Here is a 57671-nt window from a genome sequence, read left to right on the forward strand (position 1 = left end):
TCGACGAGAAGGACCTGCCGCAATCGGTCATGGACTTCGCCGATCCCGAGTGGGACGGCAAGATCGGCTTCGTCCCCACCAGCGGCGCCTTCCAGGAGCAGGCTGTGGCCATCCTGAAACTGCACGGCCGTGAAGCCGCCGAGGAATGGCTGACCGGCCTCAAGGCCTTCGGCAAGACCTACACCAACAACATGGTTGCCCTGAAGGCCGTGGAAAACGGTGAAGTCGCCGCGGTGCTGGTGAACAACTACTACTGGTACGCCCTGAAGAAAGAACGCGGCCAGCTTGACTCCAAGCTCTACTACCTGGCGGATGGCGACGTTGGCGGCCTGATGACCATCTCCAGCGCTGCCGCAGTGAAAGCCAGCAAGCACCCGAAAGAAGCCCAGGCCCTGCTCGCCTGGATGGCCAGCGAGGAAGGCCAGCGGGTTATCACCCAGACCACCGCCGAATACCCGCTGCACAAGGGCATGGTCTCCGATCAGGGCCTGAAGCCGTTCGAAGACCTGCGTCCACCGAAGATCACCCCGGCCGACCTGGGTAATGCCGAGGAAGCGCTGGAGCTCGAACGCGAAGTCGGCCTGCTCTGATGAGCGCCGCGCTTCCCGTGGCGCCAGGCACCGGCTTCGTGCCGCGGCGCAAGCGACCTTCGATCTGGGTGGTACTGCCGGTCCTGCTACTGGTGGGCCTGAGCCTGCTGCCGCTGCTGTATGTGGCGCTGAAGACCTGGCAGGCCGGCTGGCATGAGGCCCTGCGCCTGATCTGGCGGCCCTTCGTCTGGGGCCTGATGCGCAACACCCTGCTGCTGATGGTCGGAGTCACAGTCGCCTGCGCGGTAGTCGGGATGTCCCTGGCCTGGTTGCTGGAACGCAGCGACCTGCCGGGACGGCGCCTGTGGGGCGTGATCCTGTGCCTGCCGTTCGCCGTGCCGTCGTTCGTCAGCGGTTTCACCTGGGTGTCCCTGAGTCCGAAGTTCGAAGGGCTGTGGGGCGCCATCCTGGTAATGAGCCTGTCCAAGTACCCGCTGGTATTCCTGCCGGTGGCGGCGACCCTGCGCAACCTCGACACCTCACTGGAGGAGTCGGCGCGGACCATGGGCTGCAACCGCTGGGCCGTGTTCCGCCGGGTCACCCTGCCGCTGCTGTGGCCGTCGATCCTCGGCGGCAGCCTGCTGATCGCCCTGCACATGCTGGTGGAGTTCGGCGCCCTGTCGATCCTCAACCTGCAGACCTTCACCACAGCGATCTACCAGCAGTTCGAACTGGAGTTCAGCAACGCCAACGCGGCGATGCTGTCGGCGGTGCTGCTGCTGATGTGCCTGTTGATGTTGTGGCTGGAGCTGCGGGTGCGCGGCAAGGCGCGGCATGTGCGCATCGGCCAGGGCGTCGCCCGGCGCGGCGCGCCGGTGCGCCTGCGCGGCTGGATGCCGGTCGGCCAGCTGTATTGCCTGGGCCTGGCGATCCTCGGCAGCGGGATTCCGCTGGGGATGCTGGCGTACTGGTTGAGCGTGGGTTCGTCGGCAGCCTTCCCGGTGGCGGACATCAGCCGGGCGCTGCTCTCGTCGCTGTCGCTGTCCTTGGGTGGCGCGGGCGTCAGCCTGTTGCTGGCCCTGCCGGTGAGCTTCCTGGTAGTGCGCTACAAGGGTCGCCTGGCGATCTGGGCCGAGCGCCTGCCGTACCTGCTGCATGCCCTGCCGGGCCTGGTGATCGCCCTGACCCTGGTGTACTTCGCTCTGCATTATGTGCCGGCGATGTACCAGACCACCGGGCTGTTGCTGCTGGCCTACGCCCTGCTGTTTCTGCCCCTGGCCCAGGCGCCGGTGCGCACGGCACTGACCAAGGCCGCGCCGCAGCTGGAAGAAGCCGCCAGGACCCTCGGCGCGACACCGTTCATGGCGTTCTGCCGGGTGACCCTGCCGATCATCTTCCCGGCCCTGGCCGCAGCCTTCGCCCTGGTGTTCCTCGACGCCATGAAGGAGCTGACCGCGACCCTGCTGCTCAGCCCCACCGGCATGACCACCCTGGCCACCGAGGTCTGGGCGCACACCGCCAACGTCGAGTTCGCCGCGGCAGCGCCCTATGCGGCGCTGCTGATCCTGGTGTCCGGGTTGCCGGTGTACCTGCTGACCACCCGGATGTACCTGAACCGCGCCTGATCAGGCGCGGAACTGGCCCAGGCTGGCCTTGAGCTGGGCCGCCAGGCCATCGAGGACCTTGCTGCTGGCGGTGGTCTGCATGACCACCTCGGCAGCACGCTCGGCCTGGGCATGGATGTTCTCCACCCGACCCCGTACCGCCTGCGCGCCCTGTGCCTGCTGCTCGGCCGCGCGGGTAGCCAGGCCAATGGCCGCGTGCACCTGCTCCACCGAGACCTGCACCGACTGTTGCAGACGCGCGTTGTCGCGCAGCACCAGCAAGCCTTCGCTGGCCTGGCGCCCGGCCTGGCTGATGGCCGCCACCGCTTCCTTGGCCCCTTGCTGCAAGGCACCGATATGGGCCTGGATATCGCCGGTGGAGCTTTGCGTCTTGCTCGCCAGGGCCCGCACTTCGTCGGCCACCACGGCAAAGCCGCGCCCGGTCTCGCCGGCCCGCGCCGCCTCGATCGCCGCGTTCAGCGCCAGCAGGTTGGTCTGTTCGGCGATGCCGTGGATCACCGTCAGCACCACTTCGATCTGCTCGCTCTGCTCGGCCAGGCGTTCGATCACCTTGGAGCCGGTATCCACCTGCCCTGCCAGCGCTTCGATCAGCTTGGCGACCTGGGCCGAGGTCCGGCTGTTCTCGTCGGTAGCCTGGCGAATGTCCACCACCTGCTGCAGGGCTTCCTGCATCGCGCGGCTTTCCGCCTGGGCCTCGTCGGCCATGCTCGAAAGTGCGCGCAGGCTCTCGGCCACTTCGTCGCGCTGCATCGCCGCCGCGGAATCGGCACCGGCATTGCGCTGGGCCATGCTGCTGATCTCGACGCCGGTACGCTGGGCCACTTCGCCGGCTTCGCGGACGATCGGCTGGAGCTTGTCGACGAAGCGGTTGACCGCTGCCGCCATGTCGCCGATCTCGTCCCGGCTGTCGATAGCCACGCGCTTGGTCAGATCACCTTCGCCAGCAGCCAGGTCGTTGAGCGCGGCGATCAGCAGGCGCAGCTTGTTGACCACGCGGCGACCCAAGACCACCGCGACCACCAGCAGCACGCCGCAGCCGACCAGGGCCAGGCCCAGGCCGATGCGCCAACGCAGCATGGTCGCCGCCTCCTGTACCGACTGCGAAGTATTGGCCTTCATCTGCAGGGCGCTGTTCTGCGCGGTCTCCAGACGGCTCTGCAAGGTCTTGGTGCTGTCGGCGGCGGCGCTGGTCAGGCTGTCGGCCACCAGTTGGTCGCCGCTGGCGATCAGGGCGGAGAAACGCTTGTCGAGCGCTTTGAGCTCGGTATCCACCGAGGCGGTGGAGATACCCATCAACACCTTGCCGATCTCGACGCCATTGGGGTTGATCGAGGCTTCGACGAAGTACACTGCCGGGTCGTTGCGCGCGGCGTCGAGGACCTTGTCCAGCGCACGCTCGCCCTGGCCCTTTTCCAGCAGGACCTGGTTGATCGGATTTTGACGGTTAAGGTAACGGGTCAGGTGTTCACCCTTGTCGTTGTCGTAGACCACGAACAGGACGTTGGGATTGCGCTGGGCACGGCGGGCGAACTCCGACAGGGTCGGCACGTCCACATCCCAAATGGCCCGGGGCGCCACCGAGGCGAGCAGTTCGGCCATATCGTTGGCCGAGTCGCGCAGGTTCTTCTCCAGGGTGGCGCGCAATTGCGCCTGTTCTTCTTCCAGTCGCGACGACAAACCGGCGGTCAGCCGTTGCCGGGTGCTTTCGGACAGACTGCTCAAGCCCGAGCTGACTTCCTTCGCCGCCTGGTCCAGATCCGACGCTAGTTTCTGGCTATCGGCCCCCATGCGATTGCCCAGATCGGCTTCCAGTGCGGTGACCGTGCTGCGAGTCAGCACCACGGCGACCACCACTTGCACCAAAAGAGCGATACCAAGTGCCACAAAGACAGGCCGCAAGAGGCGGCTTCGTAACAATGAGATAATGGCAGACACAATAAATCCCTCTGCTTTTCGGAGCCATTACAGTGATGGCATCCCTGAAGGCAATTTCACAGCAAGGCTTGTGCCGTGGGAGGGAGACAGAAATGACAAAGGCCCCTAAAAAGGAGCCTTTGTCTTTAACGCTTGAGCTAGATCACGCGAACGGGTGACGCAGCACGATGGTCTCGTTACGGTCAGGGCCGGTGGAGATGATGTCGATCGGCGCGCCGACCAGCTCTTCCACACGCTTGATGTAGGCACGGGCGTTGGCCGGCAGTTCTTCCAGGGTCTTGGCGCCCACGGTCGATTCGGTCCAGCCCGGCATTTCCTCGTACACCGGCTCCAGGCCGATGTAGCTGTCGGCATCGGTCGGTGCGTCGATGACGGCGCCGTTCTCGTTCTTGTAGCCCACGCAGATACGGATGGTTTCCAGACCGTCCAGCACGTCCAGCTTGGTCAGGCACAGACCCGAGATGCTGTTGACGTCGATGGCGCGACGCAGGATGACGGCGTCGAACCAGCCACAACGACGGGCACGGCCGGTGGTGGCACCGAACTCGTGGCCACGCTTGGCCAGGTAGGCACCGACGTCGTCGAACAGTTCGGTCGGGAACGGACCGGAACCGACGCGGGTGGTGTAGGCCTTGGTGATGCCGAGGATATAGTCGATGTACATCGGGCCAACGCCGGAACCGGTGGCGATGCCGCCGGCGGTGGTGTTGGAGCTGGTCACGTACGGGTAGGTACCGTGGTCGATGTCCAGCAGCGAGCCTTGTGCACCTTCGAACATGATGTCCTTGCCGGCGCGACGCAGGGCGTGCAGCTCGGCGGTGACGTCGAGCATCATCGGCTTCAGTTGCTCGGCGTAGGCCATGCACTGGTCCAGGGTTTCCTGGAAGTCGATGGCCGGCTCTTTGTAGTAATTGACCAGCTGGAAGTTGTGGTAGTCCAGCAGCTCACCGAGCTTGGCGGCGAAACGCTCGCGGTGGAACAGGTCGCCGACGCGCAGGCCGCGACGCGCGACCTTGTCTTCGTAGGCCGGGCCGATGCCGCGACCGGTGGTGCCGATCTTCTGCTCGCCACGGGCCTTCTCGCGCGCCTGGTCCAGGGCAACGTGGTAGGAGAGGATCAGCGGGCAGGCCGGGCTGATGCGCAGGCGATCGCGAACCGGTACGCCCTTCTCTTCCAGCTTGATGATTTCACGCATCAGCGCGTCGGGTGCAACCACTACGCCGTTGCCGATCAGACACTGCACGCCTTCGCGCAGAACGCCCGAAGGGATCAGGTGCAGCACGGTTTTCTCACCGTCGATCACCAAGGTGTGACCGGCGTTGTGGCCACCTTGGTAGCGCACTACGGCGGCGGCATGTTCGGTCAGCAGATCGACGATCTTGCCTTTGCCCTCATCACCCCACTGGGTGCCCAGGACTACGACATTCTTACCCATAACACTTGTCCTCATTCGCGCAAACTTGGCGCCGGCGAGAGGGCCGGCGACTAATCTCAGATGGCCAGTGGCAGAACCTGCCAGAGCCCGTTTTGCAGAATCAATTGCCGGTCGCAGTCCGCCTCGACGGCGGCCGCCAGTGGCTGGCCAGGCAGTGCCTGCACAACCCGCTGGCCTTCACTGCGCAACTGGCAGACCAACTGCCACAGAGCCGCGTCGCCGCTGTCGGGCATCCAGATCCCGCCAGTGGGCAATACGACCTCTGCCCGCCCCAGTGTGACCAGGGTCTTCAAATCCGTGGAGAAACCGGTGGCCGGGCGTGCCCGGCCGAAGTCCGCTCCGATGTCGTCGTAGCGACCACCCTGGGCGATCGACTGGCCGACACCCGGGACGAAGGCGGCAAACACCACACCGGTGTGGTAGTGGTAGCCACGCAGTTCGCCCAGGTCGAAATACAGCGGCAGCTGTGGATAACGCGCGGTCAGCCGGTCGGCGATCGCCAGCAGGTCATCCAAGGCTGCCAGTACGGCAGCCGGAGCACGGCCCAGGCGCACGCGGGCCGCTTCCAGCACTTCGCGACCGCCACACAGCTCGGTCAGGGCGCGGAGCATGCCGGCCAGGTCGGCTGGCAGGTTGGCGGTCAGGGCCACCACTTCGTCGATGGCCTTGCGTTGCAGGGCATCGAACAGCTGTTGCTCGACCGCGCCGGACAGGCCGGCGGCACGGGCCAGGCCGCGGTAGATGCCGACATGCCCTAGATCCATGTGCACGTCCGGCACGTCGGCCAGTTGCAGCATGGCCAGCATCAGGCTGATCACTTCCACGTCGCTGACCGGGCTGGCGTCGCCGTACAGCTCGGCACCCAGCTGGATAGGGCTGCGCGAGGTCGACAGCGCCCGTGGCTGGGCGTGCAGCACGCTGCCGGCGTAGCACAGGCGGGTCGGGCCTTCGCGGCGCAGGGTGTGCGCATCGATGCGAGCGACCTGCGGCGTGATGTCGGCGCGAAAGCCCATCTGCCGGCCCGACTGTGGATCGACCACCTTGAAGGTACGCAGGTCCAGGTCCTGGCCGGCACCGGTGAGCAGCGATTCCAGGTACTCGATATGGGGAGTCACGACGAACTCGTAACCCCAGCTCTGGAACAGATCCAACACCTGGCGACGCGCGATCTCGATGCGCGTCGCTTCAGGTGGCAGTACTTCTTCGATGCCATCTGGCAGCAGCCAGCGGTCTACCGTTGCCATTACGCCTTTTCCCCTGTGGTCCGGGCGGCCTGCCCGCGGGCCAGCCGTGAGTGAAGCAGGTCCCGGCAAATCACGCGCGCAGCGCCGATTCCAGCGTTGCCGCAGTGCCGATACCCTCGTGAATCCTGGTTCGCGTCGTGCCTGGGGTCATTCGATCCCGCAGACGCAAAAAAGCCGGGAATTTCCCGGCTGCCGCATCATACACCCGTTGTCTTGCAGAAATCACCCCGCCAGACGTATTAGCCGCCCAGCGGGGTGATCGGGTGTCACGGTTTCGCTTTGTTCATGAAGCGGAAGAACTCGCTGCTCGGGTCAAGGACCAGAACGTCGTTCTTGCTGCTGAAGCTCTCGCGGTAGGCATTCAGGCTACGGTAAAACGCGTAGAAGTCCTGGTCCTGGCCGTAGGCCTTGGCGTAGATCGCCGCTGCCTGGGCATCGCCGTCACCGCGGGTCTCTTCCGATTCCCGATAGGCTTCGGCCAGCAGCACGCGGCGTTGACGATCGGCGTCGGCACGGATGCCTTCGGCCAGCTCGTTACCCTTGGCGCGATGCTCGCGGGCTTCCCGCTCACGTTCGGTGCTCATCCGCTCGAACACGCTGCGGTTCACTTCCTTCGGCAGGTCGATGGCCTTGACGCGAACGTCGACCACCTCGATGCCCAGCTCCTTCTCTGCCATGCGGTTCAGCGAGCCGGTGATGTCGGCCATCAGCGCATCGCGCTCACCGGACACCACTTCGTGCAGCGTGCGTTTACCGAACTGGTCACGCAGGCCGCTTTCCAGACGACGGGACAGACGCTCGTCGGCGATCTGCTTCATGCCGGAGGTCGCGGTGTAGAAACGCTCGGCGTCCTTCACCCGCCATTTGGCATAGGCGTCGACCATCACCGCTTTCTTCTCCAGGGTCAGGAACCGCTGGGTCGGGGCGTCGAGGGTCATCAGCCGCGCGTCGAACTTGCGCACCTGGTTCACGTAGGGAACCTTCACGTGCAGGCCCGGCTGGACATCCGCCTGGACCACACGACCGAATTGCAGAAGTACTGCGCGTTCGGTCTGGGCCACAATGTAGAAGCTGTTCCAGGCGACGATGGCCAGGACCACGCCGACGATCAGGGCGATCAGCGATTTATTGCTCATCAGCGGCTCTCCCTGGTGCGCAGTTGCGACTGTTGCTGTTGCAGGTCGGCAGCACGGTTCGCCGCGTCATTGACCGAGGTCGCGGGAACGCTGACCGGTGCATTGGCGTTGCGGCTGGCGTCGACCATCTTGTCCAGTGGCAGGTAGAGCAGGTTGTTCTGCCCGTCCTTGCCGGTGACCAGGACCTTGCTGGTGTTGCTGTAGACTTCCTGCATGGTTTCCAGGTAGAGACGCTCGCGGGTGACTTCCGGCGCCTTGCGGTACTCGGTCACCAGCTTGGTGAAGCGGTCGGCCTCACCCTTGGCGCGGGAAACGACTTCGTCGCGGTAGCCGTTGGCGTCCTCGATGATGCGCTGCGCCTGACCGCGGGCTTCCGGCACCACGCCGTTGGCGTAGGACTCGGCCTGGTTGCGGGCGCGCTGTTCATCTTCGCGGGCACGGATCACGTCGTCGAAGGCTTCCTGCACTTCACGCGGGGCTGCCGCGCTTTGCACGTTGACCTGGGTCACGGTGATACCGGTGCGGTAGGTGTCGAGGAAGCGTTGCAGACGCTCCTTGATCTCGATCGCCATCTGCTCGCGGCCTTCGGTCAGCACCTTGTCCATGGAGGTGGAACCCACCACGTGGCGCAGGGCACTGTCGGTGGCGTGCTGCAGGCTGACCTCGGGCTGGTCGACGTTGAGCACGAAGTCCTGCAGGTTGCTGATCTTGTACTGCACGGTCAGCGGCACCTCGACGATGTTCTCGTCCTCGGTCAGCATCTGGCCCTGCTTGGTGTACGCACGCTCACGCGTGACGTTTTCCATGTACTTGCGGTCGATCGGGGGGAAGTAGATGTTCAGGCCCGGTCCGACGGTTTCGTAGTACTTGCCGAAGCGCAGCACCACGGCCTGCTCCTGCTCGTCCACGACGTAGACTGCGCTGTACAGCCAGATGGCCGCCAGCACGGCAAGGCCAACGCCCAGCAAGCCGAAGCCGCCACCCTTGGGAAGGCTGTCGCCGCCACCACGTTTCTTGCCACTGCCGAACATGCCGTTCAGGCTATCCTGCAGCTTGCGGAAGGCCTCGTCGAGATCCGGAGGGCCTTTCTTGTCGCCGCCGCCACCACCGCCGCGGCGCCCACCCCAGGGATCCTGATTGTTCGAGTTGCCACCCGGCTCATTCCAAGCCATAGCGCTCTCCATCTGATAAAGCAAAGACGCGCCAACGGCGCGCCGTCCAATGCTACAGAATGCCTGTCACGGCTGCCTGACCGCGTCGTCAGGCTTTTATTGCAAAGTGTGTTGTTCGAGGAACTCGACCGGTTCGAACCCTTCGCGCGCCACCAGGCGGTTGAAATCGACCCGTGGCAGGCGAACGGCCAGCAGGCTGCTGCCTTCTTCGTCGTGTTCTTCGTTCTGCACGGCCCCCGCCGCGAAGAATTGCGCACGCAAACGTGCGTAGCGCTGTTCCAGGCGAAGGGTACCGACAAACAGGTCATCCCCCAGCAACTCGGCAATCGCCTGCCCCACCAACTCCAGACCGCGACCCTCGCGGGCCGAGACCCATACACGCTCTGGCTTGCCGTCGGCATTGCGCTGAATATGTGGCTCAATGCCTTCAAGCAGGTCGAGTTTGTTATACACCTCGAGGATCGGCAAGCCTTCGGCACCGATCTCGCCGAGTACTTCCATGACCTGTTCGATCTGCGCCATGCGCTCGGGCTCGTGGGCATCGATCACATGCAGCAGCAGGTCGGAGTTGCTCGACTCTTCGAGCGTAGCCCGAAAAGCCTCGACCAGCTTGTGAGGCAGGTGACGAATGAAGCCCACGGTGTCCGCCAGCACGATCGGCCCGATGTCGCTCAGTTCGAGACGGCGCAGGGTCGGGTCGAGAGTCGCGAAGAGCTGGTCGGCGGCGTAGACCTCGGACGAGGTCATGGCGTTGAACAGGGTCGATTTGCCGGCGTTGGTGTAACCCACCAGTGAAACCGACGGAACATCGGCGCGTTTACGTCCGCGCCGCGCCTGTTCGCGCTGGCTGCGCACCTTCTCCAGGCGTGCCTTGATCTGTCGCAGGCGTACCCGCAGCAGGCGGCGGTCGGTTTCCAGCTGGGTTTCACCCGGACCGCGCAGACCGATACCCCCCTTCTGCCGTTCAAGGTGGGTCCAGCCGCGGACGAGGCGCGTGCTCATGTGTTCGAGCTGAGCCAGCTCTACCTGCAGCTTGCCCTCATGGGTCCGCGCGCGTTGAGCGAAGATGTCGAGGATCAGGCCGGTACGGTCAAGCACGCGACACTCGAAAACGCGTTCGAGGTTGCGTTCCTGACTTGGGGTGAGGGTGTGGTTGAAGATCACCAGGTCAGCCTCTTCGGCCTTGACCAGATCGCGCAGTTCCTCGACCTTGCCACTGCCAATCAGAAACTTGGCCGTGGGCTGGTGTCGCGCCACATTGGCGAGCGCGACGATATCGGCACCGGCCGACAGCGCCAGCTCCTGAAACTCCTGCGGGTCTTCGCGCGCCTCAGGGCTCTGACCTTCCAGATGAACGAGAACGGCTCGTTCACCACCACCGTGGCGCTCAAAGAACAAAGCAGGCTCCTATCAGGCGTTACCTGGCTCAGCGTCGCCGTGATCGGCATCAGCTGCGCTAGGCAGACGGATTGGACGTACTGGGACGACGGTCGAGATCGCGTGCTTGTAGACCATCTGGCTGACAGTGTTTTTCAGCAGGATGACGAATTGGTCGAAGGACTCGATGGTGCCCTGCAGCTTGATGCCGTTGACCAGATAGATCGAAACCCCGACTTTTTCTTTTCTCAAAGTGTTCAAGTAAGGGTCTTGTAGCGAATGCCCTTTTGACATATGCCGCACTCCTGTAAGGATCAATAGTAAATAAACAAGAAAACTGATGGCTCAAGCCGCCCCACCCCCAAGGATAGACGGCAATTGCGGGATTCAGCCCAATATGGAGACGGTCCCGAGGTATTTCAAGGTGCGAGGCAGATTGTCGCAAGCCAGGCTGTCCAACCAGTGGAGATCGGCCCAACTGCGCAACCAGGTAAACTGCCGCTTCGCCAACTGGCGAGTGGCAATGATGCCGCGCTCCTGCATTTCAACTGAAGTCAGCTTGCCATCAAGATGATCCCAGACCTGACGATAACCCACCGCCCGTATAGACGGCAGCCCTGCGTGCAAGTCACTTCTCGCCCGCAGCGATCGGACCTCGTCAATGAAGCCCTGTTCCAGCATTTGCGTGAATCTTGCTGCAATTCGCTCGTGGAGCACCTGTCGGTCCCGCGGAGCGATGGCCAGGCTGGCGACAGTATAGGGCAATTGCCCCTGCCCAGAAGTGTCAGTGCTATTACTTTGCTCAGCTTGACGCAAACGATGTGAAGTCATCGTTAAACCGCTCACCCGATACACTTCAAGTGCACGAATCAGGCGTTGCGGGTCATTCGGATGGATGCGTGCCGCCGAGACCGGGTCCACTGCCGCCAGTTCGTCGTGCAGCGCCTGCAAACCTTGCGCCTGTACCTGGGCTTCCAGTTCGGCACGCACCTGCGGGTCAGCCGGCGGCATATCCGCCAGGCCTTCCAGCAACGCCTTGTAGTAGAGCATGGTGCCGCCGACCAGCAGGGGGATCTTGCCGCGTGCGGTGATATCGGCCATGGCTTCCAGGGCGTCGCTGCGAAAATCCGCGGCCGAATAGCTCTCGGACGGGTCGAGGATATCCACCAGGCGATGCGGGTAGGCGGCGAGAATCTCCTTCGACGGCTTGGCCGTGCCGATATCCATGCCGCGATAGATCAGCGCCGAGTCGACGCTGATCAGCTCGCACGGCAGCACCCTGGTCAGTTCGATGGCCAGGTCGGTCTTGCCCGCAGCGGTCGGGCCCATCAGGAAAATCGCCGGAGGCTTGGTACCCACCATGATCAACGACCGCGCAAGAACAGTTTGTCGAGATCGTCCAGGCCCATCTGGGTCCAGGTCGGTCGACCATGGTTGCATTGGCCGCTACGCTCGGTGTTTTCCATGTCGCGCAGCAGGGCGTTCATTTCGGGGATGGCCAGGCGCCGGTTGGCGCGCACGGCGCCGTGGCAGGCCATGGTCCCGAGCAGCTCGTTCAGGTGCGCCTGGATGCGGTCGCTGGTGCCGTACTCCATCAGGTCGGCAAGCACGTCCTGCACCAGGCGATTGGCCTCGGCCTGCTTGAGCAGGGCCGGGATCTGCCGGATCGCCAGGCTTTCCGGGCCCAGACGCTGCAGTTCGAAGCCCAGCCGCTGGAACCACTGTGCATGCTCCTCGGCGCAATCAGCCTCGCGCTGGCTCAGGGCCAGAGACTCGGGCACCAGCAGCGGCTGGCCGCTCAGGCCTTCGCTGGCCATGGCGATCTTCAGGCGTTCGTACATGATCCGCTCATGGGCGGCGTGCATGTCTACCAGGATCAGACCATGGGCGTTCTCCGCGAGGATGTAGATGCCCTTCAGTTGCGCCAGGGCGTAGCCCAGCGGCGGAATGTCGCGCTCGCCTTGCGGCAGCGGCGCCGGCTCGGCATTCGGCAGCGGCGAGAAGAACTCGCGGTACACCTCGCGGGCCTCGCCCGTGGCAACTGGCGGGGTTGGGCGTGGGGTGTACTGGTATTGGTAGCCAGCCCCGGGGCCACTGCCGGCCGAGTTCGAGGTGGGCGACGCAGGCGGTTGTTCGAGCAAGGCAGCGGACAGGCGCATCTCGCCCTGAGGCCCGAATTCGCCAGCTTGCAGACCGGTCGGCCGGATGATTTCCTCGGTCGCCGCCGGCGCCGCAACCTGATCGTCCGGGCGCACGTCGGCCAGCGCCCGGTGCAGAGTGCCGTAGAGGAAGTCGTGGACCATGCGCCCGTCACGGAAACGCACTTCGTGCTTGGTCGGGTGAACGTTGACATCGACCCCGGTCGGATCGAGCTCGAGGAACAGCACGAAGGTCGGGTGTCGACCGTTGAACAGCACGTCACGGTAGGCCTGGCGCACAGCGTGGGCGACCAGCTTGTCGCGCACCGCGCGGCCGTTGACGAAGAAGTACTGCAGGTCTGCCTGGCTGCGCGAGAAGGTGGGCAGGCCAACCCAGCCCCACAGACGCAGGCCGTTGCGTTCGATCTCGATCGGCAGCGCCTGCTCCAGGAAGCCCGGCCCGCACACCGCGCCGACACGTCGTGCGCGGGACATCTCGTCCGGCGCCTCATGCAGGGCGAGGATGCTTTTGCCGTTGTGGCGCAGGTGGAAGCCCACGTCGAAGCGCGCCAGTGCCAGGCGCCGGATCACTTCCTGCAGGTGATCGAATTCGGTCTTCTCGGTCTTGAGGAACTTGCGCCGCGCCGGGGTGTTGAAGAACAGGTCGCGGACTTCCACCGAAGTGCCCACCGGATGCGCGGCGGGCTGGACCCGCGGCGCCATGTCGCGGCCTTCGGTTTCCACCTGCCAGGCCTGCTGGGCGTCGCGGGTACGCGAGGTCAGGGTCAGGCGTGCCACCGAGCTTATCGAGGCCAGGGCCTCGCCGCGAAACCCCAGGCTCATCACCCGTTCCAGGTCTTCCAGGTCGCGAATCTTGCTGGTGGCGTGGCGCGCGAGGGCCAACGGCAGGTCGTCGGCGGCGATGCCGCTGCCGTCGTCACGAACCTTGAGCAGCTTGACCCCGCCCTGTTCCACTTCCACGTCGATGCGCCGGGCACCGGAGTCGAGGCTGTTTTCCAGCAGTTCCTTGATGACCGACGCCGGGCGCTCCACTACCTCGCCAGCGGCGATCTGGTTGGCAAGGCGCGGACTGAGCAGTTCGATGCGTGAAGCAGAACTCATGGCTGGCCCGCCAGGGTGGTGGCCGGGATATCGAGGTTCTGGCCGACCTTCAGCTCATCGCTTTTCAGGCTGTTGCTGCTGCGCAGGCTGGCCACGCTGACCTGGTAGCGCACGGCGATCATGGCCAGGGTCTCGCCCGGACGCACCGTGTGCTCGCGCGGGCCCTGGGCGATCTTGCCGGTGTCACGCAGCCAGGCGATGTAGGTGCCCGGTGGCGGGTTCTGCTGGAAGAACTGCTTCACACCGCTGTTGATCGAGCGCGCCAGGGATTGCTGGTGGCTCGCCGTGGCCAGCTTGGAGGCCTCGTTGGCATTGGAGATGAAGCCGGTTTCCACCAGGATCGATGGGATGTCTGGCGACTTCAGCACCATGAACCCGGCCTGCTCGACACGACGTTTGTGCAGCGAGGTGACCCGGCCGATGTTGCCCAGCACCTTCTGCCCGACGTTCAGGCTGGAGCTGAGGGATGCGGTCATCGACAGGTCCAGGAGCACGCCAGCAAGCATGCGGTCCTTGTCGTCGAGGCTGACGTTGCCGGCACCGCCGATCAGATCGGAACGGTTTTCACTGTCCGCCAGCCAGCGCGCGGTCTCGGAGGTCGCGCCGCGGTCGGACAGGGCGAACACCGAGGCACCGAAGGCCGCCGTGGACGGCGCGGCGTCGGCGTGGATCGAGATGAACAGGTCGGCGCCCTTCTTGCGGGCGATTTCCGTACGCTTGCGCAGCGGAATGAAGTAGTCGCCGGTCCGCGTCAGCTCGGCGCGGAAGCCCTTCTCGTTGTTGATCTGACGCTGCAGCTCCTTGGCGATCTGCAAGACGATGTCTTTCTCATGCTGGCCACGGGAGCCCGAGGCGCCCGGGTCCTCGCCGCCGTGACCGGCGTCGATGGCGATGACGATGTCACGCTTGCCGTTCGGCACCGGCGGCAGCTTGATCGCCGGCTGCGTCGGGGTGACCGGCACGGCAGGCGGGGTCGGTGCGGTGGCGACCGGGGTCGGTGGCGCGGTAGCGGCCACGGCATCGGCTTCTTGATCGTACAGGTCGACCACCAGGCGGTTGCCGTACTGGGCGTTGGGCGCGAGGGTGAAGCTCTTTGGGGTGACGGCCTTGTTCAGGTCGACCACCACGCGCAGGTCGGTGGGCGTGCGCTGGGCCGAGCGTACGGCCGTGATCGGCGTGTTGGAAGTGGAGGCGGTCAACGGCGCGGCCAGGGTGGCACCGTTGATGTCGATGACCAGGCGATCCGGCGCGGTCAGGGTGAACACGCTGTGTTCCACGGGACCGGAGAGGTCGAAGACCAGCCGTGTGTTGTCCGGCGCCCGCCACAGGCGCATGCTCTTGACCTGCGTGGCAGCGAAGGCCTCGACGGTCACTGCCGTAAGCAGCAGTCCTACGACGGCAACCAGTGCGCGAAAGCGCATACCTTTCCCCATTTCTATTTGAATTCCAAGGCCAGAGCGGCACACCAGGCTTCACCGCGAGCACCTTGCGGCAACAGGCTCAACGACCGGCCGCTTGCCTGGGGGCTTATGGTAATGGTCAGGTCCGGCTTTGGCAAAATGCCCTCGCCCTTGTCCGGCCACTCGAACAGACACAAGGCATCACCCTCGAAATAGTCACGAATCCCCATGAACTCCAGCTCTTCCGGATCGACCAGACGATAGAGGTCGAAGTGAAATGCTCGGACTTCACCAATTTCATACGGTTCCACAACAGTAAATGTAGGACTTTTCACAGCCCCGGTATGCCCGAGGCCGCGGATGATGCCCCGCGACAGGGTGGTTTTGCCCGCGCCGAGGTCACCTTCGAGAAAAATCACACCATGACCTTGGGTCACCTGGGCGATACGCGCACCGAAGTCGACCATGGCCTGCTCATCGGCCAGAAACAGGGTTATGCCTGACACGCTGAATGCTCCTCCAACAACTGACGAATAGACGGGACCAGGTCGTGCGCTGCCAGGCCGCGACCCTGGTCACCCAGGCGCTCGCCGGCGCAGGCATGCAACCAGACCCCGAGACAGGCGGCGTCCCAGGCGCTCATGTCCTGGGCCAGCAGGGCGCCGAGGACACCAGTGAGCACGTCGCCCAGCCCGGCGCCGGCCATGGCCGGATGGCCACGCTTGCACAGGGCCAACTGGCCGTGTGGATCGGCGACCAGGGTGCCGGCGCCCTTGAGTACGCACACTGCATTGTATTTGCGCGCCAGCTTGCGCGCGGCACCCGGTCGGTCGGCCTGCACCGCCTCGGTGGAAATCCCCAGCAGACGTGCCGCCTCTCCCGGATGCGGGGTGATGATGCTGCCGCGCACCAGCGCCATAGGCGACGAGGCCAGCAGATTCAGGGCATCGGCATCCCAGACCTGCGGCAGGCTGGAACTGGCCACCGCCGACAGCAGACTGCGGCCCCAGGCCGCCTGGCCCAGGCCCGGACCGACCATCAGCACCGAGGCGCGCTCGATCGGCGTCATCAACTGGTTGGCCGAATGCACGCCAAGACTCATCACTTCCGGCAGACGCGCCAGCGCGGCGGGCATGTGTTCGGGGCGACTGGCCAGGGACACCAGGCCCGCACCGCAGCGCAGGGCCGCTTCGGCGCTGAGCAGCACGGCACCGCCGGTACCGCGGTCGCCGCCCACCGCCAGAACATGGCCGAACTGACCTTTATGGGCAGTCGCTGCCCGCGCCGGCAGGTGCGCCAGGGTGTCGCGGGTGAGCACCAGCGGCTCGTGTGTAGGGTGTTTGGTCTGAGGCATGCGTCGTTCGGCTCCGATGTCTGGCAGAATTATACGCACCTGCCCCCTGATTGCCCTATTTCGCATGTCCGCCTCTTCCATAGATCTCCCCGCCCTCGCCCAGTCCATCAAGGAATGGGGGCAAGAACTGGGTTTTGCCCACGTCGGCATCGCCGGTGTGGATCTGGCCGAGCACGAACAGCACCTGGAACGCTGGCTGGCCGCCGGCTACCACGGCGAGATGGACTATATGGGTGCCCACGGCAGCAAGCGCTCCCATCCCGACGAACTGGTGCCCGGCACGGTGCGGGTGGTCTCGCTGCGCATGGACTACCTGCCTGGCGACACACAGATGGCCCAGCGCCTGGCCCAGCCGGAAACGGCCTACATCTCCCGCTACGCCCTCGGCCGCGACTACCACAAGCTGGTGCGCAAGCGCGTGCAGCATCTGGCCGAGCGCATCCAGAAGGAAATCGGCCCGTTCGGCTTCCGCGCCTTCGTCGACAGCGCCCCGGTGCTGGAAAAGGCCATCGCCCAGCAGGCCGGTCTAGGCTGGATCGGCAAGAACACCCTGCTGCTCAACCGCAAGGCCGGCAGCTACTTCTTCCTCAGCGAGCTGTTCGTCGATCTGCCGCTGCCGGTGGACGACGCCCAGGCCACCGAGCACTGCGGGCGCTGTAGCGCTTGCCTGGACATCTGCCCGACCAACGCCTTCGTCGGCCCTTATCAACTGGATGCGCGGCGCTGCATTTCCTACCTGACCATCGAACTGAAGAACGCCATTCCCGAGGAACTGCGCTCGATGATCGGCAACCGCGTGTTTGGCTGCGATGACTGTCAGATCGTCTGTCCGTGGAACCGTTTCGCCAAGGACACCGCGGAAAACGACTTCAAGCCGCGCCACGGCCTGGACAACGCCGGCCTGGCGGAACTGTTCCTGTGGGATGAGGAGCGCTTTCTCGCCAGCACCGAAGGCTCGCCGCTGCGCCGAGCCGGCTACGAGCGGTGGCTACGCAACCTGGCCGTCGGACTGGGCAACGCGCCGTCGACCATTCCCGTGCTGGAAGCCCTGAACGCTCGCCGCGATTACCCGTCGGAACTGGTCCGCGAGCACGTGGAATGGGCGCTCAGGCAACACGCCGAACGTCAGTGCTCGTCGTTGTAGTGGAACTTGGGCATTTCCCAGTGGAAACGGATCGCCAGCAGGCGTAGCAGGAATCCACCGAACAGAGTGATCAAGATCGATTGCTCAGCCGGCAGCTTGAGGTAGATGCAGCCCATGTAGCACCAGGCCGCAGCGAAGGACACGCTGGCGTACAGCTCACGGCGGAACACCAGCGGGATGTCGTTGCAGAAGATGTCACGCAGGATACCCCCGAACACGCCAGTGACCACGCCGCTGATGGACGCCACCAGCATGCCGTGGCCCAGCTCCAGCGCGGTCATGCAGCCGATCAGGGTGAACGCCACCAGACCCAGAGCGTCAAGCACCAGGAACAGCGAGCGCAGGTGACGCATCAGCGGGGCGATGAAGATGGTCAACAGCGCCGCGACGCTGGTCAGCACCAGGTATTCCGGATGCTTGACCCAAGTCAGCGGGTAATGACCCAGCAGCACGTCGCGCACCGACCCGCCACCCAGGGCGGTGACGCAGGCGATCAGCACCACGCCGAACCAGTCCATGCCCCGCCGCCCGGCGGACAGGGCGCCGGTCATGGCTTCGGCGGTGATGGCGATGAGGTAGAGCATCAACAGCATGGTGCGGGTCCGGGGGAAAGGGGCGCGCAGTCTAACCAGTTGCTGCTGGCACCAAAAGGGGGCACCAGTGGTAACACCTCGATCCTTGTGGGAGAGCGATGAGGCCGGCAGGACCATTGATGCTGTCAGGTCGGGCGCAATCGCTGGCAAGCCAGCTCCCACAGGGTTCTCTACCAGCCTCCGGATCGAGGCTCGTCAGTCAGAACTTGATGAAGTACTTCCGGTAGTGCTGCAGTTCCGCAATCGACTCGCGAATATCATCCAGCGCCAGGTGGGTGCTGCCCTTCTTGAAGCCGTCCTTGACCTCCGGCGCCCAGCGACCCGCCAGTTCCTTCAGGGTCGAGACATCAAGGTTGCGGTAGTGGAAATAGTTTTCCAGCGAACGCATGTGGCGGTACAGGAAGCGGCGGTCCTGGCAGATGCTGTTGCCGCAGATCGGCGACTTGCCCTTCGGCACCCATTGCTCCAGGAAGGCAATGGTCTGCGCTTCGGCCGCAGCCATGTCGATGGTGCTCTCGCGCACCCGCTGGGTCAGCCCGGAGGCGCCGTGGGTGCGGGTGTTCCAGTCGTCCATGCGGGCAAGGACTTCGTCGCTGTGGTGGATCGCGATCACGGGGCCTTCGGCCAGGGTGTTGAGATCGCTGTCGGTGACGATGGTGGCCATCTCGATGATGACATCGTGGTCAGGGTCCAGACCGGTCATTTCCAGGTCGATCCAGATCAGATTCTGCGGGTTCTGCATGATTGGGCTCCTCGGTAGGTGCGCAGTTTAGCCTAGTGGGGCGTGCTAAACTCGACGCCGTTTCAATATCCCCGCTTTAACGACGAGACATTCATGGCCAAACGCCAGCTCAATCGCCGCCAGAACTGGCGCATCGAAAAGATCCAGGAAGAGCGCGCCGCCCGCGCCGCGAAACGTGAGGAGCGCGCCCTGGAGGTGCTCGAGGGTGGCGACCTGGGTCCGGAACAGACTGGCCTGGTGATCGCCCACTTCGGCGTGCAGGTTGAGGTCGAGGCCGACGATGGCCAGGAGGCCGGCGAGGTCTTCCGTTGCCACCTGCGCGCCAACCTGCCGGCACTGGTGACCGGCGACCGCGTGGTCTGGCGTGCCGGCAACCAGGGCATCGGCGTGATCGTCGCGCAACTGCCGCGCAGCACCGAGCTGTGCCGGCCCGACAGCCGTGGCCAGCTCAAGCCCGTAGCGGCCAACGTAGACCTGATCGTGATCGTCTTCGCTCCGGCGCCCGAACCCCACGCCAACCTTATCGACCGCTACCTGGTGGCCGCCGAGCACGCTGGCATCCGCCCGTTGCTGCTGCTGAACAAGGCCGACCTGATCAATGAAGAGAACGGCCCGGCGCTGAACGCACTGCTCGCGGTCTATCGACAGTTGGGTTATCCGTTGCTGGAAGTGTCGGCGCACCATGGCGACGGCATGCAGCAATTGCAGAAGGTGCTCGACGGCCACATCAGCGTGTTCGTCGGCCAGTCCGGGGTGGGCAAGTCGTCGCTGGTCAACAGCCTGTTGCCTGAGGTGCAGACCCGGGTCGGCGCGCTGTCCGAGTGGTCCGGCCAGGGCCAGCACACCACCACCACCGCCCGCCTGTACCACTTCCCCGGTGGCGGCGAGTTGATCGACTCCCCGGGTATCCGTGAATTCGGCCTGGTGCATGTCAGTCGCGACGATGTCGAGGCCGGCTTCATCGAGTTCGCCGACCTGCTCGGCACCTGCCGCTTCCGCGACTGCAAGCACGACCGCGAACCCGGCTGCGCCCTGCTCAAGGCACTGGAAGACGGGCGCATCCAGCAGCAGCGGATGAATAGCTACCGCTCGATCATCGCCAGCCTGCCGCAAGACACCTACTGATCCGCACAACGGATGCACCCGTGCTCGTAGGGTGCATCCGTAGGGCATTTCATACGGAAACGTAGGACTATTCTTTGTTTCCAGCCATCTATTGCCGGGCTGAAGGAATTCACTGATCGTCGCCGCTTTCACCCGAAAGGACGCCTCGTGATGCCTGTATTCATCAGCTACCGCCACCCTGATCGCCTCGACGCATTCGTGATCAACGAACGACTCAAGCTCGAAGGCATCAATACCTGCCTCGAACTGTTCGATCCGCAGGCACAGCAGACCACCGACGATATCTGCACCCTGCTCAACACCAATATCAATGCCTGCACCCACATGATCACCGTGCTCGGCCAGGGTGGCGTGGATGAATGGTGGATCCCCTTCAGCCTGGGCAGCGCCACCCAGCTGAATCGCCGGCTGGCGTTCTACCAATGCGAAGGCGCCCTGCCGGGCTACCTGGAGCGCTGGCCGAGCCTGACCCGGCGCGAGCATATCGATCTGTTCGTCAGTGCTTATCACGACGAGCAGACGTTTCGCCGGACGATCAGCAAGGATGGTGGGGAGACCAATCGCAACAATGCGGAGTTCTTCCACACCGACCTGAAGGCCCGACTGCGACGGGGCTTCTAGGAAATGCCAGGGGCCGCTTTGCGGCCCCAAGGGCTCTGCCCCCCATTTTTCCAGCTCAAAAAAACGCCCGCCCGGATCACTCCGGGCGGGCGTTTTTCATTACCCGGCGCGCTTACTGCTGCTTGCCGGGCTCATCCATCTTCAGCGTGCCGTCCTCGAAGATGTTCAGCTTCTGACGCAACTCTTGCGGTTGCAGCGGCTCGGCCTCCGGTTGCGGGGCGGGAGCCGTGCCCGGTGCGGCGCCTGGTGCAGCCGGATCCTGCGGCGTGCCGTTGTCCGGCGCGCTCTGCTCACCCTCGATGGCGCGCTGGGCCTTCTTGGTCAGCACGACGATATCGATACGGCGGTTGACCGGGTTCAGCGGATGCTCGCGGTCGAACAGCGACGACGAGGCATAACCCACCACCCGCGCCACCTGACCATCCGGATAGCCACCGGCAACCAGCGCACGCCGTGCGGCGTTGGCGCGGTTGGCCGACAGCTCCCAGTTGCCGAACTCGCCGGTGCCGGCATACGGCTTGGCGTCGGTATGGCCGCTGACGCTGATCTTGTTCGGCACCGTCTTGATGGTGTCGGCCATCGCTAGCAGGATGTCTTCGAAATACGGCTTCAGGCGCGCGCTACCAAGGTCGAACATTGGCCGGTTCTCGTTATCGACGATCTGGATGCGCAAGCCATCCTGGGTGATCTCGAAGAGAATCTGGTCCTTGAACTTCTGCAGCTCGGGGCTCTGCTCGACCTTGTTCTGCAGTTCCTGCAAGACCAGTTCGAGACGTTCGCGCTCCACCTGCTCGGCCAGGCTCTCGGCCTGCTCGGGGCTGACCACGCTACTGTCCGGCGTCGGCTCGGCCTTCTGCTCCGGATTGATGGTCTTTTCCGGCGCAAGCTCCGGCGAGCCACCGAGGTCGATGATGTACGGCGTGCCGCTTTCCGAGAACCCGATCGGGTCCTTGAAATAGCCGGCGATGGCGATCTTCTGTTCCGGCGTCGCCGTGGACAGCAGCCACAGCACCAGGAAGAACGCCATCATTGCCGTGGCGAAGTCGGCGAAGGCGATCTTCCACGCACCGCCGTGATGGCCGCCGCCGAAGCGCTTGACGCGCTTGATGATAATCGGCTGATTGTTTTCCATGGATCAGCGACCGCGGACTGCTTGTTCCAGCTCGGCGAAGCTCGGACGGTGCTTCGGATAGAGCACCTTGCGTCCGAACTCGACCGCCAGCGACGGCGGCATGCCGGAAGCCGAGGCCACCAGGGAAGCCTTGATCGCCTCGTAGGTGTTCAGCTCTTCCTTGGCATCGTGGGCCAGCGAGTTGGCCAGCGGGCCGAAGAAGCCGTACGCCGCGAGAATACCGAAGAAGGTACCGACCAGCGCCGCACCCACGTGCAGGCCGATCGACTTCTGGTCGCCGTCGCCGAGGGAGGCCATGGTCACCACGATACCCAGTACTGCCGCGACGATACCGAAGCCGGGCATGCCGTCGGCGATACCGGTCACCGCGTGGGACGGGTGCTCCAGCTCTTCCTTCAGGCTCAGCAATTCCATGTCGAACAGGCCTTCCAGTTCATGGGGTGCCATGTTGCCGGTGGACATGATCCGCAGGTAGTCGCAGATGAACGCGGTCATGCGCTCATCCTTCAGCACCGCCGGGTACTTGGCGAAGATCGGGCTGGCAGCGGCATCCTCGATGTCGCCTTCGATCGCCATCATGCCTTCGCGGCGGCTCTTGTTGAGGATCTCGTAGACCAGGCCAAGCACTTCTATATAGAAGGTGTGGGAGAAGCGGCTGCCGAACATGCTCAGCGACTTTTTCACCACGTGCATGGTCATATAGCCAGGGTTGGCCTGGAGGAACGCACCGAATGCGGCACCGCCGATGATCAGCACCTCGAAAGGCTGGATCAGGGCCGCGATCTTGCCGTGGGAGAGAACATATCCGCCAAGCACGCTCGCGAATACGACGATGATGCCGATAATTTTAGCCATAGGTAGAAAGTACTTACTGTCGGGTCTCGGGTCGGGGACGGAAGTTCGTAAAACTCTTCTTCTACTTATCGGCAGTTCTGCGCCAGACTATAGCCAGCGAAGGCGAAAAGCCAGCTTGGCCCACTTCCAGCATGCCTAGTGAAACCATCGTGCCAACTACCACTCCGAAGTCCCTCGACGCCTGGATCAAACTACTGGATGGCACTCACCTTCCGGTTCCCTGTCACAGCCACGACCGCGTGAAAGCGGCGATCGCGGACAGTCGCCGCTCGCTGCGCGACATTGCCGAAGTCATGCAGGATAGTCCGGCTTTGGTTCTCAGTGTGATGCGCGAAGCAAATCGGCATACCCACGCCACCATCGCCGAACCGGCGGAGAACCTCGAAGTCGCCCTCAACCGCCTGGGGCTGGCCCGGGTCGAGTCGCTGGTAGAGCGCCTGCACACTGCGCCGGTCGAAGAGATTCCCCTGGCGCTGCGTCAGTTGCAGATGATCAGCCAGCATGCGAGCCAGCAGGCCAGCGGTCTGTTCGCCAGTCGCCTGGCGCGGCTCTGGCAGGACATCCACTGGGGCAGCCTGCTGTTCCTTTCGCCGCTGTGGCCGCTGGCCCTGACTCATCCGCAATTGCTGGAGGAATGGGAAGTGCGCGTGGTGCACCGCGGCGAGCCGGCACCGAAAGTAGAGCGGGAATTGTTCGGTGTACGCTTGCTCGGCCTGTGCCAGGCGCTGGCCGAGTTCTGGCGCCTGCCAACCTGGGTCACCCAGGGCTACCACCTGCTGCAGGAGGAGCGCCGCTCGCTGGCCAGGGTCATGCACATCGCCCGCGACCACAAGAGCCCACTGCGCCAGCAACAGAAGCTGGACGCCGACCCGGCGTTGCGCCGCTGGTTCAACCATCCGGCCAATACCGTGCTGCTGGCCAACGGCCTGGCCCTGTCTGCGCAGCATGCGTGGACTGGCACGCACATCCGGCGCTGGCAACAACTGATCAGCCTCTATCTGCAGGCGTCGCTGGAGGAAGTCCAGAGCCAAAGCCATCAGCAGGCGGCGCAGAGTGCGCGCAAGCACGCGCTGGACGGCGTGTTTCATCCGGCACAGATGCTGCTCTGGCCGGCGAACGCCCGCTACATTCCCCGCGGCATGCAGCAAGCCGACACCCCCGACAGCAAGGCACTGGGCAACTGGAGCAAGTTCTGCGCCGAGCTGTTGAGCGAACCCACACCGTTCTCCAACGCCATGCATCTGACTTCCTACGCCCGCGAAGCCCTGCAGGCCTGCGGGATGAAGCGCGTGCTGCTACTGATGAGCGACAAGACCCAGAGCTTCCTGCGCGTCCACCAACTGGCCGGGCTGCCGCAACAGGCCGCCAACCTCACCGTACCGGTGACCCAGAGCAAGCTGCTGCAACGCCTGCTGACCCAGTCCGCCCAACTGCGCCTGACCCCACAGAACCACGCCCAGTTCTCCGCCCTGCTACCCACCAGTCTGCGCGCGCTGTTTCGCGGCGAACACCTGCTGCTGCGTTCGCTGTCGAACAACGGCAAGGTGGTAATGGTGCTGATGGCCGACCAGGGCGGCGGACCGTTCTCGGAAGTCAGCGTGCAGGCCTTCGGCAAGACCGCGCAGTGCCTCGAGCGCGCCCTCGCCACCTTCAGCAACCGTAGCGCCTGACCCTGCGTTACAATCGCCACCCTCTGTTCCGATCTGGAGTCTCTGGATGACCGACTTTTCTGGCTTGCCCCTGGTGATCGAACCGGCAGACCTGCTGCCGCGCCTCGATTCGGCGGAACTGATCCTGGTCGACCTGACCAGCGCCAATCGCTACGGCAGCGGCCATCTCCCCGGTGCCCGCTTCGTCGATCCCAAGCGCACGCAACTGGGCCAGCCACCGGCGCCGGGCCTGGCACCGGCCAAGGCCGAGCTGGAAAAGCTGTTCGGCGAACTCGGCCATCGTGCCAACGCCACCTATGTGGTCTATGACGACGAAGGCGGCGGCTGGGCTGGACGCTTCATCTGGCTGCTGGATGTCATCGGTCATACCCGTTACCACTACTTGAACGGCGGCGTGCAGGCCTGGCCGGCCAACAAGCTGAGCACCGAGGTACCGGCCCCGGCCGGCGGACCGGTGCATCTGGCCCTGCACGAGGAGCCGACGGCCACCCGCGAATACCTGCAAAGCCGTCTCGGCGCTGCCGACCTGGCGATCTGGGATGCGCGCAGCCCCGGCGAGTACCGCGGCGACAAGGTCCTGGCCGCCAAGGGCGGGCACATCCCCGGCGCGGTCAATTTCGAGTGGACCGCCGGCATGGACCTCAACGACAACCTGCGCATTCGCAAGGATATGCCGCAGATTCTCGAACAGCTCGGCATCAGCAAGGACAAGGAAGTGGTCACCCACTGCCAGACACACCACCGCTCGGGCTTCACCTACCTGGTGGCCAAGCACCTGGGCTACCCACGGGTCAAGGCGTACGCCGGCTCCTGGGGCGAATGGGGCAACCATCCGGACACGCCCGTCGAAGTTTAAGGAAACCCAATGAAATCCCGTTTGTTCATCATCAGCCAGTACCTGCTGCCCCACCACCTGCTTTCGCGCCTGGCCGGCTGCGTCGCCGAATGCCGCGTGCGCTGGTTCAAGAACGCGTTCACCCAATGGTTCGCCAAGCGTTACCAGGTGGACATGTCCCAGGCCCTGGTAGAAGACATCACCGCCTACGAGCACTTCAACGACTTCTTCACCCGCGCCCTGAAGCCAGGCGCCCGCCCGCTGGACGAGACCCCGGGCGCGATCCTCTGCCCGGCCGACGGTGCCATCAGCCAGCTCGGCCCAATCGAGCACGGTCGCATCTTCCAGGCCAAGGGTCACAGCTTCAGCGCCCAGGAACTGCTCGGCGGTGACCCGGCCAATGCCGCGCCGTTCATGGGCGGCGAGTTCGCCACCGTGTACCTGTCGCCGAAGGACTACCACCGCGTGCACATGCCTCTGGCCGGCACCCTGCGGGAAATGATCTACGTCCCGGGTCGTCTGTTCTCGGTGAACCAGACCACTGCGGAAAACGTTCCCGAGCTGTTCGCTCGCAACGAGCGCGTGGTCTGCCTGTTCGATACCGAGCGCGGCCCGATGGCCGTAGTGCTGGTGGGCGCGATGATCGTCGCCTCGATCGAGACGGTATGGGCCGGTCTGGTCACCCCGCCGAAGCGTGAGCTGAAAACCTTCCGCTACGACGAAGCGTCGCGCGCGCCGATCCACCTGGAGAAAGGTGCGGAGCTGGGTCGCTTCAAGCTGGGCTCGACCGCCATCGTGCTGTTCGGACCGGAGCAGGTGAAGTGGGCCGAGAGCCTGGGCGCAGGTTCTGCGGTGTCCATGGGGCAGTGCCTGGCGCTGCCCAAGGCTTGAGGGCAGCCGTAAGCTTCAAGCTGCAAGCCATAAGAAAAAGCGAGAGCTGCGTCGCTGCTTTTTCTTGCAGCTTGAAACTTGCAGCTTGCCGCTGAAAAACCGCCCCCGGCAGAGGGGGCGGTTCTTCAACCCGACGCCTTACTCCAGATGACTACGGAAGCCGATCGGCCCTTCGTTGTCATAGGTGTTGGTGCCATCGAGGCTCTTGCCACCATCGTTGGACTTGACGCTCAGGGCGACGACGCTCTGGTTGTCACGGCCGCCAATGACCCATTCGCCACCCGGATGCCAAGGGGCATCGTTGCCACCCCACTGGTTCTGGACTTCGTAGCGGTTTTGCGCGACACGCTTGGCCTTGAAGCCAATCGGGCCTTCGCCCGAATAGGTCATGTTGCCCTTGAAAGTCACACCGCCATCACCGGAACGGATATCGATGGCTACCACGTGTTGATTGTCCCGCGCACCGAGTTTCCAGGTTCCACCTGGATGCCACGGCGCACTGTTGCCACCCCATTGGTTTTGAACTGCGTACTTGTTCGTAATCGCCATGAACTTCATCTCCTTGAAGTTGCTGGTGGGGACCGGCCAGTTTCCGGACCGGCCGTGCGACCCTCGGGAACGGGCCGCACGCGAGCAAGCCTAGCCGCCGCTCAAAGAACGTCAGGGCGCAAGGGACGAATGGTTAGAACCGTTCGCTCTATCACGCATTTCCTTCGCGATCGCGCATGCCCAGGAGATAGAGCACGCCGTCCAGACCCAAGGTGGAAATCGCCTGCTTGGCCGACTGGCGAACCAGCGGCTTGGCGCGGAAGGCCACGCCCAGGCCGGCGATGCCAAGCATCGGCAGGTCGTTGGCGCCGTCTCCCACGGCGATGGTCTGCTCCATCTGCAAGCCTTCCTTGCGCGCCAGTTCGGCAAGCAGGTCCGCCTTGCGCTGCGCGTCGACGATCGGCTCGATGGCGACACCGGTGACCTTGCCATCGACCACTTCCAGCTCGTTGGCGAACACATAGTCGATGCCCAGCTTGGCCTGCAATTGCTTGGCAAAATAGGTGAAGCCGCCTGAGAGGATGGCCGTCTTGTAGCCCAGGCGCTTGAGTTCGGCAAACAGGGTTTCGGCGCCTTCGGTCAGGCGCAGCGAGGCACCGATTTCGTCCAGCACGTTGACGTCCAGGCCTTTGAGCAGCGCCAGGCGCTCCTTGAAACTGGCTCGGAAGTCCAGCTCGCCGCGCATGGCGCGCTCGGTAATTTCCGAGACCTGCTCACCGACGCCGGCGGCCTTGGCCAACTCGTCGATCACCTCGGCCTCGATCAGCGTCGAGTCCATGTCGAACACCGCCAGGCGGCGGTTGCGGCGGAACAGGGAGTCCTGCTGGAAAGCGATGTCGACATTGAGCTCCTGGGCCACGCTGAGGAACTCGGCACGTAGCGCCTGCGGGTCGGCCGGCTCGCCGCGCACGGAAAACTCGATGCACCCCTTGCCCTGCTCCGCCGGGGTGTCCAGCGCCACGCGACCGGACAGGCGGTCGATATGGTCGATGTTCAAGCCGTACTGCGCAGTAATGGAGCTGACGCGCTGCAACTGCTCGGCGGTGACCTTGCGGGTCAGCAGAGTGACGATGTGGCGCGGCTTGCCCTGGTTGGCCACCCAGTTACGGTAGTCGTCTTCGGACACCGGGGTGAAGCGCACCTGCTGGTTCAGCTCGTAGCCGGTGAACAGCAGGTCCTTGAGCACCGAGGAACCCTGCTCGGTAGCGGGGATTTCGACGAGGATGCCGAAGGACAGGGTGTCATGGATCACCGCCTGGCCAATATCGAGAATATTCACACCGCCACGGGCCAGGACGCCGGTAATGGCCGCGGTCAGACCGGGACGGTCCTCACCGGTGATGTTGATCAAGACGATTTCGCGCAAGACGGGCTCCAGGACGTGCAAAAAATACGCATTCTACCGCCTTTTGCAGACCATCGGGCGCAGTCGATGCTTTGCCGTCCGAGGGTCGCTCGCTATACTGCGCAGCAATTTCTCCGTCATAAAGAGCCGCGCTCAGTGAACCGGCCCACGCCCGTCAAAACCGACAATTTCTTCCTGCTGATCTTTCGTGCCCTGCGTCAGCGTCGCGTGCCACTGGCATTGCGCATCGCCTGCCACAACATCTTCCTGGTTGCCTTGGCGCTGGTGATTTACGCCTGCGTTATGGGTTTGCAGTTCAAGGAAGCCATGCATGAACAGGCCGACGCCCTCGGGCAGAGCCTGACCACTCAGACCGCGACCTCCGCCACCGAACTGCTGGTGTCCAACGACATCCTCAGCCTCAATGTGCTGCTCGGCAATCTGGTGAAGAACCCGCTGGTGGCCCATGCCGCCATCTACAGCGTGGACAACCGCATCCTCGCCGAGGCCGGGCAGCGTCCGAAGAACAGCCTGCTGGGCGAGGCCGAGGGCCTGTACCAGACCAAGATCACCTTCCAGGACGTCACCGCCGGGCAGTTGCGCATCAGCCTGGACATGAGCCAGTTCCAGCAGCCGATGACCATCAGCCTGCAGAGCATGGGCATCCTTGCCGGCATCCTGCTGGCCCTGGCGCTGACCATGAGTCTGCGCCTCGGCCGCTACGTCTCCACGCCGCTGCTGCAACTGCGGGTGTGGCTGCGTGACCTCGACGAATACACCCCGGCCACCGAGCGCCAGGACGAGATCGGCGACCTTGCCCGCCAACTGCACGCACGCTTCGCCCCGCCGCCGAAGGAAGTCGAGCCGGAGCCGGAGGTCGAGGACGACTTCGAAGAAGACGCCGAGCCGTTCGAAGTGCGTGACCTGCGTGATCCGGGCTTCGACGAGGCGCCACCAGTCGCCCGTCCGAAAGCACGCAGCATCGAAGCAGAAGAAGACGAGGACGACGACGCCTTTGCCGACCTGGGCGACATGGCTGCCCCTGCCACCGCCACCTCAGCGAAGCCGGCCGCGCCACGGGAACCGCAGAAGAGTGCGGTGCTTGCTGTGCAACTGGGTTCCCAGGAACAACTTCGGCGCTTGCCCCGTACGCGTCTGACCGAACTGCTGGACCGCTACCGCGACTGCCTGGACCAGGCCGCATCGCTGTATGAAGGCGAAGTGGAAACCCTGAACGACGGTAGCACCCTGCTGCTGTTCCACAGCCAGGAAAGCGGCGAGGACTACCTGACCAACGCCATCTGCTGCGGCGAGCTGCTGCGGGCGCTGGGGCATGCCTTGCAAGTGGAAGTGGCCGACAGCGGCATCACCCTGCAGTTGCAACTGGGCCTGGCACTGGGTGAAGACCTGCAGGGCCTGAGCCAGATCGACCTGCTGCTGACCGAGAAGGCCCAGGACGCCCTGGCCCTGTCGCAGCACAGCCGCAACCTGCTGCTGGTGGAACGCAAGATCAGCGATGACGCACTGATTCGCCAGCGCGCGCGGATCCGGCCGATTGCCAGTCCCGAGGGGGCTTGCTGTGTGGAGCGGTTGATGGAGCCTTATCCGTCGATGCTGGAGCGCCAGCTGGCGCGGATGCATGAGCGGCAAGTGAAGAGCTGAGCCATCGGGTGCTGCTGATGGCCTCATCGCTGGCAAGCCAGCTACAGGGTTAGCGGCGATCTGAAGGCATATGCTGCTTGCCAACCCCTGAGAAACTGCAGTGTTCTCAAGGTTTGCACTGTACCTGTGGGAGCTGGCTTGCCAGCGATGAGGCCAGTGAAATCACCCACAATCTCAAGTCCAATGAAAAAGCCCGCATCGCTGCGGGCTTTTTCATGTCTGGTGCAACCTCAGAAGCGGAACACTTCCATATCGGTGCGAATCGGCGAAGCCATCGGGATCTTCGGCTTCTCCGGCTCCTTGCGCACCTGCACCGGCGCGGCCGGTTTCTTCGGCGGAGCTTCCTCAGCGAGTGCCGGCTGGTTGGCCAGCGGCTTCACCGCGGTACTCAGCTGTTCGGCCAGGCGCTGCAGCAACTGGCCCTGGGCCTGCACCTGCGCCGACGAACTGCCGCTGTGCGGCTGCTCAAGGTGAACGATGCGGTTGTCACGCACCTGGCCACGACGATCGAGCAGACGCCATTGCGCATCAAGGATCGCCGGCTGGTTGGCCCCGGAATCCAGGCGGGTGATCGACAGCAGCACCTGCACATCCGGGTTGAAACCGGTACTGGCCGGGGCCAGAACCACCCGCTGGCTGTCCAGGCGCCAGGCCAGCTGGCGTACCAGCAATTGATCGATATCGGCGGAGAGGCTGCCGGCCCAGCGACCGTCGGTCGCTGCGGTGAGGCTGCCATCCGGCTGGCGCTGCAGCAGGGTTTCCCGTTGCAGGTAGTCGGCGACCGATACCGGCCCCAGTACCACCGCCATGCCGGCGCTCTGCTTCGGCTGCCCCGGCGCGCCGCTGTCAAGCTGATAGAGCGCGACCGGCTGGTGCATGCTGCACCCGGCCAGGCCCAATACGCCCGTCAGCAGTAGAACAAATGGAAGGCGCAGAAAAGTCATCATCCCATCCAGGCGGCCACCACACGGCACCGCAGCGATACTTACGAATTCATTCGGGCACCCAGCCACGCTGGCACCGCAGGGGGCCTATCATCCGCGAATTTGCGGCATGACTCCAGTATTTACGCCCGGAACGCGTAGGAATAGCGTTTCCGGGCATGTAAGACAGTTACTCCGGACTGTCGACCAACAGCGCGTCGACCCGCTGGAAGCCACGCGGCAACTTGTTGCCACGGCGCCCACGCTCGCCCTTGTAGTGCTCCAGGTCCTCACCCTTGAGCGATAGGGTACGCTTGCCGGCCTGCAATACAAGGGTCGCTCCGTCGGAGAGTACCGCCATGTCCGTGACATATTCTTCACGACTGGCGACCCGATCACCGGGTATGCCAATGATCTTGTTGCCTTTGCCTTTGCCCAGTTGCGGCAGGTCGCTGATCTTGAACACCAGCAAGCGCCCCTCGGTGGTCACCGCTGCCAGCCAGTTCTGCTCGCGATCGGCCACCGGCCGCGGTGCCAGTACCTTCGCGCCGTTCGGCAGGCTGAGCAGGGCCTTGCCCGCCTTGTTCTTGGCCTGCAGGTCTTCACCCTTGACCACGAAGCCGTAGCCCGCGTCGGAAGCGATGACGTACAGCGCCTCGTCGTCCGGCAGCAGCACGCATTCGAAGGACGCACCCGGCGGCGGCGTCAGACGGCCTGTCAGCGGCTCGCCCTGGCCCCGTGCCGACGGCAGGGTATGAGCCGCGACCGAATAGCTGCGCCCGGTTGAGTCGATGAACACGGCGAACTGGTTGGAGCGCCCCGCCGCCGCCACCTTGAAGCCATCGCCCGCCTTGTACGACAAGCCGGTGGCATCGATATCGTGGCCCTTGGCGCAACGCACCCAGCCTTTTTCCGACAGCACCACGGTGACCGGCTCGGTCGGCATCAGCTCGTTTTCCGACAGCGCCTTGGCCTCGGCACGAGCGACGATCGGCGAGCGACGGTCATCGCCGTAGGTTTCCGCGTCCTTGAGCAGCTCGCTACGCACCAGCTTGCGCAGCTTGGCATCGCTGCCCAGCAGGCCTTGCAGCTTGGCCTGTTCCTTCAGCAGTTCTTCCTGCTCGCCGCGGATCTTCATCTCTTCCAGCCGCGCCAATTGGCGCAGACGGGTTTCGAGGATGTAGTCGGCCTGGATCTCGGTCAGCTCGAAGCGGGCAATCAGCGCCTGTTTCGGATGCTCCTCGGTCCGGATGATATGGATCACCTCGTCGAGGTTGAGGAACGCCACCAGCAAACCGTCCAGCAGGTGCAGGCGACGCTCGACCTTGTCGAGGCGGAACTTCAGGCGGCGACGAACGGTAGCGATGCGGAATTCCAGCCACTCCACCAGCAGCGCACGCAGGTTCTTCAGTTGCGGCCGGCCGTCGAGGCCGATGATGTTGACGTTGACCCGATAACTCGACTCCAGGTCGGTGGTGGCGAACAGGTGCTGCATCAGCTCGTCGAGGTCGACCCGGTTGGAGCGGGCGATGATGACGATGCGGCACGGGTTTTCGTGGTCCGACTCGTCACGCAGGTCGGCAACCATTGGCAGCTTCTTGGCCTGCATCTGCGCGGCAATCTGCTCAAGCACCTTGGCCCCGGAGACCTGGTGCGGCAGTGCGGTGACGACGATATCGCCATCCTCGATGCGATAGACGGCACGCATGCGGATCGAGCCGCGACCGCTTTCGTAGATCTTCAGCAGTTCGGCACGCGGGGTGATGATTTCCGCTTCGGTCGGATAGTCGGGGCCCTGGATATGCTCGCAGAGCTGCTCGACGGTGGCTTTCGGCTCATCCAGCAGGCGCACGCAGGCGCTGGCCACTTCCCGCAGGTTGTGCGGCGGCACGTCGGTGGCCATGCCGACCGCAATACCGGTGGTGCCGTTGAGGAGGATATTCGGCAAACGTGCCGGCAACACGGCAGGTTCTTCCAGGGTACCGTCGAAGTTCGGCACCCAGTCCGCAGTGCCCTGGCCCAGTTCGCTGAGCAGCACTTCGGAATAGCGCGACAGGCGCGCCTCGGTGTAACGCATGGCGGCGAAGGATTTCGGATCGTCCGGCGCACCCCAGTTGCCCTGGCCGTCGACCAGGGTGTAGCGGTAGCTGAACGGCTGCGCCATCAGCACCATGGCTTCGTAGCAGGCCGAGTCGCCGTGGGGGTGGAATTTACCGAGCACGTCACCGACGGTACGCGCCGACTTCTTGTGCTTGGAGTCGGCATCCAGGCCCAGCTCGCTCATGGCGTAGACGATACGCCGCTGAACCGGTTTCAGGCCGTCGCCGACGTGCGGCAGGGCCCGGTCCATGATCACGTACATGGAATAGTTGAGGTAGGCCTGTTCGGTGAAGTCGGCCAGTGACCGGCGCTCTACGCCATCGAGGCTCAGATCAAGGGAGTCGCTCATGCGGGCCTCATCAGTTCAAGGTCTGGCGCAGCAGCAAGGTGCCGCCGCGCTGGGTGAATTCAAGTCGTTGCAGGGCACTCATGCCCAGGAGTACCTGGTTGCCGTCCAGTCCGGGGACCACCAGGGCGCGAACGTCGCGCAGCAGGATATCGCCCAATTGCACGCTGTCCAGACGGGTGCGGTACCCTTCGGTCCGGCCATTGGCGGTGCTCAGGGTTACCGGTGCGCCACGCTCCAGGCCAAAGTCGCGGGCCAGGGACTCGGGAATCGCCACGTCGGTGGCACCGGTGTCGAGCATGAAATGCACGGCCTGGCCGTTGATCAGGCCATCCGCGACGAAATGCCCCTGGCCGTTGCTGGCCAGGCGCACCTCGACGAAACCATCGCCGTGCTGCGAGGTGAGCTGGGTGTTGGGGTTGGCCTGCTTGTCCTCCCATGCGCCGAAGAAGCGCGTGGCGAGAAACAGCCCGGCGGCCCAGGCCAACACCATGAACACTCGCCCGATCCGCTGGCCCGGGGTCTGGCTCATTTCTTCGCGCTCCAGCCGCCTTTCGGCGCGGCGAAGCGCCAGACGATCGGCCGGTCCTCACCGTCGGCGCGAGTGCCGCCGTTGTTGTCGACGCCGATCCAGGCGCCCTCGGCGTCGATCACCAGCGCTTCGGCCAGGCCATAGGGCTGGCTGTAGCGCCGCGAGTCGACCAGCGCATCGGCGGCGAACGACCAGCAACGCTCGACCTGCGCGGTCTGCGGGTCACGCCGGCAGATGCGGTAGGCGTTGCGTTCCAGGGTGAACAGCTTGCCGTCGAACAGCGCCAGGTCGGAGAAATCCCGCGAGACCTCCCGCGCCTGGGGGAATTGCTCGGGTTGCAGTTCGGTGCCGGCTTCGCTGAGCAGGACGCAGGTAGCGCCGCAGGTCCAGGTGCTTTGCTGGCGATTCACCAGCAGCAGGCCACGGCGCTCGCGCTCCGCCGCCAGCCACAGCCGATCGCCCGCCGGGCTGACGGCGAGGCCTTCGAAGAGTGCGTTGAAATGCAGGAGCATGCCGCTGGCGCGGGCCTGGCGAATCATGCTCGGGTCGATGCGCAGCCAGTTCGGCTCACCGTCCAGCGGCACCTGCAGCACGGCGGCATGGGCTTCGCTGACGATGTAGTGGTTGCCTGCCGCGTCGCAGCTCACGCCCTCGAAATCGAGATCGCCGCCACGCACCAGCGAGGCAGCCCACTGCCGCGAACGCAGGCCCAGCGGGAAGCCGGCGTCCGGCACCGGCGGCACCGCCAGCGGTACGCCTACGGCCTGCCAGACCTGACCCGTGGTATCGAGCTTGTACAGCAGGTCGTCGTCGCGGTCGGACACTGTCCACAGGGTGCCATTGCACAGCGCCAGCCCGGACAGGTTGCCGCCGCGCATGCCCTCCACCGGATGCTCGGAGAGCATCTTCAGCTCCGCCCAGGGCTCGGCCATGGCCGGCGCTGCGAGCAGCGCCAGCAGGCCGGCCAGCAGGACACGGATCAAGCCATGACCTCGGCCAGGTTGCCGTTGCTTTCCAGCCAGCTCTTGCGGTCGCTGGCACGCTTCTTGGCCAGGAGCATGTCCATGATTTCCCGGGTCTGCTCGAAGTCATCCAGGGTCAGCTGGACCAGGCGCCGGGTGTTCGGGTCCATGGTGGTTTCGCGCAGTTGCGGCGGGTTCATCTCGCCCAGGCCCTTGAATCGGGTGACCTGCGGCTTGCCGCGTTTCTTCTCGGCCACCAGGCGGTCGAGGATGCCGTCACGCTCGGCCTCGTCGAGGGCGTAGTAGATTTCCTTGCCAAGGTCGATGCGGTACAGCGGCGGCATCGCCACGTAGACATGGCCGGCTTCCACCAGCGGACGGAAATGCTGGACGAACAGGGCACAGAGCAGCGTGGCGATGTGCAGGCCGTCGGAGTCGGCGTCGGCGAGGATGCAGATCTTGCCGTAGCGCAGCTGGCTGAGGTCGGCGGCGCCAGGGTCGACGCCGATGGCCACGGCGATGTTGTGCACTTCCTGGCTGGCCAGGACTTCGCCGCCATCCACTTCCCAGGTATTCAGGATTTTCCCGCGCAGCGGCAGAATCGCCTGGAACTCCTTGTCGCGGGCCTGCTTGGCTGAACCGCCAGCGGAATCACCCTCGACCAGGAACAGCTCGGCACGCATCGGGTCCTGGCCTGCGCAGTCGGCCAGCTTGCCCGGCAATGCAGGGCCTTGGGTGACGCGCTTGCGCTCGACCTTCTTGCTCGCCTTGAGACGACGACCGGCGTTGCTGATGGCCAGTTCGGCCAGTTGCATGCCCAGCTCGGGGTGGGCGTTGAGCCACAGGCTGAAGGCATCCTTGACCACCCCGGAAACGAAGGCCGCGGCCTCGCGGGACGACAGGCGCTCTTTGGTCTGCCCGGAGAACTGCGGTTCCTGCATCTTCATCGAAAGAACGAAGGTGATGCGTTCCCAGACGTCTTCCGGGGCCAGCTTGACCCCGCGCGGCAGCAGGTTGCGGAACTCGCAGAACTCGCGCATCGCATCCAGCAGGCCCTGGCGCAGGCCGTTGACGTGAGTGCCGCCTTGGGCGGTGGGGATCAGGTTGACGTAGCTTTCCTGCACCGCGTCGCCGCCTTCCGGCAGCCACAGCAGGGCCCAGTCCACAGCTTCCTTGTTGCCGGCCAGGCTGCCGCAGAACGGCTCATCCGGCAGGCGCAGGTATTCACTGACCGAGTCGACCAGGTAGGAGCGCAGGCCGTCCTCGTAGTGCCACTCGACTTTCTCGCCGGAGCTCTTGTCCTCGAAGGTCACGGTCAGGCCCGGGCACAGTACGGCCTTGGCCTTGAGCACGTGCTTGAGCCGGCTGACGGAGAATTTCGGCGAGTCGAAATACTTGGGATCCGGCGCAAAGTACACGCTGGTGCCGGTGTTGCGCTTGCCCACGGTGCCGATGACTTCCAGTTCGCTGGCCTTGAAGCCATCGGCGAAGGTCATCTGGTACTCGTTGCCGTCGCGCTTGACCCGCACCCGCACCTGGGTCGACAGGGCGTTGACCACCGAGATGCCGACGCCGTGCAGACCGCCGGAGAACTGGTAATTCTTGTTGGAGAACTTGCCGCCGGCGTGCAGCTTGGTAAGGATCAGCTCGACCCCGGACACGCCCTCTTCCGGGTGGATATCCACCGGCATGCCGCGACCGTCGTCACAGACCTCCAGGGAATGGTCGGCGTGAAGAATCACCTGCACCGAACGGGCGTGGCCAGCCAGGGCTTCGTCGACGCTGTTGTCGATGACTTCCTGGGCCAGGTGGTTGGGGCGGCTGGTGTCGGTGTACATGCCCGGACGCTTGCGTACCGGGTCAAGGCCCGAGAGGACTTCGATGGCGTCTGCGTTATAGGCGCTAGCGCTGGGATTGGCCATGGGTTCTCGTCGTCATTCGTGGGTGAAAATAGTCAATCAAAATACAGAAAAATCGAGACTTTGATACGTATGTGCGTCAATCCCTGCGTAGGCCAGCAGAGCTGGCAGGTGCAGGGCGAAGCCCTGGAAGCTGTGGTCACCACCGGCTTCGATGCGTAGGGCGCAGGCCCGATAGAAGCGCTCGGCGCGGCGATAATCCAGGGTTTCGTCGCCGGTCTGCAGCCATACCTGGTAACGCACTGCATCGACCGGTGCCGGTACTTCCAGCTCGGCCAGGGCCGTGACGTGGTCGTGGGTCAGCTCCCAGGTCTCGCCGCTATAGTGGTTGACCTGGGTGCCCAGGTAGCCGTCGAACAACTGGTGCGGGTTGACCGCCGGGTTGATCAACAGCGCCTTGAGCCCGTGGCGCTCGGCCAGATGGGTGGCATAGTAGCCGCCGAGGGAACTGCCGACCAGCAACGGCCGGCCCAGCTCGGCGATATCCGCCTCCAGCTGGGCGATAGCCTGGCGCGGATGGTGATGCAGCGCCGGGACACGCAGCTGGCCGGACAGGCCGATGCGTTTCATCACCGCCTGCAACTGGCTGGCCTTCATCGAGCTCGGCGAGCTGTTCAAACCATGGATGTAAAGGATCGAGCCCGACATTTCGCCCCCGGGAAGTCCATGAACCGCCCGCGGTGGCGGGCGCAAAGACGCGCAGTTTAGCCTGATAACCGGGAAATGATTCAGCTTTAGCGTTTGCTTGATACTTCAGTAGCCGTTGCCGTAGTCCACGGTGAAGGCGAAATCCTTCAGCCGGGAGACCCCTGTTTCCAGGCGGCCATCATCGTGCAAGACCAGCCAGCGGTAACCGGGGGGGGTCTGGTCGTCGACCTGGAAGTCCTCGCTGCGCGGGGCGAACTGGATGCAGGTCGAGGGCGAGGCGAGCAGGCGCCGGCCGTCCAGTTGCTGGTCCCATTCCTGGTGGATGTGTCCCCAGAGCAACGCACGCACCTGTGGATAAGGTTTCAGCGTGGCGAACAGTGCCTCGGGATTGCGCAGGCCGATGGGCGCCATCCAGGCACAGTCGATGGAGATCGGTTGATGATGGAAGCACACCAGGCAATGGCGCCCGCCGGCGCTGCTCAAAGCCTGGTCGAGCAATTGCAACTGGTCGGTTTCGAGACGCCCCGGGACACTGCCAGGGATCGACGAATCGAGCATGATCACCCGCCAGTTGCCGATGTCGGTGACCGGCTCAAGCAGGTCGGTGCCCGACGCGACGCGCTCCATCGGCAGCGGTTCGTCATGATTGCCAGCCAGCCAGCGCGCCGGGGCGCCGATGACGGCGGTCATGTCGCGGAAATGCTGGTAGGACGCTTCCGTACCATCCTGGGAAAGATCACCGGTGGCCAGTACCAGGTCAATCCGCGGCTGCTCGGCGAGCACCTGATCGATCACCCGTTGCAGGCTGTCACGGGTATTCATGCCCAGCAGTGAACCCTCGCCATCGGCGAACAGATGACTGTCTGAAAGCTGCACCAGACGAACCGGGGCACCGAATGAGGGGGTTGCTTGCGGCAAGGGGCCGTCTCCTTGTGGGAATCCTCGACGATTATGGTGGGGAAGAATCGGAGGATCAAACCAGCACCACGACGGCCGTCACATTTCAGCGAACCACTTCCATTTCATGACCGCAGGCCAGGCAGTGGCTCAGCCATTCGCCGAGAAACAGGTTGAGCTGGGCTTTTTCGTCCGGCTGGTGCATCGCCGTGTTGGGATACGGGTAAATGCTGCGCAGGCGACGAGCGTGTTCGGCACTGACCACCTCGGCCATGCGTGCGTCGTGATAGACCTGCACTTCCAGCTGCGGTACCGGCAACCACGGCAGGCTGTGCTCCTGGCGCACGCGCAGGGTAGTGGTATACGGACAGGCCAGTACCACGTCCAGGGCGAGCACGCCGAGCATCTGGTCGCCCTGGGTCATGCCGATGCGCCGCGAACTGGTGGCACTGCGCATGTCCGGCAGCAGGCGCATCAGGCGCGCGTAGTTGGCTTCGCAGGCAGCCTGCAAACCGACCAGATCGACCCGATAACGCTCGCGTACAAGATTCACGACCACAGCCCCCTGACTTCATCTCGGTTCAAAGCCAGCCATTGCAGGGCGATGATCGTCGCCGCATTGGCTATCTGCCCATCGCGCACGGCCTGCAGGGCATCCTCGAACGCCCAGGCCCGCACGCGGATGTCTTCGCCCTCTTCTTCAAGACCATGCAGCCCGCCAGCCCCCTCGCTGCTGCAACGACCGAGGTACAGATGGACCAACTCGTCGCTGCCGCCGGGAGACGGGAAATACCGGGTCATCGGCCACAGCGCGGAGAAGGTCAGTCCAGCTTCCTCCTGCGCCTCGCGGTGTGCAACGTCTTCCGGCTGTTCATCCTTGTCGATCAGACCGGCGACCAGTTCCACCAGCCACGGGTTGGCGGTCTTGTCCAGAGCTCCGACGCGAAACTGTTCGATCAACACCACTTCGTCGCGCTGCGGGTCATAGGGCAGCACGCACACCGCATCATGGCGGACGAACAGCTCACGGCTGATCTCGCGCCCCATGCCACCGGCAAACAGTTCGTGGCGCAGGTGCACCCGGTCGAGCCGGTAGAACCCCTGGAAACAGTTCTCGCGGCGAACGATGTCGACGGCAGTGGGGACGGTGTTCAACTTGTCTGTCATGGAAATCCTCGATACCTCACGTACAGCGTCGGGCAATCCTACTCCGCGTACCCTCGGCTTTCACCCTCTTTAAAGTCAACCCGGAGACTGCGAGGATAGGCACCGCCCGTCTATTCCAGTCTAGTGGCGAACCGACGGCCATGCCGACGGTCCAAGGCCGATCACCGTTGTTCCAGAAGGATCATCATGACTCTTGTCAAACTGACTACCGTGGCTGTCCTGGCCCTTGCCCTGGGGGCATGCCAGAGCGTCTTCCAGACCAACATGCGCAAACCTCTGGAGGTCAAGCGCGAGGCCTGGGAGCACATCAAGCCCGGTTGCAGCGCCAGCGACTGTCCGCTGGTGAACATCGACACGCTGCAGTTTCCGGCGGAGCCGCGGCTCGATGGCATCATCGAGCGTGGACTGCTGCAACTGACCCGCGACGAGCCTGGCGCGCCGTTGCCGGCGTCGCTCAAGGCCTATGAGGAACGCTTCCTGCGTTCGGCCGAAAGCCGCAACAGCACTTACCTGCAGGCCAAGGTACGCGAGCAGCATGACGGACTGGTGATCATCGAGCTGTCCAGTTATCGGGACACCGGTGGCGCCCACGGCATGCCGGGCCGGGCCTTCATCAACTGGTCGCGGCAACAGGAGAAGGTCCTGACCCTGCAGGACATGCTGGTGCCGGGTCAGGAAGCCACCTTCTGGAAGACCGTGGAGGAAGCTCACCGCGGCTGGCTGATCGCCAATAAACTGGATCAGGACCCGGAATTCGTGAAGAACTGGCCCTTCCAGAAAACCTCGAACATCGCCCTGACCTATGGCGCGGTGGTGCTCAAGTACGACGTGTACGCCATTGCGCCCTACGCCATGGGCCACGTCGAACTGAAAATCCCCTACCCGCGCCTGAACGGCGTGATCAGGCCGGAACTGTTTCCCGGCCGCGGCTGAAGCTGAACAGCCCGTGCAACAGCCCTGCCAGCAGCAGCGCCGGCAGGGTCGCGCCGACATCCGGCGCGTAGTTGGCCAGCAGGTGGTAGGCGGCTACGCCGCCAGCCCAGGCCAGCACGGCGCCGAGGTGCAGTGATCCGACCCGCGCCGGCAGGCGACGGCTGCGCAGCACGAAGTGATCCACCAGCACCACGCCAAACAGCGGCGCGAACACCGAGCCGATCAGCAGCAGGAAGTTCTGATACTGCGCCAGCGGCGCAAAGCAGGCGATCAGGGTGCAGACGATGCCGATCGCCAGCGCCAGGTGCTCCACCTTCAGGCGCAGCAGCAAGCCGCTGGACACCGCCGCCGAGTGGATATCGGCGAAGGCGTTTTCGGATTCGTCCAGCAGAATCAGCAGCAGCGGGATGCCCAGGCCAGCACCGGCCAGCGCCAGCAGCAATGCGTTGACCTCGCCACTCGGGGCGAAGGCCAGGGTGTAGGCCACGCCCAGGCTCATCAGCCAGAAGTTACCGATGAAGAAGCCCAGCGCGGTACCGCCGAACACCCGGCTGGCGCGCTTGCCGAAACGCGAGTAGTCGGCGATCAGCGGCAGCCACGACAGCGGCATGGCGATGGCGATGTCGAAGCCCACCGCCAGCGACATCGAACCGTCACCGGCGCGGGCCCACAACGCGGCCAGGTCGGCCTTGGCGAAGAGGTTCCAGGTCAGCCACAGGCAAGCGCCGAGCAGCAGCCAGATGCCCCATTTGCGCAGGACCCGGCGGACGAAGGTGAGCGGGCCACTGACTGCCAGCAGAGTAGCCAGGCCGCCGAAGAACAGGGTCCATAGCAGTGGGCTGTTCCACGCGCTGTTTTCACCGAACGACTGGGCGCCGAGCAGGCTGGCGGCGTCGCGCATGACGATGATCTCGAACGAGCCCCAGCCGATCAGTTGCAGCAGGTTGAGCACGGCTGGCAAGGCCGCTCCGTGCTTGCCCAGGCTCAGGCGCAGCGCGGCCATGGCCGAGAGTCCGGTGTCGCTGCCAATCACCCCGACCGCTGCCAGCAGCAGGACCCCGACCAGGGTACCCATGGCGATCGCCAGGATCGACCCGGCCAGACCCAGGCCCGGCGCGAGCAAGGCGCCAGTCTGCAGGACCATCAGGCCGATGCCGAGGGAGAACCACAGGGAGAACAGGTCACGGGCACCGAAGATGCGCTGGTGGTCGGGGACGGGGGAATCGGGGGAGTAGTTGCTGGGTAGGGGCACGACAGTGGTCTCGGCAGGAGTTTTTTGTTGGTTTCGAGGGCCTCATCGCTGGCAAGCCAGCGATCGGGGCCGCCTCGGCGGCCCCGGTTTACCTCAGACTTTCTTGTACAACTGGCTGCCTTCCTGGCGGAACCGCTCGGCCTGCTCGCGCATGCCGTCCTCGACCGCCACGTCCACCGCGTCGATGCGCTGGTTGGCGGCGTATTCACGCACTTCCTGGGTGATCTTCATCGAGCAGAACTTCGGCCCGCACATCGAGCAGAAGTGCGCGACCTTGGCCGAGTCCTTCGGCAGGGTCTCATCGTGGAACGAACGTGCGGTATCCGGATCCAGGCCCAGGTTGAACTGGTCTTCCCAGCGGAACTCGAAGCGCGCCTTGCTCAAGGCGTTGTCGCGGATCTGCGCACCCGGATGGCCCTTGGCAAGGTCCGCAGCATGGGCGGCGATCTTGTAGGTGATGATCCCGGTCTTCACGTCATCCTTGTTCGGCAGGCCGAGGTGCTCCTTCGGCGTGACGTAGCAGAGCATGGCGCAACCGAACCAGCCGATCATCGCCGCGCCGATGCCCGAGGTGATGTGGTCGTAGCCCGGCGCGATGTCGGTGGTCAGCGGGCCGAGGGTGTAGAACGGCGCCTCGTCGCAGCACTCCAGCTGCTTGTCCATGTTCTCCTTGATCAACTGCATCGGCACGTGGCCCGGGCCTTCGATCATGCACTGCACGTCATGCTTCCAGGCGATCTTGGTCAGCTCGCCCAGGGTCTCCAGCTCGCCGAACTGCGCTTCGTCGTTGGCGTCGGCAATCGAGCCCGGACGCAGGCCGTCGCCCAGCGAGAAGCTGACGTCGTAGGCCTTCATGATTTCGCAGATTTCATCGAAGTGGGTGTAGAGGAAGTTTTCCTTGTGATGCGCCAGGCACCACTTGGCCATGATCGAGCCGCCACGGCTGACGATGCCGGTGACCCGCTTGGCGGTCAGCGGCACATAGCGCAGCAGCACGCCGGCGTGGATGGTGAAGTAGTCCACACCCTGCTCGGCCTGTTCGATCAGGGTATCGCGGAACAGCTCCCAGGTCAGGTCCTCGGCCACGCCGTTGACCTTTTCCAGGGCCTGGTAGATCGGCACGGTACCGATCGGCACCGGCGAGTTGCGGATGATCCACTCGCGGGTTTCATGGATGTGCTTGCCGGTGGACAGGTCCATCACCGTGTCCGAACCCCAGCGGATGCCCCAAGTCAGCTTGGCCACTTCTTCCTCGATGGAGGAACCCAGGGCACTGTTGCCGATGTTGCCGTTGATCTTCACCAGGAAGTTGCGGCCGATGATCATCGGCTCCAGCTCCACGTGGTTGATGTTGGCCGGAATGATGGCGCGGCCGCGGGCGATTTCCTCGCGGACGAACTCCGGGGTGATCTCTTTCGGGATGCTGGCGCCGAAGCTGTGGCCGGCATGCTGCTGGTCAAGCAGACCGGCGGCGCGGGCTTCCTGGAGCTTCATGTTTTCGCGGATGGCGACGTATTCCATCTCGGCGGTGATGATGCCCTTGCGCGCATAGTGCATCTGGCTGACGTTGGCGCCGGCCTTGGCACGGCGCGGGTTACGCACATGGGCGAAGCGCAGCTTGGTCAGTTCGGCGTCGGCCAGGCGCTGCTGGCCGAAGTCGGAAGAAAGGCCAGCGAGGCGCTCGGTATCGCCGCGGTCATCGATCCAGGCCGAACGCACGTCGCCCAGGCCCTTGCGCACATCAATCACAACGTTGGGGTCGGTGTACGGGCCGGAGGTGTCATAGACCAGCACCGGGGCGTTGGCTTCGCCGCCGAAATCGGTGGGGGTATCGTCGAGGCTGATTTCCCGCATGGGCACGCGGATGTCCGGACGCGAGCCTTCGACGAAGACCTTGCGCGAACGGGTGAAGGGTTGCACGGATTGCTGGTCGACCTGGGCGGATTCGCTCAGGTTGCTCGGGTATTTTTCTTGTTTGCTCATCACAGGCTCTCCTGACGGGTTGGATGTCGGAGTGAACCTGATGCAGGCACGGACGCACCGGGGGCGGTGCTGTGCTGGAATACGGGGGTGTCTGGCGGCTGTGACAGCTGACTCGACATTCCCGGACCCGGCACAAGAGGGCTCGCGGGAAGCGAGCAATCTTGTTCCCTACGCAGGCGCTAACCTGATCAGGTTCAACGGGATCCGGAATTATCCGATCTCAGCCTCAACGCAAGGCACCCCGACAAGAACGTTCGCAGTCTAGACTGGAGTGGCGACAAACGCCAACCCTCCCGCCACAAGCAGGACAAATGGCGCAATTGTCAGATTGTTGCGAGGTGCTTACACAAACTACACTCGCAAGTTCAGAATTACCCTTTCGTTCAAGGATCGCCCTATGCTGCGCAAACTCTCACTGGCGCTCGCCGTGTCTTGTGCTTCCAACGGAATGGCCTGGGCCGCGGACCCATCGCTGTCGAACAGGACCGATCTGGTCAGCGTCTACCAGGAGGCGGTGAACAATAACGCCGACCTCGCTGCCGCCCGTGCCGACTACGGCGCCCGCCGCGAAGTGGTGCCCCAGGCCCGTGCCGGCCTGCTGCCGAACCTGTCCGCCGGTGCCGAGATGATGAGCACCCGTACCAGCATCGACCAGCCTTCGGTGACCTCGAACCGCAGCGGCAACTCCTGGCAGGCGACCCTGTCCCAGCCGATCTTCCGCGCCGACCGCTGGTTCCAGTTGCAAGCCGCCGAGGCGGTCAACGAGCAGGCCGCGCTGCAACTGTCGGCCACCGAGCAGAACCTGATCCTGCAGAGCGCGGAAAACTATTTCGCCGTGCTTCGCGCCCAGGACAACCTGGCCTCGACCAAGGCCGAGGAAGCAGCGTTCAAGCGCCAGCTCGATCAGTCCAACGAGCGCTTCGATGTCGGCCTCTCCGACAAGACCGACGTGCTGCAGTCCCAAGCCAGCTACGACACCGCGCGGGCCAACCGGATCATCGCCGAGCGCCGCGTGCAGGATGCCTTCCAGGCCCTGGTGACCCTTACCAACCGCGACTACAACTCGCTGCAGGGCGTGGTCCACACCCTGCCGGTGCAGGTGCCGGCACCAAACGACGCCAAGGCCTGGGTCGATACCGCCACCCAGCAGAACCTCAACCTGCAAGCTACCAACCATGCCGTACAGGCTGCCGAGGAAACCCTGCGCCAGCGCAAGGCCGGGCACGCGCCGACGGTGGACGCGGTGGCGCGCTACCAACGCGGTGACAACGACAGCTTCGGCCTCACCAATCCCAACCAGTTGCCACAGGCCTATGGCGGCCCGGTCGAGCAAACCAGCATCGGCTTGCAGTTGAATATCCCGATCTACAGCGGCGGCCTGACCAGCTCGCAGGTGCGCGAGGCCTACCAGCGCCTGAGCCAGACCGAGCAGCAGCGCGAAAGCCTGCGCCGCCAGGTGGTGGAAAACACCCGTAACCTGCACCGCGCGGTGAACACCGACGTGGAACAGGTGCAGGCGCGCAAGCAGTCGATCATTTCCAACCAGAGCGCGCTGGAAGCCACGGAAATCGGCTATCAGGTGGGGACACGGAACATCGTCGACGTGCTCGATGCCCAGCGTCAGCTGTACACCTCGGTGCGCGACTACAACAATACCCGCTATGACTACATCCTCGACAACCTGCGCCTGAAGCAGGCGGCCGGGACGCTGAGCCCGCAGGACCTGCAGGACCTGGGGCGCTGGCTGAAGCCGGACTACAACCCGGACAAGGACTTCCTGCCGCCGGACCTGGCGGCGGCGGCCAAGGCCAATTTCGAGGCCCGGCCTTAAGGGCCTCATCGCGGGCAACGCCCGCGATGAATCCACCACAGTTACCGGATCAAACGACCCAGCCCCTCCAGCAACCGCTGCAACGCCCCCTGATTGGCCCGCATCACCGCCAACCCGGCATCACCCATACTCCGCGCATCCTTTGGCAGCTCGATCAAGCGCCGCACCGCCCCCGCCAGGCCCTCGGCATCATCCACCTCCTGCAAAGCCCCCGCCTCCCGCAACATCGCGCTGATTTCCAGGAAGTTGAACACATGCGGTCCCATGATTACCGGCAAGGCCAGCGCCGCCGGTTCCAGCGGGTTGTGCCCTCCCGTGGGCACCAGGCTGCCGCCGACGAAGGCGATATCAGCGAGTGCGTAGAGGAACAGCAACTCGCCCATGGTGTCGCCGAGCAGCACGCGGGTCTTCCCGTCCACCGCCGCGCCGGACGAGCGTCGTACCGTGGCGAACGCCTCGCTGCACAGCCCATTCACGGCATCGAAGCGCTCGGGATGACGCGGGACCAGGATCAGCAAGGCATCGCCATGGATCTCCAGCAGTTGCTTGTGCGCGGCGAGGATCAGCGCGTCCTCGCCATCGTGGGTGCTGGCGGCAATCCACACCGGACGCTGGGTCGCGCCCCACTGCCCGCGCAGCTCGCGGGCGCGGGGCAGCAGGTGCTCGTCGATCTTCAGGTCGAACTTGATCGAGCCCGTCACCTCGACGCATTGCGGACGTGCACCCAGTTGGCGGAAGCGCTCGGCCTCAGTCTCGGTCTGCGCCGCGATCAGGCTCATCTCCTCCAGCATCGGCCGGGTCAGGCCGGCGAAGCGTGCGTAGCCGCGGGCCGAGCGCGCGGACAGCCGCGCATTGGCCAACACCACGGGAATTCCGCGTTTAGTGCACTGGTGGATATGGTTCGGCCACAGTTCGGTTTCCATGATGATCGCCAGCTTCGGCTGGACCCGGTCGAGGAAACGCGACGCCGCCCAAGGCAGGTCGTAGGGCAGGTAGCAGTGCTGGATGCGCGGCTCGTTGGCGAACATCGCGCGGATCCGTTCCGAGCCGGTGGGGGTCATGCAGGTGACGGTAATCGGCAACTGTGGATAACGTTGCAGCAGCGCGCGGATCATCGGCGCCGCGGCGATGCTCTCGCCCACCGACACCGCGTGCACCCAGATCCCGCCAGGTTTCAACGGCGGCAGGCCGAAGGCGAAGCGCTCGCCGATGCGCTGGCCATAGGCCGGGGCCTTGCGCGCACGAAGGAACAGGCGCAGCGCAACCAACGGCAGGCCCAGGTGAAACAGCAGGGTATAGAGGGTTCTGTTCATGGCGCGCAAGTGTACAAGGAAGCAGGAGGAAAAGGTGTCGCCTGAATTGGGGCTGCGCTGCGGCCCCAATGCTTCACCCCATTTTCCGCAGATGCAACGCAAACCGCTCTGCCAACCACTGCGCCGCCGGCCCCAACGGCTCATCCCTGCGCCAAGCCAGCTCCACCACCAGCGCCGGCGGCCGCCATTCGCACTCCAGCGCCACCATATGCTGCTGGTAGGTCGGATACTGCACCACATGCCGCGGCAACCAGGCCCAGCCCAGCCCGCGCATCAGCAATTCGGCCATCACATAGAAACTGTCCGCCCGCCACACCTGCGGACTGGCCGGCTCGCCCCCCGCATACCCCCCATCCCGCGGATTGACCAGCAATTGCCGGTGCCGCGCCAGGTCCTCGCAACTGACCCGCTCCAGTGCCGCCAGCGGGTGCCCCGGCGGGCACACGGTAACCATCTCGATGCTGCCCAGCACGCGCCGCTCCAGCGCATCCGACACCCGCTCATGGTGGAACATCAAGCCAAGGTCCGCCCGCCGCTCCACCAGTTGCCGCGCCACATCACCCTGGGCGCTGCTGGCCAGTTGCACTTCCAGCAACGGGAAGCGCTGCGACAGCTCGTCCAGGCTCTCGATTACCGGTGGATAGGGCATCGCCTCATCCTGCGCCAGGCGCAAGCGCGGCTCCTGGCCCCGCATCAATGCCGAAGCCCGGCCATCCAGGCGTTCGCACTGGCGCAGCAGCTCCCGGGCGTCTTCCAGCAATGCGGTCCCCGCCTCGGTCAACTGCGGCTGACGCCCGCTGCTGCGCTCGAACAGGGTCACGCCCAGGTCGGTTTCCAGCAGCGCGATGGCATTGCTCACGGCCGACTGCGCCCGCCCTTCGGCCCGGGCCACGGCGGAAAACGAACGCCGCTCGGCCACTTCGACGAACAGGCGAACCTGCTCCAGACTCCACTGCGGTTGGACCATCTAACCTATCTCCCTAGCTGATAGGAAATGACTTTACCGCATCCGGCCAAGCCCTAGAATGCGCGAGCCATCAGAGGAGTCCGAATCATGAATGCCTACACCTATCTCGCCATCGCCATTTGCGCCGAAGTCATTGCCACTGCTTCGATGAAAGCGGTCAAGGGCCTGAACACGCCGTTGCCGTTGTTGCTGATGGTGTGTGGCTACGGCATCGCGTTCTGGATGCTGACCCTGGTGGTGCGCAGCATTCCGGTGGGCATCGCCTATGCGATCTGGTCGGGCCTGGGTATCGTCCTGATCAGCATCGTCGCGCTGGTGATCTACAACCAGAAGCTGGATGTGCCGGCCATGCTCGGCATGGCGATGATCGTCGGCGGCGTGGTGGTGATCCAGCTGTTCTCGAAAACCGCCGGGCATTGATGGGCTGCAACAGGCGTATACTTGCCCGCCTGTCCAGCTTGTTGAGGTAACTGCATGTCATCGGTCATTTCCACCGACGTCCTGATCGTCGGCGCGGGGGTCGCGGGTCTCTGGCTCAACGCCCGCCTGCGGCGCCTGGGTTACTCGACGGTGCTGGTGGAACGCGCCAGCGTCGGTGGCGGGCAGACCCTCAAGTCCCAGGGCATCATCCACGGCGGCGCCAAGTACGCGCTGCACGGTGCCCTGACCGGCGCCTCGGAAGCCATCGCCGACATGCCGCGACGCTGGCGCGAGGCCCTCGCAGGCGACGGCGAACTTGACCTGTCCGGCGTGCGCCTGCTCTCCGAAGCCCACTATCTCTGGTCGCCCGGCACGATCGCCGGCAACCTCACCAGCTTCTTCGCCAGCAAGGCCGTGCGCGGCCGCGTCGACCAGGTCAAAGGCGACCAGTTGCCGCCAGCCCTGCAGGACCGCGGCTTCAAGGGCAAGGTCTATCGCTTGGCCGAACTGGTGGTCGATGTGCCGAGCCTGTTGCAACGCCTGGCCGAGCTGGGCGGCGACAGCCTGCTCGCCGGCGAGCAGATCGAGCCGCTGCGCGAGGGCGACGATCTGGTCGGCCTGCGCGTCGACGGCCGCCAGATCCGCGCCCAGCGCGTGGTGCTCAGCGCCGGTGCAGGGACCGCTGACCTGCTCGCCGACCTCGGTCTGAACCAGCCGGCCATGCAGCGCCGGCCGCTGCACATGGTCCTGGCCAAGGGCCCGAGCCTGAAACCGCTGTACGCCCACTGCCTGGGCGGCGGACCGAAACCGCGCATCACCGTCACCACCCACCCGGCCGCCGACGGCCAGTGGGTGTGGTATCTCGGCGGCGACATCGCCGAAGCCGACGGCGTGGCCCGCGAAGCGGACGCGCAGATCGCCGCGGCGAAGAAGGAAGTCGCCGGCCTGCTGCCGTGGGTCGACCTCAGCCAGGTGCGCTGGGCCACCCTGCGCGTCGACCGTGCGGAGCCGGCGCAATCTGGCCTGGTACGTCCCGACAACGCCTTCCTCGCCGACCAGCAGCGCCTGCTGGTCGGCTGGCCGACCAAGCTGGCCCTGGCCCCGGACTTCGCCGACCGCGTGCTGCAGGCCCTCGACCGCGACGGCATCAAGCCGGGCAACTGCCCCGCCCTGCCCGACCTGCCGAAACCGCCACTGGCCCAACCGGAATGGGAGCGCCTGCTGCCATGACCCTGCCGATTCTGCACGACCTGCATCGCCCGCTGGGTAGCACCGGCCTGTCGGTTTCGCCGCTGGGCCTGGGCACCGTCAAGCTGGGCCGCGACCAAGGGGTGAAATACCCTAATGGCTTCACCATCCCTGACGATGACACCGCCCGCCTGCTGCTGGCCCAGGCCCGCGAGTTGGGCATCAATCTGATCGACACCGCGCCGGCCTACGGCCGCAGCGAGGAACGCCTAGGCCCGCTGCTGCGTGGACAACGCGACCAGTGGGTGATCGTCAGCAAGGTCGGCGAGGAGTTCGATGACGGCCAGTCCCGCTTTGACTTCAGCGCCGTCCATACCCGCGCTTCGGTGGAGCGCAGTCTGAAACGACTGGAAACAGACTTCATCGACCTTGTTCTGGTCCACTCCAGCGGCGACGACCTGCGCATCCTCGAACAGGAAGAGGTCTACCAGACCCTCGCCCTGCTCAAGCAGGAAGGCAAGATCCGTGGCTTCGGTTTCTCCGGCAAGACCGTCGAGGGTGGCTTGAAAGCCTTGGAACAGGGCGACTGCGCAATGGTCACCTACAATCTCAACGAGCAGACCGAGCGCCCGGTCCTCGACTACGCCGCAGCCCACGGCAAGGCGATCCTGGTGAAGAAGGCCCTGGCCAGCGGCCATGTGTGCCTGAGCCCCGGAGTCGATCCGGTGAAGGCCAGCTTCGAGCTGCTGTTTGCCCATCCCGGCGTGAGCAGTGCTATTGTCGGGACCATCAACCCGCTGCACCTGGCCCACAACGTGGCGACCGTCGCGCAGGTGTTGCGCCAGCACTGAGCCGCCGCCGCGGCCGACCCCAACGCAAGAAGGAGCCGACATGCCGCGAACGCTGATCCGCAAGAACCCGAGCAACTTCAAGACCCTGCCCCTCCATGTCGAAGCCGGACCGGAGGGTTTGAGCTACCAGAGCATCGGCCGACCGCTGAACTTCGCCCAGACCCTGCAGCGGCGCAAGGCCATCCAGTTGCCGGACAGTGAGCGTTTCGCCGTCGAACTGGCCAACCTGGGTGTCTCGGTGCGCCTGACCCTGTGCTGGCAGCACCGCGATTACTGGGTACTGGTGCGCCAGCGCCGACAAGATCGTGGCGACGTGGTGCTCAAGCTGATCTCCGGTTACGTGCCGGCTCAGGAACTCAACCTGCCGTTGCACACCGCGGTGCAGGAAGTCGCCGAGGAATGCCTGCTGGAAACCCCCGAAGGCTGGCTCGGCGGGCGCTTCAACGACACCTGGCTGCCGGCACCCTACGCCGCCGCCCTGCACTACCGCGAGGCCCTGCCCTTCACCCTGACCCCGCATACCGGCGCAGCGCGCCCGGTGCGCTGCGGCAACCAGCAACTGATCGAACGGCCGCGGGCTTATGTGCACCTGCCCACGGCCTCGCTGCAGTTGATCTACGACCTGCGCCTGCAGGTGCCCAAGGAAGCCAAGTCGCTGAGCCTGTTCCATGTCGACGAGCGTCTTGAAGGCGACCAACTGGTGGCCCGCCTGGACCGTGGCCGACCCGACCTCTACCTGATGCCGCTGGAGGATGGCCAGCCACTGCCGGAGCTGTATCAGTTGAAGAAGGATCGCCTGGTACCGGCCGGGACCCGTGGCCTGTACCTGGCCGAGAGTTTCGCGCAGCAGGAAGGCTGGGTGGTGAAGGAGGAGCGGATTCGCTGGAAGGATTGGCTGCGCCAGCAGGGGCTGACGCCGAAGAAGCCGGACAGTGGCTTGCACCGGTTGACGGGGAAGGCGAAGGAGTTGCTGCAGATGGCGCGGGGCGGCCTGAGCAAATAAAGACTCAGGCGCGGCCGCAGCCCCTGTGGGAGCAGGTTTACCCGCGATGACGTCGGTGAATCCACCACCGCAATCGCGGGTGAACCCGCTCCCACAGGGGACCGCGTTGATCTCCAGATAGAAGAAGGGCCTGCAATGCAGGCCCTTTCCTTGTTTCAGTTCTTGCGGATCTTCTCGACGATCGCCGTGGTCGAGCTGTTTTCCACCAACCCCAGCACCTTCACCGTCCCGCCGTAGGCCTTGACGATATCGGCACCGACCACCTGGTCGACGCTATAGTCACCTCCCTTCACCAGCACATCCGGCTTGACCTGGCTCAGCAGGTTTTCCGGGGTGCCTTCCGGGAAGCTGATCACCCAGTCCACCGCACCGAGACCGGCCAGTACCGCCATGCGCCGGTCGACGCTGTTGATCGGGCGACCCGGGCCTTTCAGGCGGCTCACCGAGGCGTCGTCGTTGACCGCGACGATCAGGCGATCGCCCTGGGCCCGCGCCTGCTCCAGGTAGGTCACGTGACCGGCATGGAGGATGTCGAAGCAACCGTTGGTGAAAACAATCTTTTCCTTGTGCGCGCGAGCATCGTCGATAGCCAGCAGCAACTGGTCGAGGCTGAGCACGCCGCGTTCGGAGCCTTCCTCACGCTGGATCGCACGACGCAGTTCCGGGGCGCTGATCGCTGCAGTACCCAGCTTGCCGACCACAATGCCGGCGGCCAGGTTGGCCAGACCGACCGCGTGGGGCAGGTCTTCGCCTGCGGCAATGGCCGCGGCCAAGGTGGAAATCACCGTATCGCCAGCACCGGTCACGTCGAACACTTCGCGGGCACGGGCGGGCAGATGCAGGGCCGGATGATCCGGACGCAGCAGGGTCATGCCGTGCTCGCCGCGGGTCACCAGCAAGGCGCCCAGTTCGAGTTCGCGCATCAGTTGTCCGCCCTTGGCCACCAGTTCGGCCTCGTCGGCGCAACGGCCTACGATGGTCTCGAACTCGCTGAGGTTCGGGGTGATCAGGCTGGCACCACGGTAGATGGAGAAATCCTTGCCCTTGGGGTCGGCCAGAACCGGGATGCCACGCTCGCGGGCCGCCTGGATAAGGCTCTGGTGATTACGCAGTGCGCCCTTGCCGTAGTCAGACAGGACCAGCACCTTGACCCCCTCCAGCAAGGTATCGACTTCCGCGCCGAGGGACAGCGGGTCGGTGGCGAAGGGTTCCTCGAAATCGATGCGCAGCAGTTGCTGGTGACGGCTCATGACCCGCAGCTTGACGATGGTCGGCTGGTGCGCGATGCGCTGGAACACCGAGCGCACGCCCGCCGCCTGCAGGCTGCTGGCCAGGCTCTCGGCCGCCTCGTCCTGGCCGGTGACACCGACCAGCGCAGCCGGCGCGCCCAGCGCAGCGATGTTCAGAGCCACGTTGGCCGCGCCGCCGGGACGGTCCTCGATCTGCTCGACCTTGACTACCGGCACCGGCGCCTCGGGTGAGATCCGGGAAGTACCGCCATGCCAGTAGCGGTCGAGCATGACATCGCCGACCACCAGTACCGGGGCTTGATCGAAACGCGGCATGGACAACTTCATGGAGAACCCATCAGACAAAATGAACAGGGGCGGGATATTAGCACAGGCGACGCACTTGCCAGATTACAGCAGTAATGTCCTGTAACAGCGCGGGGCGCAGAGCGCCCCGGAGGTGTGTATCAGGTGATGTCGGCCTTGCTTGGCTCGTCCAGGCCCATGGCATGGAGGCGGGCGTAGTAGCCGTTCGCGGCGAGCAACTGGGCATGGCTGCCGCGCTCGACGATACGCCCCTGGTCCATCACCAGGATCAGGTCGGCCTTCTCGATGGTCGACAGCCGGTGGGCGATGACCAGGGTGGTCCGGCCCTTCATTACCTGGTCGAGAGCCGCCTGGATGTGCCGCTCGGACTCGGTGTCCAGCGCTGAAGTCGCTTCATCGAGGATCAGCAGCGGCGCGTTCTTGAGCAAGGCTCGGGCAATCGCCAGGCGCTGGCGCTGACCACCGGAGAGCAGCACACCATTCTCGCCGACCTGGGTATCGAAGCCTTGTGGCAGTTGCTGGATGAACTCCTTGGCATAAGCGTCCGCCGCGGCTGCCTCGATCTGATCACGAGGCGCACCTGCCAGGTCGCCGTAGGCGATGTTGTTGGCCACAGTGTCATTGAACAAGGTGACGTGCTGGGTCACTTGGGCAATGTGCCTGCGCAGGTTGCGCAGGCGATAGTCCTCTACCTCGACTCCATCAAGGAGGATCTCGCCTTGCTCATGCTGGTAGAAGCGTGGGATCAAGCCGGCCAGGGTCGACTTGCCGCTGCCGGAGCGACCGACCAGAGCAATCATCTGGCCTGGCTCGGCGGTGAAGTTGATATCGCTGAGCACCGGGCGCTCGGTGCCCGGGTAGGTGAAGCTCAGATTGCGCACTTCCAGGCGACCGTTGACGCGATCACGCTCGACAGTGCCGCTATCGACTTCGGGCTCGACATCCAGTTGTTCGAAAATGCTTTCCGCGCCGGCCACGCCGCGCTGGATGGTCGAGCTGACCTCGGAGAGCTGGCGGATCGGCTTGGGCAACAGGCCGGCGGCGGTGATGTAGGCCACCAGATCACCCGCTGTAGCCTCACCGCGCAGGAACAGCACGAGGAACATCAGCACCGCCATGGCGGTGTAGATCACCAGTTGGAGCATCGGGGTGTAGACCGCGCCGGTCTTGGTCATGCGCAGCTGTTTGTCGGTGTTGCTCTGGCTGGCGCTGGCGAAACGCTCCTGCTCGTAGCGCTCGCCGCCGAAGCTGCGCACCACGCGATAGCCCTGGATGGTCTCGGAGGCGACATGGGTCACGTCGCCCATCGCCACCTGGATCTTCTTGCTCTGCTTGCGGAATTTCTTGCTCGCGCTGCTCACCATGATCGCGATGAGTGGCAGGATCGCCAGCATCACCAGGGTCAGTTTCCAGTTCATCCACAGCAGGTAGACGAACAGGAACACCACGGTCAAACCTTCGCGGATCACCACCTTGATGGCATCGGTGGCCGCACCGGTGACCATGGTCACGTTGAATGTGATACGGGAGATCAGGTGGCCGGAGTTGTGATTGTCGAAGTAGCGGTTGGGCAGGACCAGCAATTTGTTGAACAACTCGACACGCAGGTCGTGCACCAGGCCCAGAGAGACCTTGGCCAGGAAATAGTTGCCCAGGTAGGAACCCAGCCCCTGCCAGGCGGCGATCAGTACGATCAGCAGTGGCACGGCCTGGAGTAGTTGGAGGTCCCTCAGGTAGGGCACAGTGGGGAACAGCACCGCTTCGGGGTTGCTCAATCCATCGACGAAATACTTGAGGATGCCAGCCAGCATGGGCTGGGTCGACGCGAAGATGACGAAGCCGACGATACTGACCAGGAAAGTGCCCAGGTAGGGCTTCACATAGCTCAGCAGACGGAAGTAGATCTTCAGGCTCGAAGGGCCGGACGAATCGGGAGCAGTCATGAGAGTCCGTCGTATGAAAAAGGTGCGGGATTGTAGCACAAGCGGTTTTTGCCACTTCGTGCTGGGGTAATATAGCCGGCTGGCTTTACACAGGAGTTTCGATGCAAGCGCTCGACCATGCCCGTTACCTCGCATTACGCGAAGGAGCGCACGTTCTGGAAGCCGATGGCACCGGCGACAAGGTGTTGCGCCTGCGCGACGGCTCGATGCTGAAACTGTTCCGGCGCAAGCGGCTGATCAGCTCCGCAGCGTGGTACCCCTATGCCCGGCGCTTCGCCGACAACTGCCGGGTTCTCGCCGAGCGCGCCATTCCGTGCCCGCGGGTGCGCGAGGTCTATCGCATTGCCGAGATCGCCCGCGATGCGGTGCACTACGACCCACTGCCCGGCAAGACCCTGCGCCAGTTGCTGGACGACCATGGCAACGACGACGGGCTGCGGCGCCAGTTGGGGATCTTCATTGCGCAACTGCACGAGTCGGGTATCTACTTCCGCTCTGCACACCTGGGCAACGTGGTGCTGACACCCGAAGGCCATCTCGGCCTGATCGACATCGCCGATATGCGCACCTATCGTCGCCCCCTGCGCAAGACCGAGCGTCTGCGCAACTTCAAGCACATGCTGCGCTACAAGGAAGACCGTGCCTGGCTGCTCGGGCAAGGCAACGATGTGTTCTCCCAGGCCTACGCAGCTGCGCAGACCCGCTGCAGCGCCGCAGACCTCGACACGGTCCTGAGCCAGGGCTGAAACGGAACGACCACCCGAAGGTGGTCGTCATTCGTATCAGATCAAGGATCGCCGCTTTTCCTGTACGACCCGCCCCATGACCACGGCTGCCGGCAGCAGCACCAGTGGCCACAGCTCATCGGGGTTGCCCACCAGCTTGCTGCCATCGAAGTTCAACATCACCAGCGCGCCCGCCAGGAACAGCCCCCACGGATCACGGTTGCGCCAGGCCAGCAACAGGGTCGCAGCCATCACCACGATGAACAGCGCCAGCGAGACCCCACCGGTGTACAGCCCCAACGCAACGAAGATGTTGTGCGGATGCTGAATGGGCATAAAGCCGCCCAGCAACTGAGTACTCTTGAATTCGACACCACAGCCCATCAGCCAACCGCAGTTGTGCCATTCACCGACCATGATCTGGAACAGTTCGCCCCGGAAGGAGTCGCCTCGCGCCAACAACCCGACGAACCAGGCCTGATCATGGATGATCCAGAAGGTCAGTCCCGTCACGACGATGCCGGCGACCAAACCGATCAGCCCGAGTTTCGGGAATTTCCAGATGGACTGGATGGCCCAGAGGCCGAACAGGAAAGCCGCACCGACCAAAGCGGTTCGGGTCTGCAGGACGAAGGTAATGGCAAAGAGGCTCAACAGCACGGCAGCAGTCGCCTCAAGATAGCGGCGCTCCTTAAGCCATAGCGGAAATGCCAGCGCGAGCGCACAGAGCAGCCAGATGCTGGTATAGATCACGTTCTGCAGACGCGAGGGCAGCAAGGCAACCCGCTCACCGACGCCGTACAGGCCGACCAGGTAGGCATACGCTGCAAATCCATAGATGTAGATGCAGAGGATCCAGAACATCCCCCGGACGAACAGTGCGTTGCGCACCTGGTCAGGCTCGATCAGTGCCGCGACGATGAACACGAACAGGGTTACGTAGAGAATGTGCTTGTAGAACTGGCCGTCCCCGGCGATTGCCGCCGGCACCAGGAACCAGGCCATGAATGCCAGCCAGGCCCAGGCCAGCGGCTGCTGCAACAGGCCTGCACCACGCTCCTTGATCAGGAACACCAGGCCCGGCAGGGCGATGAAGGCGTAAAAGATGTTGTTCGTCCACTTCGACGAATCCATCAGGATGTAGCTCAAAAGAAATATGATCGTCGCTACGGCAAAATAGCTTCGACTGGTTCTGCTTCCCACAATTTGCCTCACAAGAAAGTGCTGATCAAAAATCCGATGACGATGCCGACAGCAATGCTTCCCATGAGTTTGAAGCGATCCCTGCGTTTACGTCGAATCTTGTTGACGCGCTCCTGCGGCAACTCGACATGTTCACCGAAGCCGGTATGCAACACGGCATCGTTTTCCAGAATAAGTGCGTAGCGATTTTCCGCCGCGTAGGCACGCGACAGGCTCTTTTCGCCGGAATGCGCGGCATAAGGCGCGTGCTGCTGGTAGTCCGCCAGACGACGTAGCCCGGGGTTGAGCGAGAACCCTTGCCAGTCGGCCTTGTGCGAGCCCAGTTGATAGAACGGAATGCCCTGGACCACCTGCCGCTCGTTGAGGAACACATACGGGCTGTGCACCTGCAGATCGTGATTGAAGCTGCGCAGCCAGACCTGCAACGCCTGCGGGTCGGCCTCGAGCAAGACCTGCGATTCCTCGATGAAGCCAGGACGGTAGAACGCCCAGTCGTCTTCGCAATGAAACACCCAGAATGTCTTGATCTGCGCGTAGGCCGCATCGATGGAGCGCATCTGGCCAAGCTTGGGATTGTTGACGATGAACGTGGTGTGTTCACGCCACGCGGCCGGGATGCAGTCACGCACCGCCTCGTCGCCGGAATCTTCCGTGATGAAGACTTCACGGATCGGCGCCGTGTTGAAGCGATCGAAACTTTCGAGCGTGCGCTTCAACAGGTCGAACCGGCCACAGCTGGTCACCATCAAGGTGATCTCACTGTTTTCGCTGAAGACCATGGTTATCTTTCCTCGGTAAAAAACGATGAAGCGGCCTTATAGGCCTAGCGCACTACGCAACCTTGCCCACCAGCCCGGCGCGACATGCGGGCGCAGCGGCGCACGCATGGCCTCGACGATGGCGCGGCCCAGTGCGTGGAAGGTGAAATGCTGCTCCGCCAATTGCTGCCCGTTGCGCGCGATGCTGTCCGCCAGCTCGGGCTGCTCGCGCAACTGCTGCAACTTCCTGCGCAGTTCGTCGAGGTCGCGGTACAGCACGATGTTGTGCAGGTCGACGAAGCCCAACGCGCGGTTCTCTTCTTCGCCTTGGTCGTACGCCAGCAGCACGCATCCACAAGCCATGGCCTCGAAGTTCTTGATCATGTATTCGCCCATGCCGACGTCGGCACTGACGAAGAAACGGATCCGGCTCAGGGTGGCGCGGTATTCCTCGCCTGACTTGGTGCGAGTGATCACCAGGTTCTCGACCTTGGCCAGGGATTCGAGCATGGCCTTGCGCCCGGAATAGGCGACGCTGCGCAAGCTGCCGACGAACGCCAGCTCGATATCGCGCTCGAGCCCCTCGTTATTCAGCAAGGCCTGGTCGTAGCCCTTCGGA

General features: G+C 64.3%; 52 protein-coding genes and 1 riboswitch (2 of these 53 running past the window's edge). Of the genes, 16 read left to right on the plus strand and 36 right to left on the minus strand.

The genetic code is table 11. The annotated features are described in order from the left end of the window. Positions 1–590, plus strand: partial view of an extracellular solute-binding protein gene (locus tag AC5QPF_RS29130; protein ID WP_494961047.1) — the 3' portion only. It extends 424 nt beyond the left edge of the window; only the last 590 of its 1014 coding nucleotides appear in the window; its start codon lies beyond the left edge, outside the window; it ends in the stop codon at positions 588–590. Then, on the plus strand, positions 590–2155 hold the full coding sequence (locus AC5QPF_RS29135) for an ABC transporter permease subunit (RefSeq protein WP_494961048.1): 1566 nt from the start codon (positions 590–592) through the stop codon (positions 2153–2155). The genes AC5QPF_RS29130 and AC5QPF_RS29135 overlap by 1 nt, the downstream gene beginning before the upstream one ends. Here AC5QPF_RS29135 and AC5QPF_RS29140 read toward each other — a convergent pair whose 3' ends face one another. From AC5QPF_RS29140 to AC5QPF_RS29195, 12 genes are all read right to left on the minus strand, one after another. Next, positions 2156–4090, minus strand: coding sequence for a methyl-accepting chemotaxis protein (locus AC5QPF_RS29140; protein WP_494961049.1), 1935 nt, complete (start codon positions 4088–4090; stop codon positions 2156–2158). A gap of 142 nt (positions 4091–4232) precedes the next feature. Further along, the gene (locus AC5QPF_RS29145; RefSeq protein WP_494961050.1) at positions 4233–5525 is read right to left on the minus strand and encodes an adenylosuccinate synthase; all 1293 of its coding nucleotides are present in this window, start codon (positions 5523–5525) and stop codon (positions 4233–4235) included. Between the two features lie 56 nt (positions 5526–5581). Further along, complete coding sequence (locus AC5QPF_RS29150; protein ID WP_494961051.1) at positions 5582–6769, minus strand: ATP phosphoribosyltransferase regulatory subunit; 1188 nt, start codon at positions 6767–6769, stop codon at positions 5582–5584. A 266-nt stretch (positions 6770–7035) separates the two neighbouring features. Further along, positions 7036–7905, minus strand: a complete 870-nt coding sequence (gene hflC, locus AC5QPF_RS29155) for a protease modulator HflC (RefSeq protein WP_330077176.1) — start codon at positions 7903–7905, stop codon at positions 7036–7038. After that, on the minus strand, positions 7905–9077 hold the full coding sequence (hflK, locus tag AC5QPF_RS29160) for an FtsH protease activity modulator HflK (RefSeq protein ID WP_494961052.1): 1173 nt from the start codon (positions 9075–9077) through the stop codon (positions 7905–7907). Before hflK ends, hflC begins: the two co-directional genes overlap by 1 nt. 96 nt (positions 9078–9173) lie before the next feature. Next, on the minus strand, positions 9174–10475 hold the full coding sequence (hflX, locus tag AC5QPF_RS29165; protein WP_494961053.1) for a ribosome rescue GTPase HflX: 1302 nt from the start codon (positions 10473–10475) through the stop codon (positions 9174–9176). A gap of 12 nt (positions 10476–10487) precedes the next feature. Continuing rightward, positions 10488–10748, minus strand: a complete 261-nt coding sequence (gene hfq, locus AC5QPF_RS29170) for an RNA chaperone Hfq (RefSeq protein ID WP_009399549.1) — start codon at positions 10746–10748, stop codon at positions 10488–10490. A 93-nt stretch (positions 10749–10841) separates the two neighbouring features. Further along, the gene (miaA, locus tag AC5QPF_RS29175) at positions 10842–11813 is read right to left on the minus strand and encodes a tRNA (adenosine(37)-N6)-dimethylallyltransferase MiaA (protein WP_494964272.1); all 972 of its coding nucleotides are present in this window, start codon (positions 11811–11813) and stop codon (positions 10842–10844) included. Positions 11814–11818: 5 nt separating this feature from the next. Beyond that, positions 11819–13714 (minus strand): DNA mismatch repair endonuclease MutL, encoded by a 1896-nt coding sequence (gene mutL / locus AC5QPF_RS29180; protein ID WP_494961054.1) that lies wholly within the window; start codon positions 13712–13714, stop codon positions 11819–11821. Next, entirely contained in the window at positions 13711–15147 is a 1437-nt protein-coding gene (locus AC5QPF_RS29185) for an N-acetylmuramoyl-L-alanine amidase (protein ID WP_494961055.1), read from the minus strand. The genes mutL and AC5QPF_RS29185 overlap by 4 nt, the downstream gene beginning before the upstream one ends. Positions 15148–15149: 2 nt before the next feature. After that, complete coding sequence (tsaE, locus tag AC5QPF_RS29190) at positions 15150–15620, minus strand: tRNA (adenosine(37)-N6)-threonylcarbamoyltransferase complex ATPase subunit type 1 TsaE (RefSeq protein WP_330077170.1); 471 nt, start codon at positions 15618–15620, stop codon at positions 15150–15152. Beyond that, positions 15608–16468, minus strand: coding sequence for an NAD(P)H-hydrate dehydratase (locus tag AC5QPF_RS29195; RefSeq protein ID WP_494961056.1), 861 nt, complete (start codon positions 16466–16468; stop codon positions 15608–15610). The genes tsaE and AC5QPF_RS29195 overlap by 13 nt, the downstream gene beginning before the upstream one ends. 64 nt (positions 16469–16532) lie before the next feature. On the opposite strand from AC5QPF_RS29195, the gene queG reads away from it, so the two are divergent. Continuing rightward, positions 16533–17612 (plus strand): tRNA epoxyqueuosine(34) reductase QueG, encoded by a 1080-nt coding sequence (gene queG, locus AC5QPF_RS29200; RefSeq protein WP_494961057.1) that lies wholly within the window; start codon positions 16533–16535, stop codon positions 17610–17612. Here queG and AC5QPF_RS29205 read toward each other — a convergent pair. Further along, positions 17594–18205, minus strand: a complete 612-nt coding sequence (locus tag AC5QPF_RS29205) for a trimeric intracellular cation channel family protein (protein ID WP_330077167.1) — start codon at positions 18203–18205, stop codon at positions 17594–17596. The two genes, queG and AC5QPF_RS29205, sit on opposite strands and share 19 nt — an antisense overlap. Positions 18206–18404: 199 nt before the next feature. Beyond that, positions 18405–18947, minus strand: coding sequence for an oligoribonuclease (gene orn, locus AC5QPF_RS29210; RefSeq protein WP_494961058.1), 543 nt, complete (start codon positions 18945–18947; stop codon positions 18405–18407). Between the two features lie 93 nt (positions 18948–19040). Between orn and rsgA the strand changes: the two genes are divergently transcribed. Both rsgA and AC5QPF_RS29220 read left to right on the plus strand, forming a co-directional pair. Then, entirely contained in the window at positions 19041–20072 is a 1032-nt protein-coding gene (rsgA, locus tag AC5QPF_RS29215; RefSeq protein WP_494961059.1) for a small ribosomal subunit biogenesis GTPase RsgA, read from the plus strand. A 150-nt stretch (positions 20073–20222) separates the two neighbouring features. Further along, positions 20223–20693: a TIR domain-containing protein gene (locus AC5QPF_RS29220; protein ID WP_494961060.1), complete on the plus strand. Its 471-nt coding sequence runs from the start codon at positions 20223–20225 to the stop codon at positions 20691–20693. A gap of 112 nt (positions 20694–20805) precedes the next feature. Here AC5QPF_RS29220 and motB read toward each other — a convergent pair whose 3' ends face one another. Continuing rightward, positions 20806–21825: a flagellar motor protein MotB gene (gene motB / locus AC5QPF_RS29225; protein WP_494961061.1), complete on the minus strand. Its 1020-nt coding sequence runs from the start codon at positions 21823–21825 to the stop codon at positions 20806–20808. A gap of 3 nt (positions 21826–21828) precedes the next feature. Further along, the gene (motA, locus tag AC5QPF_RS29230; RefSeq protein ID WP_494961062.1) at positions 21829–22680 is read right to left on the minus strand and encodes a flagellar motor stator protein MotA; all 852 of its coding nucleotides are present in this window, start codon (positions 22678–22680) and stop codon (positions 21829–21831) included. A gap of 131 nt (positions 22681–22811) precedes the next feature. Here motA and AC5QPF_RS29235 point away from each other — a divergent pair, with 131 nt between their 5' ends. From AC5QPF_RS29235 to asd, 3 genes are read left to right on the plus strand one after another with little or no spacing between them, the layout of a single operon-like run. Further along, the gene (locus tag AC5QPF_RS29235; RefSeq protein WP_494961063.1) at positions 22812–24350 is read left to right on the plus strand and encodes an HDOD domain-containing protein; all 1539 of its coding nucleotides are present in this window, start codon (positions 22812–22814) and stop codon (positions 24348–24350) included. A 46-nt stretch (positions 24351–24396) separates the two neighbouring features. Then, a complete protein-coding gene (locus AC5QPF_RS29240) occupies positions 24397–25206 on the plus strand; it encodes a rhodanese-like domain-containing protein (RefSeq protein ID WP_494961064.1) in 810 nt (269 codons plus the stop codon). Between the two features lie 9 nt (positions 25207–25215). Continuing rightward, positions 25216–26076: an archaetidylserine decarboxylase gene (gene asd, locus AC5QPF_RS29245; protein WP_494961065.1), complete on the plus strand. Its 861-nt coding sequence runs from the start codon at positions 25216–25218 to the stop codon at positions 26074–26076. A 138-nt stretch (positions 26077–26214) separates the two neighbouring features. On the opposite strand, the gene AC5QPF_RS29250 is transcribed toward asd, so the two are convergent. Both AC5QPF_RS29250 and serB read right to left on the minus strand, forming a co-directional pair. Further along, positions 26215–26625 (minus strand): lectin OAA family protein, encoded by a 411-nt coding sequence (locus tag AC5QPF_RS29250; RefSeq protein ID WP_458979392.1) that lies wholly within the window; start codon positions 26623–26625, stop codon positions 26215–26217. Positions 26626–26776: 151 nt separating this feature from the next. Then, on the minus strand, positions 26777–27991 hold the full coding sequence (gene serB / locus AC5QPF_RS29255; protein WP_494961066.1) for a phosphoserine phosphatase SerB: 1215 nt from the start codon (positions 27989–27991) through the stop codon (positions 26777–26779). 135 nt (positions 27992–28126) lie between these two features. Between serB and AC5QPF_RS29260 the strand changes: the two genes are divergently transcribed. After that, entirely contained in the window at positions 28127–29632 is a 1506-nt protein-coding gene (locus AC5QPF_RS29260) for a histidine kinase (RefSeq protein WP_494961067.1), read from the plus strand. Between the two features lie 230 nt (positions 29633–29862). On the opposite strand, the gene AC5QPF_RS29265 is transcribed toward AC5QPF_RS29260, so the two are convergent. The 9 genes from AC5QPF_RS29265 to AC5QPF_RS29305 form a co-directional block, all read right to left on the minus strand. Further along, entirely contained in the window at positions 29863–30576 is a 714-nt protein-coding gene (locus tag AC5QPF_RS29265; protein WP_494961068.1) for an ABC-type transport auxiliary lipoprotein family protein, read from the minus strand. Positions 30577–30745: 169 nt separating this feature from the next. Further along, complete coding sequence (gene parC, locus AC5QPF_RS29270) at positions 30746–33004, minus strand: DNA topoisomerase IV subunit A (protein WP_494961069.1); 2259 nt, start codon at positions 33002–33004, stop codon at positions 30746–30748. 10 nt (positions 33005–33014) lie between these two features. Beyond that, positions 33015–33533: a TIGR02281 family clan AA aspartic protease gene (locus tag AC5QPF_RS29275; RefSeq protein WP_494961070.1), complete on the minus strand. Its 519-nt coding sequence runs from the start codon at positions 33531–33533 to the stop codon at positions 33015–33017. Then, the gene (locus AC5QPF_RS29280) at positions 33530–34516 is read right to left on the minus strand and encodes an esterase-like activity of phytase family protein (protein WP_494961071.1); all 987 of its coding nucleotides are present in this window, start codon (positions 34514–34516) and stop codon (positions 33530–33532) included. Before AC5QPF_RS29280 ends, AC5QPF_RS29275 begins: the two co-directional genes overlap by 4 nt. After that, positions 34513–36417 carry a DNA topoisomerase IV subunit B gene (gene parE, locus AC5QPF_RS29285; RefSeq protein WP_494961072.1) on the minus strand — a complete coding sequence of 635 codons (1905 nt, stop codon included), beginning with the start codon at positions 36415–36417 and terminating at the stop codon, positions 34513–34515. The genes AC5QPF_RS29280 and parE overlap by 4 nt, the downstream gene beginning before the upstream one ends. A gap of 36 nt (positions 36418–36453) precedes the next feature. Next, on the minus strand, positions 36454–37062 hold the full coding sequence (locus AC5QPF_RS29290) for a YqiA/YcfP family alpha/beta fold hydrolase (RefSeq protein ID WP_494961073.1): 609 nt from the start codon (positions 37060–37062) through the stop codon (positions 36454–36456). A gap of 105 nt (positions 37063–37167) precedes the next feature. After that, positions 37168–37980 carry a 3',5'-cyclic-AMP phosphodiesterase gene (gene cpdA, locus AC5QPF_RS29295; RefSeq protein ID WP_494961074.1) on the minus strand — a complete coding sequence of 271 codons (813 nt, stop codon included), beginning with the start codon at positions 37978–37980 and terminating at the stop codon, positions 37168–37170. Between the two features lie 85 nt (positions 37981–38065). Then, complete coding sequence (locus AC5QPF_RS29300) at positions 38066–38518, minus strand: DUF1249 domain-containing protein (protein ID WP_494961075.1); 453 nt, start codon at positions 38516–38518, stop codon at positions 38066–38068. After that, on the minus strand, positions 38509–39126 hold the full coding sequence (locus AC5QPF_RS29305; protein ID WP_494961076.1) for an NUDIX domain-containing protein: 618 nt from the start codon (positions 39124–39126) through the stop codon (positions 38509–38511). The genes AC5QPF_RS29300 and AC5QPF_RS29305 overlap by 10 nt, the downstream gene beginning before the upstream one ends. Positions 39127–39312: 186 nt before the next feature. Here AC5QPF_RS29305 and AC5QPF_RS29310 point away from each other — a divergent pair, with 186 nt between their 5' ends. Further along, entirely contained in the window at positions 39313–40059 is a 747-nt protein-coding gene (locus AC5QPF_RS29310) for a DUF3298 domain-containing protein (protein WP_494961077.1), read from the plus strand. On the opposite strand, the gene cytX is transcribed toward AC5QPF_RS29310, so the two are convergent. Both cytX and thiC read right to left on the minus strand, forming a co-directional pair. Beyond that, positions 40028–41311 (minus strand): putative hydroxymethylpyrimidine transporter CytX, encoded by a 1284-nt coding sequence (gene cytX, locus AC5QPF_RS29315; RefSeq protein ID WP_494961078.1) that lies wholly within the window; start codon positions 41309–41311, stop codon positions 40028–40030. The two genes, AC5QPF_RS29310 and cytX, sit on opposite strands and share 32 nt — an antisense overlap. A gap of 93 nt (positions 41312–41404) precedes the next feature. Continuing rightward, a complete protein-coding gene (gene thiC / locus AC5QPF_RS29320) occupies positions 41405–43294 on the minus strand; it encodes a phosphomethylpyrimidine synthase ThiC (RefSeq protein WP_494961079.1) in 1890 nt (629 codons plus the stop codon). Between the two features lie 148 nt (positions 43295–43442). After that, positions 43443–43548: riboswitch (TPP riboswitch) on the minus strand. A 143-nt stretch (positions 43549–43691) separates the two neighbouring features. On the opposite strand from thiC, the gene AC5QPF_RS29325 reads away from it, so the two are divergent. Further along, positions 43692–45125, plus strand: coding sequence for a TolC family outer membrane protein (locus AC5QPF_RS29325; protein ID WP_494961080.1), 1434 nt, complete (start codon positions 43692–43694; stop codon positions 45123–45125). 41 nt (positions 45126–45166) lie between these two features. Here the strand turns inward: AC5QPF_RS29325 and waaA are convergent, their stop codons facing one another. Further along, on the minus strand, positions 45167–46438 hold the full coding sequence (gene waaA / locus AC5QPF_RS29330; protein WP_494961081.1) for a lipid IV(A) 3-deoxy-D-manno-octulosonic acid transferase: 1272 nt from the start codon (positions 46436–46438) through the stop codon (positions 45167–45169). Between the two features lie 73 nt (positions 46439–46511). Further along, entirely contained in the window at positions 46512–47405 is an 894-nt protein-coding gene (locus AC5QPF_RS29335; RefSeq protein WP_494961082.1) for a LysR substrate-binding domain-containing protein, read from the minus strand. 87 nt (positions 47406–47492) lie between these two features. Here AC5QPF_RS29335 and AC5QPF_RS29340 point away from each other — a divergent pair, with 87 nt between their 5' ends. The 4 genes from AC5QPF_RS29340 to AC5QPF_RS29355 are packed head-to-tail and all read left to right on the plus strand — an operon-like array spanning position 47493 to position 50867. Further along, a complete protein-coding gene (locus AC5QPF_RS29340; protein WP_494961083.1) occupies positions 47493–47825 on the plus strand; it encodes an SMR family transporter in 333 nt (110 codons plus the stop codon). Between the two features lie 54 nt (positions 47826–47879). Further along, positions 47880–49055, plus strand: coding sequence for an FAD-dependent oxidoreductase (locus AC5QPF_RS29345; protein WP_494961084.1), 1176 nt, complete (start codon positions 47880–47882; stop codon positions 49053–49055). Continuing rightward, positions 49052–49864, plus strand: coding sequence for an aldo/keto reductase (locus AC5QPF_RS29350; protein ID WP_494961085.1), 813 nt, complete (start codon positions 49052–49054; stop codon positions 49862–49864). Before AC5QPF_RS29345 ends, AC5QPF_RS29350 begins: the two co-directional genes overlap by 4 nt. Positions 49865–49904: 40 nt before the next feature. Next, the gene (locus AC5QPF_RS29355) at positions 49905–50867 is read left to right on the plus strand and encodes a metal ABC transporter ATPase (RefSeq protein ID WP_494961086.1); all 963 of its coding nucleotides are present in this window, start codon (positions 49905–49907) and stop codon (positions 50865–50867) included. Positions 50868–51022: 155 nt separating this feature from the next. Here the strand turns inward: AC5QPF_RS29355 and hldE are convergent, their stop codons facing one another. Both hldE and msbA read right to left on the minus strand, forming a co-directional pair. After that, positions 51023–52444, minus strand: a complete 1422-nt coding sequence (gene hldE / locus AC5QPF_RS29360) for a bifunctional D-glycero-beta-D-manno-heptose-7-phosphate kinase/D-glycero-beta-D-manno-heptose 1-phosphate adenylyltransferase HldE (protein WP_494961087.1) — start codon at positions 52442–52444, stop codon at positions 51023–51025. Positions 52445–52563: 119 nt separating this feature from the next. After that, positions 52564–54366: a lipid A export permease/ATP-binding protein MsbA gene (gene msbA / locus AC5QPF_RS29365; RefSeq protein WP_494961088.1), complete on the minus strand. Its 1803-nt coding sequence runs from the start codon at positions 54364–54366 to the stop codon at positions 52564–52566. A 101-nt stretch (positions 54367–54467) separates the two neighbouring features. Here msbA and AC5QPF_RS29370 point away from each other — a divergent pair, with 101 nt between their 5' ends. Further along, positions 54468–55112, plus strand: a complete 645-nt coding sequence (locus tag AC5QPF_RS29370) for a phosphotransferase (protein ID WP_494961089.1) — start codon at positions 54468–54470, stop codon at positions 55110–55112. 36 nt (positions 55113–55148) lie between these two features. Here the strand turns inward: AC5QPF_RS29370 and AC5QPF_RS29375 are convergent, their stop codons facing one another. From AC5QPF_RS29375 to AC5QPF_RS29385, 3 genes are all read right to left on the minus strand, one after another. Then, positions 55149–56225, minus strand: a complete 1077-nt coding sequence (locus AC5QPF_RS29375; RefSeq protein ID WP_494961090.1) for an O-antigen ligase family protein — start codon at positions 56223–56225, stop codon at positions 55149–55151. A gap of 77 nt (positions 56226–56302) precedes the next feature. Further along, positions 56303–57073 (minus strand): glycosyltransferase family 2 protein, encoded by a 771-nt coding sequence (locus tag AC5QPF_RS29380; RefSeq protein WP_494961091.1) that lies wholly within the window; start codon positions 57071–57073, stop codon positions 56303–56305. 36 nt (positions 57074–57109) lie between these two features. Next, positions 57110–57671 carry the 3' portion of a glycosyltransferase family protein gene (locus AC5QPF_RS29385; protein ID WP_494961092.1) on the minus strand. The gene runs 395 nt beyond the window's last position, so 562 of the gene's 957 nt are visible here — the last part of the coding sequence; its start codon lies off the right edge, out of view; it ends in the stop codon at positions 57110–57112.

It is taken from the genome of Pseudomonas sp. Con_6, assembly GCF_059379395.1.

Bases quoted from the DNA above. Each gene is read 5' to 3' on its own strand.
- AC5QPF_RS29135 (WP_494961048.1), top strand. From the start codon at position 590: ATGAGCGCCGCGCTTCCCGTGGCGCCAGGCACCGGCTTCGTGCCGCGG.
- AC5QPF_RS29145 (WP_494961050.1), bottom strand. From the start codon at position 5,525: ATGGGTAAGAATGTCGTAGTCCTGGGCACCCAGTGGGGTGATGAGGGC.
- AC5QPF_RS29150 (WP_494961051.1), bottom strand. From the start codon at position 6,769: ATGGCAACGGTAGACCGCTGGCTGCTGCCAGATGGCATCGAAGAAGTA.
- hflC (WP_330077176.1), bottom strand. From the start codon at position 7,905: ATGAGCAATAAATCGCTGATCGCCCTGATCGTCGGCGTGGTCCTGGCC.
- hflK (WP_494961052.1), bottom strand. From the start codon at position 9,077: ATGGCTTGGAATGAGCCGGGTGGCAACTCGAACAATCAGGATCCCTGG.
- hfq (WP_009399549.1), bottom strand. From the start codon at position 10,748: ATGTCAAAAGGGCATTCGCTACAAGACCCTTACTTGAACACTTTGAGA.
- mutL (WP_494961054.1), bottom strand. From the start codon at position 13,714: ATGAGTTCTGCTTCACGCATCGAACTGCTCAGTCCGCGCCTTGCCAAC.
- AC5QPF_RS29185 (WP_494961055.1), bottom strand. From the start codon at position 15,147: ATGGGGAAAGGTATGCGCTTTCGCGCACTGGTTGCCGTCGTAGGACTG.
- AC5QPF_RS29195 (WP_494961056.1), bottom strand. From the start codon at position 16,468: ATGCCTCAGACCAAACACCCTACACACGAGCCGCTGGTGCTCACCCGC.
- queG (WP_494961057.1), top strand. From the start codon at position 16,533: ATGTCCGCCTCTTCCATAGATCTCCCCGCCCTCGCCCAGTCCATCAAG.
- AC5QPF_RS29205 (WP_330077167.1), bottom strand. From the start codon at position 18,205: ATGCTGTTGATGCTCTACCTCATCGCCATCACCGCCGAAGCCATGACC.
- orn (WP_494961058.1), bottom strand. From the start codon at position 18,947: ATGCAGAACCCGCAGAATCTGATCTGGATCGACCTGGAAATGACCGGT.
- rsgA (WP_494961059.1), top strand. From the start codon at position 19,041: ATGGCCAAACGCCAGCTCAATCGCCGCCAGAACTGGCGCATCGAAAAG.
- AC5QPF_RS29220 (WP_494961060.1), top strand. From the start codon at position 20,223: ATGCCTGTATTCATCAGCTACCGCCACCCTGATCGCCTCGACGCATTC.
- motB (WP_494961061.1), bottom strand. From the start codon at position 21,825: ATGGAAAACAATCAGCCGATTATCATCAAGCGCGTCAAGCGCTTCGGC.
- motA (WP_494961062.1), bottom strand. From the start codon at position 22,680: ATGGCTAAAATTATCGGCATCATCGTCGTATTCGCGAGCGTGCTTGGC.
- AC5QPF_RS29235 (WP_494961063.1), top strand. From the start codon at position 22,812: ATGCCTAGTGAAACCATCGTGCCAACTACCACTCCGAAGTCCCTCGAC.
- AC5QPF_RS29240 (WP_494961064.1), top strand. From the start codon at position 24,397: ATGACCGACTTTTCTGGCTTGCCCCTGGTGATCGAACCGGCAGACCTG.
- asd (WP_494961065.1), top strand. From the start codon at position 25,216: ATGAAATCCCGTTTGTTCATCATCAGCCAGTACCTGCTGCCCCACCAC.
- AC5QPF_RS29250 (WP_458979392.1), bottom strand. From the start codon at position 26,625: ATGGCGATTACGAACAAGTACGCAGTTCAAAACCAATGGGGTGGCAAC.
- AC5QPF_RS29265 (WP_494961068.1), bottom strand. From the start codon at position 30,576: ATGACTTTTCTGCGCCTTCCATTTGTTCTACTGCTGACGGGCGTATTG.
- parC (WP_494961069.1), bottom strand. From the start codon at position 33,004: ATGAGCGACTCCCTTGATCTGAGCCTCGATGGCGTAGAGCGCCGGTCA.
- AC5QPF_RS29275 (WP_494961070.1), bottom strand. From the start codon at position 33,533: ATGAGCCAGACCCCGGGCCAGCGGATCGGGCGAGTGTTCATGGTGTTG.
- parE (WP_494961072.1), bottom strand. From the start codon at position 36,417: ATGGCCAATCCCAGCGCTAGCGCCTATAACGCAGACGCCATCGAAGTC.
- AC5QPF_RS29290 (WP_494961073.1), bottom strand. From the start codon at position 37,062: ATGTCGGGCTCGATCCTTTACATCCATGGTTTGAACAGCTCGCCGAGC.
- AC5QPF_RS29305 (WP_494961076.1), bottom strand. From the start codon at position 39,126: ATGACAGACAAGTTGAACACCGTCCCCACTGCCGTCGACATCGTTCGC.
- AC5QPF_RS29310 (WP_494961077.1), top strand. From the start codon at position 39,313: ATGACTCTTGTCAAACTGACTACCGTGGCTGTCCTGGCCCTTGCCCTG.
- thiC (WP_494961079.1), bottom strand. From the start codon at position 43,294: ATGAGCAAACAAGAAAAATACCCGAGCAACCTGAGCGAATCCGCCCAG.
- AC5QPF_RS29325 (WP_494961080.1), top strand. From the start codon at position 43,692: ATGCTGCGCAAACTCTCACTGGCGCTCGCCGTGTCTTGTGCTTCCAAC.
- waaA (WP_494961081.1), bottom strand. From the start codon at position 46,438: ATGAACAGAACCCTCTATACCCTGCTGTTTCACCTGGGCCTGCCGTTG.
- AC5QPF_RS29335 (WP_494961082.1), bottom strand. From the start codon at position 47,405: ATGGTCCAACCGCAGTGGAGTCTGGAGCAGGTTCGCCTGTTCGTCGAA.
- AC5QPF_RS29340 (WP_494961083.1), top strand. From the start codon at position 47,493: ATGAATGCCTACACCTATCTCGCCATCGCCATTTGCGCCGAAGTCATT.
- AC5QPF_RS29345 (WP_494961084.1), top strand. From the start codon at position 47,880: ATGTCATCGGTCATTTCCACCGACGTCCTGATCGTCGGCGCGGGGGTC.
- AC5QPF_RS29350 (WP_494961085.1), top strand. From the start codon at position 49,052: ATGACCCTGCCGATTCTGCACGACCTGCATCGCCCGCTGGGTAGCACC.
- AC5QPF_RS29355 (WP_494961086.1), top strand. From the start codon at position 49,905: ATGCCGCGAACGCTGATCCGCAAGAACCCGAGCAACTTCAAGACCCTG.
- hldE (WP_494961087.1), bottom strand. From the start codon at position 52,444: ATGAAGTTGTCCATGCCGCGTTTCGATCAAGCCCCGGTACTGGTGGTC.
- msbA (WP_494961088.1), bottom strand. From the start codon at position 54,366: ATGACTGCTCCCGATTCGTCCGGCCCTTCGAGCCTGAAGATCTACTTC.
- AC5QPF_RS29370 (WP_494961089.1), top strand. From the start codon at position 54,468: ATGCAAGCGCTCGACCATGCCCGTTACCTCGCATTACGCGAAGGAGCG.
- AC5QPF_RS29375 (WP_494961090.1), bottom strand. From the start codon at position 56,225: ATGGATTCGTCGAAGTGGACGAACAACATCTTTTACGCCTTCATCGCC.
- AC5QPF_RS29380 (WP_494961091.1), bottom strand. From the start codon at position 57,073: ATGGTCTTCAGCGAAAACAGTGAGATCACCTTGATGGTGACCAGCTGT.